Source organism: Microbacterium sp. Z6_144, from assembly GCF_057197625.1.
Genome location: NZ_JBXVPT010000001.1, coordinates 393924 through 448976, shown reverse-complemented (window position 1 = coordinate 448976; position 55053 = coordinate 393924). Strand labels below are relative to the sequence as shown.

Here is a 55053-nt window from a genome sequence, read left to right as displayed (position 1 = left end):
CGGGAACTGCGTGGCACCCACGTTCTCGTACAGGAAGTCGATGCCGTCCGGCACCGCCCGAGCGAGCTGCTCGGCGAAATCGGGCGCCTTGTAGTCCACCGCGGCATCCAGGCCGAGGTCGTCGAGAAGGTGCCGGGTCTTCTCCGGGCCGCCGGCGACCCCGACCACGCGAAGGCCGCGGATCTTGCCGATCTGCGCCGCGGCCGAGCCGACAGCGCCCGCGGCTGCCGTGACGACGAGCGTCGCGCCGGGAACGGGGTGGATGATCTTGGTCAGGCCCACCCAGGCGGTCAGGCCCGTCACGCCGAGGAGGCCGAGGTGCGCGGTCAGAGGCGCCGCCTCAGGGTCAACCACCCGGATGTCGGAGCCATCCGAGATCGCGTAGTCCTGCCATCCCGTGGTGCCGAGGAATCCGACGACGTGCTCGCCGACGGTGAAGTCGGGGTGGTTGCTCTCCGCCACGATGCCCACGGTGAAGCCGAACATCGTGTCGCCGACGTCGAGGGGGGCCTGGTCGCTGTTGGCGTTGCCCATGAGGATGCGGTTGAACGGGTCGAGGGAGAGCAGCGTATTGCGGACGAGGACCTGCCCGTCGCCGGGGACCGGTACCGGCCGTTCCACGATCTCGAAATCGCTCTGCTGGGGATTTCCCTGCGGTCGTGCGGCCAGAAGGATCTGACGATTCATCGGAGTGCCCATGCGGTGTCCTTTCATCGGTGAGCAAGTGGTGCGATACCCACCGAACGCGTTCGACCCCACCCGGACCAGTACCCCGACCTGCCTAGGGCGTGACAGGGCCATCCCACGCGGTCCCGACCTCGGGTTACGGTTCCGGTATGACCGACAAGTCGAACCCTCTCGGCGACTACCTTCGCGCTCGCCGCGAACTCGTCACTCCCAACCAGGTGGGGATCAGCGACCCCGGCGACCGGCGCGTGCCGGGCCTTCGCCGCGAGGAGGTCGCGATGCTCGCCGGCATCAGCGTCGACTACTACCTGCGTCTGGAGCGCGGCCGCGACCGGAACCCCTCGGTGCAGGTGCTCGAATCCGTGGCCCGCGTGCTCCAACTGGACGAGGACCACATGGCCTACCTGCTCGGACTCGTCGCGGACAAGCCGAGTCGCCGCCGCTCTCGCCCGCGCAGGGAGGTCGTTCCCGCCAGCACGAGGGAGCTCGTCGCAAGCCTTCCGCATCCGGCCTTCATCGAGGGGCGGTACTTCGACATCCTGGCGGCGAACGCCCTGGCAACCGCCCTGTCCCCCCGCCTGGCCGTGGGCCGCAACCAGCTGCTCGACGTCTTCCTCGACCCGGCGGAACGCGAACTGCTGACCGACTGGGATGGCACTGCCCAGTGTTATGTGTCGAGCCTTCGGCAGGCGGTGGGCACCGATACAGACGATCCGCGCTTCCTCGATCTCGTCGGGAAGCTCTCCGTGGCCAGCCCGCCCTTCCGGCGCCTGTGGGACCGCCACGGGGTGGGCTCGCAGCGCAGCGCTCCCGTGACCTTCGACCACCCGCAACTCGGCGAGATCGAGCTGCATCGCGAGCGCCTCGCCCTCAGCGGAACCGAGGGCATCACGCTGGTGCTCTACCACGCAGTAGCCGGTTCCCCCGCCGCGGAGAAGCTGACGCTCCTCGGCGCGACCATCCCGGCCCCGGCCGATGACCCCGGCACGCGCTCGCGCGCAACGGTCGACAGCGACGAACAGCACTGATTCGTCGCATCCCACCCACCCTCCCGCCGAGCGCGTCGGGGGGCGGTTCATCGTGAAAGAAAGCAGGCTCCCCATGTCCACCGAACAACGAATCGCGGTCATCACCGGTGGCACCGGCGCCATCGGCAACGCGATCGCCACCGCGCTGCAAGCATCGGGATACCGGACTGTGGCGCTCGGCCGCCGCGGGGGCGATATCCGCGCCGACCTGACCACCGAGGAGGCGACGCGAAGCACCGCCGCGGCCGTGCTCGAGCGCTACGGACGCGTCGACGTGCTGGTGCACTCCGCCGCGGTGATCGATCAGATGCATCTGCACGAGCTGACCGCGGATCGCTGGCGCGCCGTCCAGGCCGTGAACGTCGAGGCGCCGCTGTGGCTGGCGCAGGCCTTCACGCCGGGGATGATCGAGCGGAAGTTCGGCCGGATCATTTTCATCGCCTCCGACACGTTGTGGTCACCGCCCGGCGGAGAATTCCTCCCCTACGTGGCCAGCAAGGGGGCCATGATGGGCATCGTGCGCACCCTGGCGATGGAACTGGGCGGCGATGGGATCGCTGTCACCGCCGTCGCGCCGGGACTCACCGACACCCCGATCGCCCGCAGCGTGAACGATTCCGCCCAGATCGAGGCCGTGGTCGCCACGCAGGCGATGAAGCGCGCGCTCGTTCCCGAAGACACCGCGCACGCGGTCGCCTTCCTCGCCTCCGAGGGCGCCCAGGCGCTCACCGGACAGGTGCTCGTCGTCGACGGCGGGTCCACCATGCGTTGAGGGCGGAGCCCCGGCCGCATCCCGTCAACAGAAGAAGGAGAAGTCCATGTCGGACAATCTCATAGCGCTCGTCGCCACTCCTATCGCGTCGACGGTCCGCTTCGGCCGGCCGACTGAGGGGGTGACCCTATGAAGACCACGAACCTCGGAGCCCTGACCGTGTCCCGTATCGGCTTCGGAGCCATGGGGATGTCGGCGTTCTACACCGGCGCCGGCCAAGCGGAGTCCGAATCCCTCCGCACCATCCGGCACGCACTGGACCTCGGTGTGACTCACCTCGACACCGCCGAGGTCTACGGCCCCTATGTCAACGAGGAGCTCGTGGGGCGCGCCATCCGCGGTCGACGCGACGAGGTCGTGCTCGCCACGAAGTTCGGCCACATCTCCCACACCGGGCGCCCGGGACGAGACAGCAGCCCCGCCAACGTCCGCGCGGCGATCGAAGGATCCCTGCGCCGCCTCGGCACCGACTCCGTCGACCTGTACTACCAGCATCGCATCGACCCGGACACCGCGATCGAAGACACGATCGGGGCGCTGGCCGGACTCGTCGCCGAGGGAAAGGTGCGCTTCATCGGCCTGTCCGAGGCGAGCGCGGCGACCATCCGTCGCGCGCACGCGGTGCATCCCCTCGCGGCCGTCCAGACCGAGTACTCCCTCTCGACGCGGGATGTCGAGTCCGATGTGCTGCCGACCCTGCGCGAACTCGGAATCGGGTTGGTGCCGTACGCGCCGCTCGGTCACGGCTTCCTGACCGGCCGCATCCGTTCGCTGGATGAACTCGACGCGGACGACTGGAGACGCACCAACCCTCGCTTCACGGGCGGGAACCTCGAGCGCAACCTCCGGATCGTGGACGAGGTACGAGACATCGCCGATGAACTCGATGCGACGCCGGCGCAGGTGGCGCTGGCCTGGCTGCTCGCCCAAGGCGAGGGCATCGCGCCCATCCCCGGCACCACCCGTGCCGACCGGGTGGCGGAGAACGTCGCCGCCGATGCCCTGTCGCTGTCGGCTGCTCAGCTCGAACGGCTGAACGCCTTGCCCGCGCCCACGGGGGATCGTTTCGACGAATCGGGCATGACCGAGATCGACGCGTGAACGCCGGCCGGCGCGCACCGAGGCGACCGGGGTTACTCCGCCTTCAGGACCGCGAACCCTCCGTCGACGTTGAGAATGTGACCGGTGACGAAGCTCGCGTCTGCACTGAGGAGGAAGGCGATGGCGGCGGCGACCTCTTCCGGGGCGCCCAGCCGCTTCATCGCCGTCCACGAGGCGCCTACGGATGCGTCGACCAATCCGATGCGCTCCACCTCTTGCAACATCGGCGTGGCGATGTAGCCCGGCGTGACGGCGTTGACTCGAATTCCGCGCTGGGCCCACTCCACGGCGAGGGTCTTCGTTATCGAATGGACCGCGGCTTTGGCGGCTCCGTAGGCGACACGACGCGGATGCCCGAACTGGCCGGCAATCGATCCGATGTTGACGATCGAACCGGGTCGCCCGTCGAGCATTCGAGCGACCTGCTGGCACCACAGCATCGTGCCGTCGACGTGGACGGCCATCACCGCGCGGAAGTCGGAGATATCGATGCTGATGCTGTCGTCGTTGCGGACGATGCCCGCACCGTTGACGAGGCCGTCGACGGGTGGCGTGTCGCGCCCGATCCGCTCGGCGGCAGAGGCGACGGCTGCCGGGTCCGTCACATCGCACTCGAAGAGCCCGAGGCGGTCCTGGAAGGGGCGGAGCTCCTCTGGCAGCGAGGGGATGGTCCGGTCCACGAGCGCGACGTGGCGGCGCTCGTCATCGGTGAGCAGGCGTAACGCCGTGGCGGCCCCGATGCCTCCGACCCCTCCGGTGATGATCGTGGTGTGTGACGACATCGATGCGTCCTCCGTCCTGTCGTGCGCGGCGCGCGGGTGACACAGCGCGCGGCTCACGCTCGAGGGCGCGCGGGTGTAGTCGCGCACATCCTATTGTTCGGCTGATCCCCTCCCCGCACGCAGCAGCCGAACTCCGATCACCCGCACGACACCCACGCCATGACCGAGTACGGCTAGACCAGCGAATCCTCGTTCTGCAGGGCCGTAGACGGCACCTCCTGCGGTTCGCGGATGATGTACAGCCCGGTGGGCTGATTGGCGGTGTACGCGAGCGCGTCCAGCCACGGTCGGCTCATCTGAGGGCTGCGGCTGCCGCTGTACTTGAACTGCAACGCTGTCGCGGGATTGAGCCATACGGAGCGGCGGCCACCACCCACGCTGACATCTTCCTTCCAGGTGAAGAAGAAGCTTTCCTGTCGGCGGAGCTTGGTGCCGATCACGACCTGCAGGTGCGCGAGGAGCCGGTCGTCCAGGTCGATCTTGGCGGTGTTGTCGTAGGTGAACGTACCCATCTGACCCTCCGGTCAGACACGCTCAGGCGTTGGATGATCCGGGGTCGGACACGAAAGGCCCACGCCTGCCAGCATGCCGCATCCCTCACCACGGTCCTCGCCCCGCGAACGCCTGTCAAGCACGCCCGCGGTCATGCCCCGCTACGGTCTCGGCGGCGCGTCGTTCGCCGGCTCCGGAATGAGCCGGAGACCCTGTGCACTGTTCGCCGAGTCGGCCAGGAGTGCGAGCCATCGCCGATTCAGCGGGCGATCGCGAGGCCGGTCATAACTGAAGTAGAGGGATGAACTTTTCGATATCCACACGGTGCCGTAACGCCCGGTTTCCGGGACGGCGGCATCTCCGTCCACATCTGGTTCGTCGTCCCAGCTGAAGCTGAAGCTCTCGTTGCGGCGCAGCCGTGTGAGCATGACGGACTGAAGATGCCGAAGCCCCCAGTCGTCGATGCCGATGGCGGGCGCCACGCCGTAGATGAGATGGCCCATACTCCCCCCTTTCGTTGCCGGCAGCCGCCGAGGACGGCGGGAGGTGCGCTCAAGATCGCGTCTGCTCCAGGATGATCCGGTGCAAGGAGCTTACGCCTCGTCTCCGCTGCGGGAGAGGGCTCGTCCGGTGTACCTCGGGAGCGGGCGCCCGTCGCCCTACGCGATCTCCTCGTCGTCCATATCGACGAGGTGTGGTCCGTCGTCGAATCCCGGCGAGGGGGGATTACGAAGCTGGGAGATGCGCTCCCTCATATAGGCCAGCGCCTCCTCGTTGCCCGGTAGTCGGCCCTGAAAGTTGGTGGACTCGGCCACCAGGTTCGTCGAGGGGTTGAGCACGAACGTGGCCTCGCTCTCGTTGCCGTCCTGCCCCATCACATGGAGGGTCACCGTGTCGGCGATGTTCTCCGTGCCGAGGAGTGCGGCGTACTCCGTCAGGCAATCGGCGGTCTCGTCGTCCACGAACATCGTCTTGTCGGCAAATGTGATGTGCTTCACGCGGGCTACTGTGGCCCGATCCCCCAGCAAACCGTGAAGGGGTTGACAGCGCGCTCTAACGCCGTCCGCGCCCACTGCGCCGCCGCGGTGCGGCCTGTTATATGGGCGCGCTGGCCCCGGCAAGTACCTGCACCGCCCAGATCGTCTAGTTTAGGGTGATGCGGGTGACCGAGACTCAGACGATGGTGCGGACCGAATTGACGGTCAACGGTGAGAGCTATCTGCTTGCACAGGGCCAGGACCTCGACGAGTTGCGCCTCGCGATGGAGGAAGCGTCCCGCGACGGCGGCCGCTTCGTCGACTTCGTCGTGGTGGGCAACCGGTCGGTTGCTGTTCTCGTCTCGGCCCGCACGGAAGTCGTGATGTCGGTTCAGACCGTCCAGTTCGACGCGCGCGACACGGGAGACGACGACGTGCCGTTCGGCGGCTTCTTCGATCTCTGAGAGGAGGGGCGCCCCGGCGGGCGCCCGCGCTCATGACCAGACATGCAGACACTGCGTGCAGTTGCACGGAGTAACCCAGGAGCCAGAATGGGCAAGTTCTCCTACAACACGCAGGCCAGCGCCACCTTCGAGGATCGGCTGCTCGCCCACCTTCAGATCGTCATCGGCACCAAGCTCCGCCGCGCCGAGCCGTTCTTCTTCACCTGGAAAGACGATGTCAGCCTGGGGAGCGGCCGCACCTCGTTGTGGATACATCCCGAGGCCTCGCTGGTCTTCAAGTTCAGCGGAAACCGCCAACCGCAGATCAACCGCGCGTGGCTGGAAGTGCTCACGACGGCGGCGAACTCGCCGACAGGCCTCTACATCATCAGCGAACCACAGCGAGTCGAAAAAGAAGGCGACCGTCCCCTTTACGGCTGACGCGCCCGCCGGTCCCGACCGACGCGTCTGCCACGCCACGCGAATACGCGCCGTCGTCGTACAGCGCCCCGCTAGAGTCTGCTCGTGACCAGAGTTGCGCCCGCCACGACGTCGGCCAGCCGAGGTCGCCGGTGGCGACCTCATCCAGCCCAGGCGGTGCTCGGCGGATTCGTTCTCGTCATCGTCCTCGGGACGGGGTTGCTGTCGCTTCCGATCGCCAAGGTCGGGCCGGGCGGAGCGTCGTTGATCGAGGCACTGTTCACGGCAGTTTCGGCGGCCTGCGTCACCGGCCACGTCATCGTTGACACCCCCACCTTCTGGACGCCGTTCGGTCAGGCGGTCATCCTGCTGCTGATCCAGATCGGCGGATTCGGTGTCATGACGTTCGCATCCGTCATCGGCCTCACGGTCATGCGGAGGCTCTCGTTGCGGTCCACGCTCGCGGCCGCCGCGGAAGTGAAGAGCGTCGGTCTGGAAGATGTGAGGAGCCTTGTCCTCGGGGTCGTCCGCATCTCCCTGACGATCGAAGCGGTGGTGTTCGTCCTCCTGTTCGCACGGTTCGCCACCGGGTTCCAGCACACGATCGGGGAGGCGGCCTGGCTGGCGCTGTTCCATGCCGTGTCGGCCTTCAACAACGCCGGGTTCGCGCTGTTCAGCGACAACCTGATGTCCTTCGTCGCCGATCCGTTCATCTGCCTGCCGATCGCCGCCGCAGTGATCCTGGGCGGGCTGGGGTTCCCGGTGATCATGCAGCTGCGAAGGTACGCGCGGTCGCCACTGAAGTGGACGATGAACACCCGCATCGTGCTGACCGCCACGGTGACGCTCCTCATCGCCGGCACGGCGTACATCACCGCCATCGAGTGGAACAACCCGGCGACGCTGGGCCCACTGGCCTGGCCCGCGAAGCTGCTCGCGGGCTTCTTCCAGTCGGTGCAGACCCGTACGGCGGGGTTCAACAGCCTCGACATAGGGGCGATGGACGAGGCGAGTCTCCTCGGGATGGACGCACTGATGTTCATCGGTGGTGGACCGGCCGGCACGGCCGGTGGCATCAAGGTCACCACCTTCGCGGTGCTCTTCTTCATCCTCCTCGCCGAGATCAGGGGGGACGGCGCGGTGAATGTGTTCGGCAAGCGGCTGTCCCGGGCGGTACACCGTCAGGCGATCACGGTCGTACTCCTCTCGGTCGCCGTCGTCATGACGGCGACGGTCGCGATCATGCTCATGACCGAAATCAGTTTGGATCGCGTGTTGTTCGAGGTCGTGTCCGCCTTCGGCACGGTGGGCTTGTCCACGGGTATCACGGCCGACCTCCCTGTCGCAGCGCAGATCATCCTGATCCTTCTCATGTTCATCGGTCGACTCGGGCCGATCACGTTCGCGTCCGCCCTCGCGCTCAGAGAACGACGGGTGCTCTACGAACTCCCCAAAGAAAGGCCCATCATTGGCTAAGCTCCCCTTTCTCGGCGGCAAAGACCTGACCCGGATCGCAGAGGCGGATTCCGTTGCCGTCATCGGACTCGGCCGGTTCGGTCGAGCGCTGGCGCTCGAACTGATGTCGAAGGGCACCGAAGTGCTCGGCATCGACAGCCGAGAGGACATCGTTCAGAGCTTGAACGGGCAACTCACGCATGTCGTGACGGCCGACTCGACCAGCGAGGAGGTCCTTCGGCAGTTGGCTTTGCCTGGTTTCGACCGGGTGGTGGTGGCGATCGGCAGCGACATCGAGGCGAGCATCCTCACCACGTCCCTCCTCCTACGTTTCGACATCGACCAGGTCTGGGCCAAAGCTGTCAGCGACGCCCACGGCACGATCCTCGAGCAGCTCGGAGTGACGCACGTCGTCTACCCCGAGAAGGACATGGGCAAGCGGGTGGCGCATCTCGTGCGCGGCGCGATGCAGGATTACATCGAGATCAGCGATGACTTCGCACTCGTCAAGGCCGCGGCCAACCAGACCGTCAGTGGAGTCTCCCTGGGAGAAGCGAAGATCCGCTCCAAGTACGGCGTGACCATCACCGCGGTGATGCGGCCCGGGGGCGAGTGGACGTACACGACTGCGGAGACGGTGGTCAACTCGGGTGACCTCATGCTGATCGCAGGACCGACCCGGAAAGCCGAAGCTTTCAGCCAACTCCGCTGAGGCGGCATGCCGACCACCAACTGCGGAGGCGAGCCACACCTGCCGTCCGATGGCGGTCAGCCCCCCGGTCGCTGGCAGGTGTTCAGGAAATCGACTGGGAAGTCTCCGGGTTCGCGGCGGCCGTGGCATCGATGAGTGCGCGCAGATCTTCGGCCGGGAGGTTGGCGCCGAACGTGGGATTGCCGGGCTGCAGGACGACACCCGCGGCGAGGGGACCGGCGATGACGGGGTCGAACCCGAGCGCGTCGATGAACTCTGCGGTCTGCGCGAGGTCGACTTCCCGGTCGCCCGCGATGGCGATGGCCTTGCGGCCCGAGGAGCCGGCGGCGCGGGCTTCTTCCTCGAGATCGTGGTACCCCATGTGGTTCAGCGCCTTCACGACGCGGGAGCCGGAGAGGAAGTCCTGGACGATTTCGCTCGTCGAGGTGCGCGGATCGTTCAGGTCGTCGCGAATCCCGTCGGTTTCCCACCAGTAGTTCATGGCGTCCACAACGAGCGTGCCTTCGAGCTGCGCCGCCGGTATCCGCCGATACTTCCCGAGAGGGAGCGCAAGCACGGCAATGTCGGCCTCGCGGGCGGCTACTTCTGCGGCGACGGCGGTCGCGCCGGGTGCGAGCACATCGATGGTGAGGGCGATCCGCTCGGGATCCCCGGAGCCGGCGATCAACACCCGGTAACCTGCGGCGACGGCGAGGCGGGCGAGCACTGTGCCGACCTTGCCTGCCCCGAGGATCCCCACCGTGACGTCTTTGCTGATGTTGGTGTCCATGTCGTTCCTCTCGCTCATCGCCGGAACGCCGCTCCGGTCATGGTCGGCCGCGCCGGCGTCTCGGCGAGCATTTCTCGGACCATCGGGATCACCTGCGTGCCGTACAGCTCGACAGCGCGAAGGCGTGCGCTGGCGGACAGCGCGCCCCCGGCCGTGTAGATCAGGTCGAATCGGCCGACGTCCAGCGTGCGGATGGCATCGGCCATCCTGCGGGCAACCGTCTCCGGCGAGCCGACGTACAGCGACCCGTGCTCGACGTCGGCTTCGAACTCGGAGCGCCGCACAGGGGGCCATCCGCGGAGCGCCCCGATCCGGTCCCGGATCACCTTGTACCCCGGGTAGAAGAGCTCCTTGGCTTCTTCATCCGTCGCAGCGATGAAGCCGGGGGAATGCATACCCACCGGATGGGCAGTCGTGCCCATCTGCTCGGTCGCTCGACGATACAGATCCACATACGGCGCGAAACGGCCGGGGGCGCCTCCGATGATCGCGAGCATGAGCCGGAACCCGTACTGCGCGGTTCGCACCACGGACTGCGGGGTTCCACCGACGCCGACCCACGTGCGCAACCGCCCCGAATCGGTCTTCGGGAAGACATCGGCCTCGTGAAGGGGCGCCCGCGTCGTGCCTTGCCACGTGACCGGCTTCTCATCGAGCAAGGCGTGGAACAGATCGATCTTCTCGTCGAAGAGCAACTCGTAATCGGCGAGGTCATACCCGAAGAGCGGAAACGATTCGGTGAAAGAGCCGCGCCCCAGGATGACTTCGGCCCGCCCATTCGAGAGCGCGTCCACTGTCGCGAAGCGTTGGAACACCCGCACCGGGTCGTCGGAGGACAGCACGGTGACTCCGGAGCCGAGACGGATGCGGTTCGTCGCCGTCGCGATGCCGGCCAGTACGGTCTCCGGGGACGAGATGGCGAACTCGGGGCGGTGGTGCTCTCCGATGGCGACCGCGTCGATCCCCAGCTGGTCGGCCAGTACCGCCTCCGCCACGGTGGCGCGGATCGCCGCTGCGTAGGAGACGACCGCGCCTTGGTCGTCGCGTGGCAGGTCTCCGAACGTATCGACGCCGAACTCCAACTCGGTGACGTTGCTCATGATCGCTTTCCTTTCGTGAATGTCAGGCGTGGGCGGCTTTGCCGCCCTTGATGATTTCCGCCGTGCTGCGCCCGGTGAGGCGCCAGTCGCCGGGATCCTCGTGGAGCAATTCGCGCACCCGCGGGACGACACGTTCGCCGAACAGACGGATGCTGTGCTCACGCGCTTCCCGCGGCAGATGCAGCAGGTCGTACTTCAGGTCGAAGCGCGACAGGTGGTTGGTGCGGACGATGCCCGCGATCTTCCGCGCCACCGTCTCGGGCGATCCGACATACAGCGCTCCACGACCGACCTCCGTCTCGTATCTCTCGGCGGTAGGGGGGTAGAAGCCGCGCTCCTCATTGAGCGCAGCCACGACCGGCTGCCAGTGCGGCCAGTGCATGTTCTTCGCCTCCTCATCGCTGTCGGCGATGAAACCGAGGGAGTGCTGACCGATCGGCAGTTCCGGACGGCCGAACTGCGCGAGCGCACGCAGGTACAGCTCGGCGTGCCCGGCGAAGCGCTCTGGACGTCCACCGATGATCGCCATCATGAGGGGAAGGCCGTGGCGGGCCGCCCGAATGACGGAGTCGGGGCTTCCGCCGATCCCGATCCACGTAGGGATTCCTCCCTGGGGCATTCGAGGATGCAGACGCACGTTCTCCAGCGGAGCGCGGTAGTCGCCGGTCCACGAGACACGGTCCTCACGCATCAGCCGCAGGAACAGGTCGAGCTTCTCCTCGAAGATCTGCTCGTATTCGGCGATGTCGTATCCGAACAGGGCGAACGACTCGATCGCCGATGCGCGGCCCAGCACCAGCTGCGCGCGGCCTCCGGAGAGGCCGTCGACCGTCGCGAACTGCTGGTACAGCCGCACGGGATCCTGCGTCGACAGGACGGTCACCGAGGTACCGAGACCGAGGGTCGAGGTCGCCTGCGCGATCGCCGCCAGGATCACCGGGGTGGCCGAGTCCACCATGCCCTCCCGGTAGTGCTCACCGACGCTGAACACGTCGATCCCGACCGACTCTGCGAGCTGCGCCTCCTCGACGAGCAGCCGGAGCGTCTCAGCATCCGACATCACCCGCCCCCCGTCGGTGGCGATGTCGCCGAACGAGTTCAGTCCGAACTCGACGTCCGCGATGTGGATTGCCATGATCAACGCCTCTCTCGCCACCGGCGGCCCGGATTGACGTGTCAATGCTGCAACATGGAGGTTGACATGTCTATTCCCGAGGAGAAGAGATGGCCGATCACCACCGGAAGACGCCCTCGCGCGAGCAGTTGCGCATCTGGCGGGACTACATCGAGACCTCGGAAGTGCTTCGTACGCGCCTGGGTGGTCGCATGCAGAGCGAGACATCCCTGTCGGCCGGCGACTACGGGGTGCTCCTCGCCCTCAGCGAGGCGCCGCAGCAGACTGTGCGGTCATCGGAGCTGGCGGAGCTCGTCGGATGGGAGCGAAGCCGGCTCTCGCACCACCTGGGCCGGATGGAGAAACGCCACCTGATCCGGAGGATCCCCTGCGCCGGCGACGTACACGGGGTGGACGTGACAGCCACGGAACTCGGTCGCGATAAGTTCCGAAGGGGATCCATCCCACATCTGCGCGCCGTGCGCGAGCTCTTCGTCGACGCGCTGACCCCCGAGCAGTTCGCCCATCTCGACGACATCTCCGCCGCGCTGCGTCGCCACCTCGGATTGGACGGCACTGCCACGGAGGAGTGAGCAGCGTCGAGGAGAACCCGCGAACTCCGAGCCGGGGGTCCGTAGGCTGACGTCGTGAACGAGCGCGCCGCGGATCCGCGGCTATGTCCGACCTGCGGCGACCCGCTCAGGTTCGAGATCCTCGACGACGAGAGGTTCCTCGTCGCTTGGTCCTGCGTGCACTGTGGCCTGATCCGCACCTCCGAGCCGTCATAAGGAGTCGCGGGTACAGCGACGTGTCGCAAAAATGAAGCCCCCGGCTTGCACACTTTCGCATGCGGGCCGGGGGCTTTTCGTGTTTTCCAGGCGTTGCCCGGGTCACAGCTCGGTCTGTCGCACGCGTTCAGCCTCTCCCGCAACCCCAGGCGGTTCGACGCTGACTGCGTGCATCCGACAGTCCGTCCTTGCCGTTCGCCCCACTCCCCAGTGGCCCGAACGCACTTGCAACGCTATCGGCCGGTTACCCGCCGTTTCGCCGTCTTCGGGATTCCTTCATGGACCCTCGCGCGTATCTTGCGGGACGCCGAACCAGCGGCTGCACCCCCTGCCGCCAGGCGCTGCGTGTCACCCCAGGAACCCTCTCATTCCACCCCCACGAGTTGGTTCTGTGTCATTCATTCGGGATGTCCCTTCTCAAAGCGGACTATTTCGTCCCCCAGGCCGATGTTTGCCAGAACCGGGCGCGGGAATCTGAGGAGACGTGCACCCGCAGGGCACCCCTCCAGCGCTGCGGTCAGCCACCGGCCGGTCTAGCCTGAGGCGCACGACCTGCTTGTGGCGCGGCCGCCGATCGGAGAACGAATGCGCTTTCGCTCCACGTTCCACGAATGGAAGTCCTGAGATGGCGCGCATCTTCATCACCGGGTCCTCCACCGGCCTCGGCCTGGGCGCCGCCCGTGCCCTCGTCCTCCAAGGCCACGACGTCGTCGTGCACGCCCGTTCGGCCGGACGCTTACCTGAAGCGCCCGCAGGCCACGCATGGCACGGCGCGGTCACCGGCGATCTCGCCGATCCGGCGCCGACGCTCGATGTCGCGGCGCAGGCCGCCGCGTTCGGCCGGTTCGATGCGGTCATCCATAACGCCGCTGTCCTGGACTCTCCAGGGGTGGCTTCGGTGAACGTGATCGCCCCGTACATCCTCACCGCCCGAATGGAACGGCCCGCCCGGCTGATCTACCTCAGCAGCTCGCTGCACCGCGGCGGATCCACCGATCTTCGCCGGCTCACCCGCCGGGCCGCGACCTACAGCGACACCAAACTGTGGGTCACCGCGCTCACGATGGCTCTGGCGGACCGGTGGCCTGAGACCACCAGCCACGCCGTCGACCCCGGCTGGGTGCGCACCAGGATCGGCGGCCGGGGAGCCCCCGAGGACCTCACCGCTGGATACCAGACGCAGGTCTGGCTCGCCACCCACCCCGACGTCACGCCCGTCACCGGCGGGTACTGGCATCATCAGCGCACGCAGCACCCGGACCCCGCCGCCCTGAACGAGCAGTTTCAGGACACTCTCATCGACCTGCTCGCCCAGCAGACGGGGATCTCGTTGGATCCGTGAAGCATGCCCCGACCGGGGTCGCTCATCGGACCGGACGGATTCAGCCTCGTCGTGCCCACCGCGCCTGCCCGCCCGGGATCCGCGCCCGGCAGCCGCGGGCGCGGTCGGCCCTCCCGCGATCTCCGTATGCTTTCTTGGTCCACCGGGAAGGAGAACGATCGTTCAAGACGTCGGCGTCGCCCTCGCGCGACGACTTTTGCTCGCGTCGAAGAAGCCGCCAGGATTCGCCTGCCGAGCGAAGAGGCCGGGCGCCATCTGACCCCGACCCCTTCCTCGTCCCTGCGGCGGGTCCGTCACGCGGCGGCGAACGCCTCCGCGACGACGAGAGTGTCCTCGTAGAGATGCATGCGCACGATCTCGCCGTCTTCGATCCCCAGGTGCATCGCGACCGGGGTGGTGTATCGCCGGCCGGTGTCCACGACCGTGTGCCCGAATGTTGCCAGTACGATCGCGTCGCCGCCGTCGATGAGGAGCTTCTCCAGGGTGACATCGCTCTCACCGGGCACGAAACGGGGCCACATCGTGGTGAAGTACGGCGCGACCTCCTCCCGCCGGATCCGATGCCCCGTCCACGGCAGCGTGTCGCTCCCGGGGACGTACCAGTCGATGTCTGCCGCGAAGAGCTCTTGCACCGCATCCTGGTCTTGCCGGCCCAGCCGCTCCAGGAATTGCTCGGCGATGGCGCGTGTGGTTGGGGTGTCTGTGGTCATAGTGGGTGTTCCTCTCTTGTGGTGATGGTTGGTCAGGTGGAAGCGCGCCCCGGTCACGTCTGCGCGAGGAAGTGCTTGCCGCTCAACGCGCCGCCGAGTTGCATCAGGGCACCGCCCTCCCGCAGCGCGCCGAGGTCGACCGGTGCGAACCCGAACCCCGCCACCATCCGCGCGAACGCCTGCTTCGCTTCGTTCTCGTCGCCCGCGAGGAACACGACCTGGTTGCCCTCCTCGTGCCGAGGGTCGGGTGCCATGAAGGTCGCGAACATGGCGTTGAACCCCTTGAGCACGGTGGCGCCGGGCAACTGCTGCGCGACCCACTCACTTCCAGTCAAGGGCGAGACGTCCGCGAACCCGCGGTAGGGGTTGACCTCGGCGAATTGGTTCGTCATGTCGACGACGACCCGCCCGGTCCAATCGTCCAGCCGCCGACCGACGGCCGGCACGTTGATGAACGGGACTGCGAGCAGCACGAGATCTGCCGCCACGGCTTCCTCGAACGTGGCCGCGGTGGCACCGGGTCCGACGGCGTCGACGGCTGATGCGAGTGTTTCCGGTCCGCGGGTATTGCTCAGCAGAACCGGATGACCCGCCCGCGCCGCGTGCGCTGCGACGGCCCGCGCCGCCGCGCCTGCGCCGATCGTACCGATGGTGGTGAATTCCATGTCTCTCATGTCCTCGTCCTCCCTTCTGTCGTAACCCTTTTAGTTACAACAAAGGGCAAAAACTATCGGCACGACCCACGAGCCCGCGTCACGCGGCGCTCAGCACATCTCGCAGGACATCCTCGAGCGTGACCTTGGCGAGCTCTTGGTGCACGGCAGTCTCGGCGTGCGCATAGACCGCCGTCATGGCCGAGCCGATGCGTGAGCCCACGACGCAGTCGGGATCCGGGGTCGAGCGGTGCAACGCGAACAGCGGACCGGGCTCGATCGCTCGATAGACGTCCAGCAACGTGATGTCGGCCATATCCCTCGAGAGCGTCCACCCCGCGCCCGCTCCGCGTCGCGACTCCACAAGGCCGGCCGCGCGCATCTCCGTCAGCAGACGGCGGATCACGACGGGGTTGGTGTTGACGCTCTTCGCCACCTGTTCCGACGTGGCGACATCATGACCTCTCCGCTGATAGAGGCCAATCCACGTCAGGGCGTGCGCCGCAATGGTCAGCCTGCTGTTGGCACTCACCGGTCACCGCCCCTTCCCGATCGAGTTGTAACCATAACAGTTACATCCAACCCCGTCCACCGGACTCTAGAGAAGACTGCCGCCGGAGACCTCGATGCGTTCGGCCGTCATCCAGCGCAGCTCGCTCGACGCGAGGGCTGCGATGGCATCGGCGATCTCGTCGGGCTGGCCGACGCGGCCGAGCGCGGTCGTGGCGGCCAGGCTGCTACGCAGCTCGAGGTCGTCCCGCATGGCGCCCCCGTTGAAGTCGGTAGCCGTCGGGCCGGGGGCGATGCTGTTGATGCGGATGCCGCGGGGCCCGAGCTCCACGGCGAGGCTGCGGGTGATGGCCTCCACCGCCTTCTTCGACGCGGCGTAGAGCGAGGTTCCGGGGCTGACGTGGCGGGTGAGCGAGGTGGAGACGTTGATGATGCGACCGCCGTCGCCGATGTGGGGTGCCAGTGCCTGGATGAGGAAGAACGTGCCGCGCACGTTCGTTCCGATAAGAGCGTCGAACTCGTCGACGGTGGCGTCTTCGAGCCGGCCGAACAGCCCGATCCCGGCATTGTTCACCAGCACATCGATGCCGGAACGCCCCCACCGCTCGTCGAGGTCGCGCCGCAGCGAGACCGTGAAGTCGGCGAAGGAGGCGACATCCGCCAGGTCGAGTCGCGCGGCCATGGCCTCACCGCCTGCGGCGTGGATCTCCTCCACGACGCGGGAGGCCTCGTCGGCATCGCCCCGATAGGTGAGCGCCACCGCGAAGCCCCGCTGGGCGAGAGCGCGGGCGGTCGCTCGGCCCAGGCCCCGGTTGGCCCCGGTGACGACGGCGATTCGAGGGGTGTTCTCGGTCATTCGGTGTCTCCTTCCGGGAAGTTCACGCTGATGAGCGGACTTCCCTGCATCCATTCGTCGAGGGGTGCAACCGGCTGCCGGATCCCGGCCGGGTTCCACGGTTGATTGAGGTCGTCGATGATCGACGAGAACACCGCCTCCCGCTGAGCGCGATCGAGCACCGGAGTGCCCACTGCCGGCAGATCCGCCCGCACCCCGTTCTTGAGATGGAACACGAAGTCGGGGTTCGCCACGATGTTCGCGTACCAGCTGCGCCTCGCCGGCGTGGTGGAGAGATAGATCCGCCCGTCGACCCGGTAGAACCACACCTCGATGCGCCGCGGCTTGCCGGTGCGCGCGCCGGTGGTGGTGATGTCGATCGTGCGCTCCCGAGCACGTGAGGCCGGGGTAATAGCCAAGGCCCGTTCGATTCTCAGTTCCATCACACTCCTAAGTAAGTAGCAATTTACTTATAGACTAGACGCGAGACGGAGATCGTGTCAAACGACGGCACCGAACGGAGTGAGCATGGCGCAGCGCGACGCGGAGGCGACTAGGGCGCGGATTCTCTCGGCCGCGGTGACGGAATTCGCCGCGCATGGTTACTCGGGCGGCAGGATCGACCGCATCGCGAAGGATGCCGAGAGCAATGTGCGCATGATCTACGCGTACTTCGGCAACAAGAGCGGCCTTTTCGACGCGGCGCTATCGGACGCGATCATGCGGATGGCGGGAGAGGTTCCCCCTCATCCGTCCGATCTGCCAGCCTGGGTCGGCGAGCTCTTCGACTTCCATCAGCGTCGGCCCGAGGTGCTCCGCATCTGCCTCTGGGCTCAGCTCGAACGGCCGGAGGCCGCCTCCGAGCCGCTCGAGGCGTATCTGGCGAAAGTCGAATCAGTGCAGCAGCAAGCGTCGCCCACCATCGGCGCCGTTGACCTCCTCGTCATCATCTACGCCGTCGCCCAAGCCTGGCAGCTCGCGCCGATCGGCCTCCTGGCGGCCGACGCGCGTGCCAGCAGCGACACGAGGCGGGCCGCCGCGGTCGAAGCGATCACTCGCCTCCTCGCCTGACCTCAGGCCGGGCGGCAGGCGAAGAGAGCCCGAAGGAAGCCGTCCCATCAGGAAAGCCGACTCCCGAGGTCGTGACATTCGGGTAAACATCTGCGCGTCGTTCATCCGGCGAGATGCTCCGAGATGAATGCGCCGAGGTGTAGAGCAAAACGCGACCTCCCTGGGTATCGAGGGCTATGCACTCGAGGACTGCGTCGCGGCTGCGGCGTCAAGCAACGGGTACAGCCAGTCCTCGAGGGCGTTCAATGACCCCGAGGTCAGGCTGTGGAGCGCCTTCCGGTCCGACCGAACGCACTCGACGAGACCCGCTTCGCGGAGGACGCCGAGATGGCGGGACGCCGAAAACCGGCTCATGTTCACGCGAAGCGCCACCTCGGATATGGTTCTGGCGCCCGACCCCTGGGGCACGGATTCGGCGGCTCGAGAGAGCTCTGCGAGTATCGCCAGCCGATCCGCGTTGGCAAGAGCCGAGAACACCCGGGCAAGCTCTGGGGAGCTCATCGCCCGGCTCACTCACCGGAAATCTCCTCGAGGGCGCGTTTGGCTGTCCGCTCTCCCAGCAAGCCGATGATGAGCCCGACCACCACCACGATCACCGCCAGGGCGAGGTAGAGGCCCTGGAAGCCGATGACGGCGAAGATTCCCGCGACCACGAGTCCCTGCAGAACGCCCCCGATTCGGCCGACGCCGTTGATGAGCCCTGCACCAATACCTCGAACGTGCGTAGGCAGGATCTCAGGGATATAGGTGTAGAAGGCCGCCGAGCCCACTGCCAGCATCGTCTGACCGATGAAAGCGGAGACGACCATCACGATCGGAGAGATGGCGAACGAGAACACCGTGAAGCTCGCTGCCGCCACCAGGCACGCGATCATGATCGTCGTCCTGCGGTTGAGTCGATCGGCGATGGGAAAAAGCAGCACCGGGCTGAGGAAGGACGAGAAGGACAACACAGAGACGAAGCTGAGCGCCTCTGTTTGCGACATCCCGGTCTCTACGAGCACGGTTGCCACCCATGACAGGTGCCCGTAGACGACGAAGAGGAACAGGAACCACCCTGCCGTGGCAACCCCGATGCGCTTCAGGTAAACCGGTGACAAGAGTTCCCGGTAGGTGCCCTTGGGCGTTGCCAGCTCGGGCACCGCGGCCGGGTCGGCCAGCGGCCGACGCGTATAGGCGACGGCTCGGCTTTCAAGATTCGACACAATCTGGTCCGCGACAGCGTGGCGTCCCACTGATTGAAGCCACCGAACCGACTCAGGCAAGGCGATCGCTGCCAGGATGGCGACCACGAGACCTGCGGCGCCCAGCGCGAACAGCCACCGCCAGGAGCCGGCGTCGCCTTCGGTCGCGAGCCGGAGCGCGAGGAGAGAGGTAACAGGACCTGCCGTGAGGCCAATGAATGTGAGCGCGCTGAAGAATCGGCCCCGTGAGAGCCGAGGGAACATCTCGGCAAGGTAGACCATGATGACCCCCGTCGCTGCTTGCACTCCGATCCCGGTGACGACGCGGCTCACGGCGAGGATCTCGTAGTTCGGAGCGAGCGCTGACATGAGGGACCCGAGGGAGTAGAGCACCGACGACCACACGAGCAGGCGCTTTCTTCCGAATCGGTCAGAGACTCTGCCGCCGACGATCGCGCCGATCATCATGCCCACGAACACAGCCGACGTGATGACTCCGATCGACTCGAGGGGAAGGCCCCACTCGGCGCGGATCGTGGGCGCCGCGTAGGCGAAGACGGAGTTGTCGAAGGTCTCGACGAAGTAGGCGAGGCCCAGCACGATCACCCAGAAGACCTGTATCCGGGTCACCGGGAGACGATCGAGGCGGGCGACGATACGCGCGCCGGTGTCTGGTAGCGGATGCGTAGCGCCGGGAATGGTGTTCATGTCTTCTCCTTTGAAGCGATGGACGGTTTGCGGGTTCGGTCAGCTTTGCCGGCGGGCGCGTGCGTAGGCCCGGGCTTCCGTGATGCTGGCCTCGTCCCAGTTGGGCGTGGATATGAAGTCGAAGCCTTCATCGATTGCGCGGTGAAGGTCGGTTGCGGCGGGGTTGCCGACGGGGATCCCCGCTGCCTTGCACGATGCGACGACGGCCGCCCGGTAGGGATCGAGTACCGGGTCGGCGACGTCGAAGGTGTGGATGCCGAGGCTTACGAGACCGTCGCCCGGTCCCCAGAGCACCGCGCCGACACCTGGGACGGCGACCAGTTCGTCGATGTTCTGCCAGGCTTCGACGCTCTCCACCAGCAGGACGAGCATCAGTTCGCCCTGCGGGTTGAGCGGCCAGAGATCCGCACGGGCGAAGTACTCCGTGTGTGAGTCCATGCCCAGGTACCGCATCGCTGTACCGGGTAGCGCACCGCGCCGACCGGTGGGACCGTCGTCCTCCCGCCGGCGATATCGCATGGACTGCACCACCTCGCGGACATCTTCGGCCCGTGACGCTTGCGCGAGCAGGAGACCCATCGCGCCGTAGTCGAGCGTTTGCTTATGGACCCACGCTGCCCGATCGTCTGCGGTGACAGGGGTTCGCACGATAGGCGAGGCCGGAGCCGGGCGGAGATGAGAGGTGCGCCGGCTGAGGAGCCATTGCAACGTGTGGCCGAGCTCGGTGAATCCGAAGCCCGTATGCTCCATGTCCACGATCACGAAGTCCGCGGAGGAATCCCCCGCGCGCTGCGCGGCGGAGAAGTCGCCGTTCTGGAGCCACGCGCCGAAGGCGACATCGCCCTGTTCCAGCGTTGCGATGAGCCCATTCACGCGATCAGACATCAGGGCACGATCCCGAGCATTTCGCGCGCCTCGTCGGGGGTCGCCAGCTCGCGTCCGTGCTTCCGCGCGAGGTCGACGACAGCCTGAGCGAGTTCTTGATTGGTGGGCAGGCCGAGCTCAGGGTAGGCGTAGTCGCCGATGCCGATCGAGATGTGCCCGCCGTTTTCGAGGACGTCAGGGGCGATCTGGAAGAGATTGTCCGCGAACACGGTGGCCGACCACTCCCCCCGCAGGTTCTCAGGCACGAGCGAGCGGTAGGCGTGCAGGCCTGCGGGGGTGGGCGGGTGATTGATGAAGGACCGCCCACCGCTCATCCCGAACGTCATCCACACCGGCGAGTCGAGAATCCCCATGTCGACGAAGATCTCGGCCAGCCTCAGGTTGGGCGCGTTCCAGATCTGCAAGTACGGCTTGATGCCCTCGTCCCGAAGGATCTCGGCGAACTGCTTGAGCGTGCCCGTGGTATTCACGTACACCTTGTCGGTCGTCTCGAAGTCCGAACCGTCCGGAGTCAGCAGGTCGAAATTACTGCTCCCCATGTCCAACGGGATGAGATCCGGCCCCAGCCCGTCCCGGACCAGACGAATGACGTTCTCCAGCCGAGTCGCGGGGTCTGCGACCTGCATCTCCGCTCCGAGCGAGGTGTGCACCAGGATGTCCGACCCGCCCCGCACCCGAGCCATCACGTCCCGATACGTCTCGTAAGAAAAGTCAGGATCCCCCGCCGGCGTCCGCGAATGGAAGTGGAACATCGATGCGCCGATCTCCCGACAGTCGTCCGCGACCTGGCCCAGTTCCTCCGCGGTGAACGGGACATGCGGGTTCACGTCACGAGAGGCGAACTCGTTCACACGCATCTCAAGGATTAGCTTCTTCATCGAACCTCGCTCAGTAAGGGAACTTTTACTTCACCATATGATCGTGCGAGGCCCGCGGTCAAGAAGAACTTACTTCGCTAGAGTTGCGTGGTGCCCTCCTCTCCCCCCGATACCTCGACACGGATCCTCGACGCAGCGGTGAAGGAGTTCGCATGCCACGGGCTCGCCGGTGCGCGGGTGGAACGGATTGCAACGCTCGCTAGCGCGAATGTGCGTTCGATTTACGCGCACTTCGGCAACAAGGAGGAACTGTTCTTCGCAGCCCTGAACTCCGCGCTCGACAGCATGGCCGCGAGCGTGCCGCTGACAGACGACGACCTCCCGCAGTGGACGGGGCGCCTCTTCGACTACCATCGCGCTCACCCGGAAGCGCTGCGCATCCACTTATGGCGCCAACTCGAGCGGCCAGAGCAGGGTCACAATTCGACTCGGTCGTACATCGAGCGCGTGCGAGCCATGTCAGCGGTAGACACCGTCTCCACGCAATCCGTCGATACCCTTGCCTTCCTTTTCGGGCTGGCTCAGAGCTGGTACCTGTCCCCCGCCGCACTGCTCACAGCGGACGGAAGCGACCCCACCTCCGTCCAGCGCCTGCAAGATCACCGGCGCGCGCTGCTGGAGGCCGCCGCAGCCATCTGCGAGCGCGCCCCGGTTCACGCCGGTACGACGGACTGATCCGCCGGTGGCGGGGCCGCGCGGAAGTCGGGCCGCACGGGGAAGCCCGGAGGCTCATCGGCTGGGTGATGCCACGCGGTTGCCAAGCAAGCTGACCAGACGCGCGAGCACCTCCTCTGCGCTCGGCATCTCACTGATTGCGGCCGCGATTCGAGCGGCGGATTCCCGGTAGGACGGTTCCGTGACCAGGCGGTGCGCCGCGTGCACCACGTCCGCCGGGTCCTCGATGGCGATCGCGACGCCGGCGTTCGCGAGTCGTGTCGCGTTCCAGGGCTGATCCGCCAAGAAGGGGCGGATGACCATCGGCACCCCCGCGGTCAGAGCGGCGAGCGTCGTTCCGGTTCCCCCCGCGGACACGACCACATCCGCCAGCGGCAGAAGCCGCCCCAGCGGGATGAAGCCGACGCGATGCACGTTCTCGGGAGACGTCTCCGGCTCTGCGGCACCACGCGGGCTGGTGATGAGGACCTGGAACCCCGCTCCGGCGAGCCCCTGCACCAGGGCGGACTCGATCTCGGGCTCATCCACGCTCGTACCAAGGCTGACCACCGCGACCGGCCCGGAGCGGTCCAGCTCGAAGCCCCGCGGATACGACTCCGGTTCTCGGTAGACGGCGGGCTGCATCGCCTCGTGAGCGGAAGCTGCCTCCCGCTCCTCCCCGTCAAGCAGCGCCGCGGGGAACGGGTCGACGACCGCGATCGGCGTCGGGCGCGTCAGCTGCCGGGTGCTGAACGACGACGACGCTCGGTCCTCGATCGCCCGCATGAGCGGGCTGGGAATCGGCCCGGAGGGGATGAACTGCACGAAAGGCACTTGCAACGAGGCGGCCACCAGTGGAGCGAGCTGGTCGAGCAGATCGCCGATGACCAGGTCGGCATGGAGGCCGTCGATCGCTTCCCGCACAGCATCCGCGCCGAGGTCGGAACGCACTCCCCCGAAGAGCTCGATCGCACCCGCACCGGGATGCCGACCGTCGTCGCCGACGAGGCGATGCTCGGTCTCCGTCATGCTCTCCGCGACAGAAGGACCTGCCTCCACGACGCGGTGATGCGGGAGGAGTGCAGCGCCGCCCCCACCCGTGATCACGGTGACGTCGTGACCCGCGGATACAGCCGCGTCCATCAAAGGGGTCATGGGGTACAGGTGGCCGGCAGCCGGAACACCCAGGAAGATGATGTGCATGGCCCAATGGTACCGCGAACGTTCATTCGCTTTGACGATGATGGGGCGGCGCTCGTGCCGAGGCTGACCCCGCAGACAGCGGCGTTGCGACGGGCGACGATCATCGACGCCGCGCGACGGGTGTTCGCCGATTCCGGATTTGGGAATGCCTCGATGCAGCGACTGGCGGCAGAGGTGGGCATGTCGGTGGGCGGACTTTACCGGCACTTCCCCTCCAAGGCAGATCTCATCGCCGCCGTCGTCCGCGGCCGGGACGGCACTTCCGACCCGGCGGTCGACGAGCCTGCAGGCGCCGTCGCCATCCTCGACAGACTCCTCGAATACATCGACCCGTCAGCCGGGGGCGATGACCAGGCGCGGTTGACGACGTTCATCTGGGCCGAGGCGCTCACGGACGACGCGGTGCGCCACCTCGCAGTCGAGCGGCACTCCGCCCTTCACGCGTTGTTCGCCAGGGCGCTCGGCGGCGGCGGTTCGGATGCCACCCCTGAGACGAGCGCGGCCATCGACTCCGTCCTCGCCGCCCTGGTCGGATTCAGCGCGATGACGAGTGCCGGTTACACCGTCGACTTCCCGAGGTTCGCCGACACGCTGCGCCGGATTCTCGCGGGAGCCACCGAGACGGCATGAACCGACGTCAGTGACCGGCGCCACGACGTTGACGATGGCGATGGGTCCTGACAGCCTCATTCCCTCTCGCGATGGCGGGCCACTATGACCAGCCCGTCCAAGGCAGCCGTCAGCATCATCACCGGGCACCTCGCGGCGCGCCAGCGCCGCCGCGTCAGGCGCTGATGTCGAGCTCGTGTTCGATCGCTTCGAGGAGGCGGTCGCGCGACTCGAGGACATCGCTGCGCAGGCGGTCGGCATCTTCGACCAACAGTCGGCCTTCCCACTTGCGCGGCCGACCCGCCACGAAGACCGCATCGACGCTGCGCGTACCGGCGCCGAGGACCACCGCGCCAGCGACGCTAGCGGCGTGACTGCTTCCGCTAGATGTACCAGCTCAACGGGTCGGTGGCAGCGGCGTGAGGAGAAGTCCGCCAAGCTGGTGATGTCCAGTCATCCACATGCCGGAGATCTCCTCAGGTGGGGGAGCCCGCAGGGCGGGTCGACGTGCGTTCGACGAACTCGGGGGCGAGCACGATCCGCTCAGGCGTGGCAGCACCGTTGGCCAGTGCCGCGAGAGCGAGACGGGCGCTGTGCCGGCCGAGTTCAAAACCGGGCAGCCGCACGGTGGTGAGCGGCGGATCGAGGTGATCGCTGAGCGGCGCATCGTTGTAGCCCACGATGGAGACGTCGTCGGGGCATCGTAGGCCTGCGTCGCGCAGAGCGTCCAGCGCGCCGACGGCCATGAGGTCGTTGTGCGCGAAAAGCGCGGTCGGCCGGCGGTCGACGGGTCGGCGGAGGAGCTCCGCCGCGAGACGCCGACCTTCGCCGATCGTGCTCGCGATGGCGTGCCCGCCCGTCGACACGTCCTCGACCTCGGGATGCGCGGCCACGGCGGCCCGATACCCCTCTGAGCGACGGATGAACGACCAGATGCGATCGTCGCCGGGCAATTGCGCGATGCGACGGTGCCCAAGTCCGATGAGATGAGTGACCGCGGTCCGCGCCCCGAGCACATCGTCCTGGAGCACCTCCATATGCGTCGCCTCCGAGACGTCCAGAGCGTCGAACCCACGCACCGCGAGTACGACGGGGACGCGGCGCTCCAGCTCGGTCACGAACTCGCGGTCGGCGGTGTGGATGGCGCTCAGAATGACGGCGTCGACCTGGTAGCGCAGAAGGCGGGTCACAACGCTTCGAAGAATTTCGGGGTCGTCGTGCGTCTCCGCCACTAGGGGCAGGACACCGCGGGCTCGCGTTTCCTGCTCCACGCCCCGCAGGAGCGAGAGCACGAACCCGTTGGAGAGGTCCGCCACGACGACACCGACAGCTCCCGTCGTTCCCTTCCGCAGCGAGCGGGCGACCGCATTCATCCGGTAGCCGACCGCTTCCGCGGCGGATCGGACACGGGCGCGGGTCTCCTCGTTGACCAGGTGGGCCCGGTCGTCGTTCAGTGCGCGAGACGCGGTGCCGACGTGCACGCCCGCGCGGTCCGCAACGTCTTTCAAGGTCGGCGGGCCGAATTTTGACATCGGAACTGCCTTCTTCCCCGCGTACGGCGGTGCGCACGCGCTCCGCCCATTATGGTGAGGGCCGGACGAGCGTCTTGATGGCCGGCGGTTTCCCCTCCGATATGGGGCGAAGAGCTCCCTCGACGAGCCGGTCGAGAGACAGCGGCTCGGGCGCGATGATCCCCCAACGCCCCCGTCGCTCCGCGACGAGCCGGGCCGCCTCGGGGAAGTCCGTCTCACGAACCATCGCGTTAGTCCCGATCAGGCTGAGCTCGCGGACCGTCACGCGCGCCAGGTCGACGGTGCGGGGCGCTTTCTGTATGCCGACCATCACGATCGCCGTCCCCATCGGGACGATGTCGATCGCGAGCTGGAGGCCCCGATCCGTCCCGGTGACCTCGAAGAACACCGGGACGACTTCTTCGAACTGAGCCCGGATGAGCGCTTCGGCCTCCGTCGTTCCGGCGACGATCGTGACCGGTGCGCCCAGGTCTTTCGCGATGTCGAGGCGCTCGGGCGCGAGATCGACGGCGACGACGTGCACACCGGCGTCGACGAGGGCATGGATGAGGAACGCCCCGATGCCGCCGACGCCCTGGACGATCGCGACGTCGCCTGCCTTCAAGGGAACGCGCCGCATGGAGTGGACGGCGATCGCCATCGGCTGTGCCAACGCCGCCTCTTCAGCGCTCAGCCCAAGAGATCCCACGTCTACGCAGCTACGCACGGGAGTGGAGACGTAAGTGGCCAGCGCGCCGTCTCGGTGCAGCCCTACCGCCGCGTACCGGCGGCACAGATTGGAGCGACCGGAGGTGCATTCGCCACATTCCCCGCACGGGACGGACCCGCAGGAGGCCACGAGCTTGCCGAGCCACGACGAGTCGACGCCCTCGCCGACCGCCACGACCGTTCCCCCGAACTCGTGGCCGATCACCATCGGGCCGACATGCCCGGTGACGGGGTGCTGCGCGTCGGTGGGGAACGCCTTCGGGCCGTACGCCCACTCACTGGCATCGGTCCCGCACACCCCGACGACACCGACCTCGAGGAGGAGTTCTCCGGGGAGGGCCTCAGGAACGCGCACGTGCTCGATACGCACATCCTTCTGGCCGTGGAACACGGCGGCGCGCATCGTCGGAGGATCGGGCATAAACGTCTCGGCGGTCATCGGTGAACTCCTGTGGTCGTGGCGGATCAGTACGGGTTGGCGACGACGAGTTCATACGCTACTGCAATCGATTGCGACTCTAGAGACGAAGTCACGCGCGAGGACGCCGACGACGCACTGCAGGGCGTCGGCCTGATAGCGATGAGGTTGTCCCGTTCGCGTTCAGTAGCGGTGCGGTAGTATCCTCTGTGTGCAGTGTGGCTGTACGCCACTGGATCGATCGACCTGCGAAGGAGCAGTATGAAAGCCCTGCGTTACCTCAGCGAGAACTCCCCTGAGATCGTTGAACTGGGGGTGCCAGAAATCGCGGACGACGAAGTCCTCGTTGCCACGCGCTCGCTGGGCGTGTGCCACTCTGACATCGAGTTGCTCGAAGGTCGCTACATCATTCCGTTCACGTATCCGATCATTCCCGGCCACGAGTGGGCAGGCGAGGTGGTCGCAATCGGAGCGAAGGTGGATGATTTCGCCGTCGGAGATCGTGTGGTCGGCGAGTGCGTGATCGGCGTCGAGCACTTCGGTTTCTCCATCAGCGGGGCCGCAGCCGACTTCTTCGTCGCGAAGTCAGCGTGGCTGCACAAGCTGCCCGCCAGCGTCTCGTGGACCAACGGCGCTCTGGTCGAACCGTTCAGCGTGGCGTACGGGGCGCTCCGCAAGGCGAACAATGTCGATCCGAGCGACGTCGTCGTCGTGCTCGGCGCCGGCCCGATCGGGCTGATGACGGCCGCCGCGGCTGCCGCCCTCGGCGCCACGACCCTGGTCGTCGAGCCGTCTGAAGAACGCAGGAAGGCAGCCCTCGCCCTCGGCGCCACCGAGGCCGTGAGTCCGGATGACATCGCCGCAGTGCTGGCAGAACGATCGGGCGGGCGCGGCGCGGACGTCGTGATCGAAGCCAGCGGACACCCCGGTGTCATGGCTCAGGCGCTGGAACTGGCGGCCTTCCACGGCCGCGTCGTCTATGTGGGAATCGACGTCGGTCGAGAAGCCCCAGCGAAGCTCGGTCTGATCCAAGCCAAGGAGCTCTTCATCACCGGCGTGATCGGGGCTCCGGGCGACTGGCCTGCCACCCTGCGATTCCTGGAAGCCACCGGTCTTGATCTCAGTCCCCTCGTGACCCATCGGTTCCCCAGTGATCAGGCCATCGAGGCACTCGAGGCATCCCAAGATCGCCAGACGGCCATCAAGGTGCACATCGAATACGCGGCACAACTGTGACGGGATCGTTCACCCTCGAGGCGGAATTCGGCGAGCAGGGCGTCGCGCGAGCGGTCGTCCGGCCGCTCCGCGCCTCGACGCCCGCGGATCGGGATTCGCTCCTGACGGATGGGGTCTTCGCCGTCATCGAACAGCTCGCGCGTGCGTCTGGACTAGCAGCGGGTGGCCGGTCAATCATCGATCTTCGAGTGCCAGAGAGGATGCTCCCGGACGCGATGCCCGGCACCGAGGCGTTCATCGAAGCGGTGCGGGGGCTCGTTCAATCGTTGACGCTCGAATCGGGCCCGGACTCGCCCGCGTGCACCCTCCTGATCTCCAGCGAAGAGCAGCAGTCGGGGCGCGACCGCACGGTGGACTACCTCGAAGGGGCGCACGGGGGTTTCTCGCGGGGCACGACGTACGATCTGAGGGAGAAGGCGCTGTGAAGGTTCTCGTCACCGGCGCTGCGGGAGGGATCGGCTCTGCCATCGCCAGCGCACTCAGAGCGGGAGGCCACACGGTCTTCCTCCACGACCTGAGCGGCGACGTCGACCTCAGCGGCGATCTGACCGATCCGGACCATCTCGCCGCCGTGCGCGCGGCCGTCATCGACCGGGGCGTGGACGGGGTCGTCGCAGCTCACGGCATCGCCGCAGCCCGCAGCATCGCCGGCGTGGATCGCGCCTTCGCGGAGCGGGTCATGCGTGTCAACACGATCTCGGTGTTCCGTCTGCACGATGTTCTGCAGGACGTGCTCGAAGACCGCGACGGTGTGTTCGTCATCGTCTCGAGCCAGGCAGGGCTCTACGGGGAGGCGAACAACGGAGCGTACGCGGCATCGAAATTCGCTCTCATGGGATGGGCCCGCGGTCTGGCCGCGCAGCCTTCCGGTCCCCGGATCCGGGTGCTCTGCCCCGGTGCGACCGACACTCCCCTGCTGCGCCGCGCGTTCGAAGGAATGGCCGAGAGCGCGGGAGTCACCTATGAAGACGTGCTCGCGTCGCGCTCCGCCCACATCCCGGCAGGCCGGCTCGGCGAACCATCGGAGCTCGGAGCGGCAGCCGCGTGGCTCGTCGAGGTTCCTGAACCCCGCTTCCTTGTCGCCGCCGTCACGGGTGGTGAAGTGCTGTCATAGAGGCGCGGTGAGGCGCGCCAGGTTGTCCGGCGATCCCGCCAGGGCGCCCTGCTCGATCTCGTGCGCCAGCTCGACCGTCCTCGCGTTCGCCGGAGTCGGCAGGCCGATCCGGGCACCCTCGCTCACAACGAAGCCGTTGAGCTCATCGACCTCACCGCGGCGCCCCTTCTGCCAGTCCTGGAGCACGGTCGTCTTGGTCTGCGGCAGCGACCACTGCGTGTACACCGCGTCGAGCATCGTCTCGACGAATTGGTCCGGCCGGCTCGGGTCGACATCGGTGAGCCCGAAGATGGGAACGACCGATCGCCCGGTTCCGACGGCTACGCGGATGGCCTCTTTGCCGGTGGCGAGCATGAAATCGTGCATTCCGGGAAGCCTTGCGGCGTCCAAGAGCGGGAGGTCGAGGATGGCGGAGGTCACGAGTTCAGCCGCGTTCACGACGAGTTTCATCCACTTCGCCGACCGGATGTCGTCGACGACAACCGCGGTGCCCGAGTGCTGCAGGAGGCTCGTCGCCTCGGTCTCCCGGCCCCGGGTGGACTCGTCCAAGCTGCCGACCGCGAACCACGTGCCGGAGGGTGGTGTGTGGCGTTCCACAACGCCGGGGGTCCACATCGCAGCAGCGATCTCGATGACCGCACCGAGGGTGCGGTGCGGTCCGAACACGTCGGCCATGATGTCGACGGTCATGCCGTTCTGCAGACCGATAGCCAGGCCATGGTCGTGGAGGTAGGGCTTGACGAGTTCACACGCCCATCGGGTGTCGTACGCCTTCATGACGACGAAGATGATGTCGAACTTCTCCCCACGAAGTGTGGCGACGTCGCTGAGGTTGAGTGCTCGGACGGGAGCTGTGCTCGTCGAATCCGGCATCTCGATCCGCACGCCGGCCGATCGCATGGCGGCGACGTTCTCCGGCCACTGCTCGATGATCGTGACGTCGTGTCCCGCGTTCACGAGGTCGCACGCGAGGCTCGCACCGTTCGCGCCGGTACCCAGGATGGCGATGTGAGGCACAGCAACCTCTTCTTTCCGATCGAAACGACATTGTCCGCCTCCAGCCGCTCCGCCTGATCCAGACATGCAGAGGCCTTCGGCGCACCAATTGTCGCACAGTGTTCATTGGTGATGGACAAGACGCCGAACTGTGCAGTCTTATTTGTGAGGCCGTGCAGTATTAATGTACGGTCGTCTCTACGATCACAAGGTTGTATCGAGTTGGAGTTCCAGTTCATGTCATCTGAGATACCCGCAACCCGCGCCGAGCCGCTGCTAAGTCTCCGCGGCGTGAGCAAGGCCTTCGAAGGCACGACGGTTCTGAAGAGCCTCGACCTCGACGTGTACGCCGGCGAGACGCTCATCCTGCTCGGCGAGAACGGCGCCGGTAAATCGACCCTCAAGAATATCCTCTGCGGCCTCATCCCCTCCGACTCGGGTGAGATCTCGTTCGCCGGGACCCCGGAACCGCGATGGAACGCGGACAGGGCTGTCGAACTCGGCCTCGGTGCGATTCACCAGGAGTTGAGCCTCTTCCCCAATCTCTCGGTGGCCGAGAACGTCAACATCCGGTCCCTGGGTTCGCGCGTCGGCATCGTGAGCGAGAAGGGGCTTATAGCTCGCACCGACGAACTCTTCCGAGACCTCCTGGGCGTCGAACTCGATACCTCCCGGCTCGTCAGTGAGTTGCCCCTCGGCCAGCGGCAGCTCGTCGAGATCGTCAAAGCGATCCAGGTCTCCTCCAGCGTTCTTGTGCTCGACGAGCCCACGACATCCTTGAGTTTGAACGAGCGCCAGCAGCTGTTCACGGTGATGCGCCGACTCCGCGATCAGGGGTATGCACTCATCCACGTCACGCACTTCCTCGAAGAGGTCGCCGCCGTGGGTAATCGGGTGGCCGTGATGCGCGACGGCGCGATCGTCGTCGTGGCGGAGGCGGGGGACCTGTCCACGCACCAGATCGAAGAAGCCATGGTGGGGCGGGAACTCGGCGAGGTCACACGCGATTCGAGCAACGTCACCGCCCAGAGCCCGGTCGTGTTGGCGGTGGAAGGTCTGAGTGACGACTACCTCCTCGATGATGTGTCGTTGTCGGTGCGTTCGGGGGAGATCGTCGGCATCGCGGGTCTCACGGGAGCCGGTCGCAGCGAACTCATGCAGTCGATCGTTGGTATTCGCCCGGCCACAGGACGCGTGCGGCTCGCAGACGGGCCGTTCGAGAAACGCTCCATCTCGCGTGCCCGGAGGCGCGGCCTCGTCCTCGTCTCCGAGGACCGCCGGGAGGAGCAGGCGTTCCTGGAGCGCTCAGTGCGTGAAAATCTGACCTCGGCGATGCTTGATCGCATCTCCAGCAAGTGGGGCTGGATCAAAAGCAAGGTCGAACGCGCCCTCGCCACCGACATGGTGGCCGACTTCGACGTGAAAACCGACGGTATCGAGGCGGACCTCGGGTCGCTCTCGGGAGGCAACCAGCAGAAGGCCATCCTGGCCCGCTGGCTGACCCTGCGTCCGAAGGTCTGCCTGTTGGACGAGCCCACCAAGGGCATCGACGTCGGCGCGAAGGCGCAGGTGCAGCAGACCGTGTTCGCTTTGGCGGCGCAAGGCGTCGGGGTGGTCGTGGTCTCCTCCGATTTGCCGGAGCTGTTCACGATGAGCGACCGCATTCTCGTGATGCGGCAGGGGCGGATCGCCGCCTCGCTGGAACGCTCGCAGTTCGACGCGACGGCGATACTCCGCGCAGCATCTTCGGGAGGCAAGTGATGACCGGTACTACAGTTCGCGGCGGACGGGTGCGCCTTCCCGTGCAGTCCCTGGTGCTCGTCGGCGTCATCGTGGTCGCTGCTCTGGTGTTCGGGCTCCAGTCGCCGTCGTTCCTCAGCCCGGGCAACGTCGGCAACATCTTCCTCCAGGCCTCGCCGACCATCATTGCCGCGGTCGGGATGACCTTCGTGATCATGACCGGCGGCATCGACCTCTCCATCGGCTCCCTGATCAATCTCGCGATGGTGGTCGCCATTACGGCTTCTGGCGTGACCTCGGCGGCCGCCGGCGAATCATCGATCTGGACGTACGTGATCGCAATCGCGGTCGGTGTCGCCTGCGGCCTCTTCAACGGGTTGATGATCAACGTGCTCCGCGTGCATCCGCTGCTGGTCACGCTCGGAACCCTTACTCTCTACCGCGGAGTCGCCCTGCACATCAGCGGCGCAGGTGACCGCGCCGCTGCCGGCCCGATCACCGCGCTCGGGCGAGGCGAGATCTTCGGCGTCGCGCTGCCCATCATCCTCGCCGTCCTCGCCGTCCTCCTCGGATCACTCGTGATGCGCCGCACCGTCTTCGGGCGCCAAATCGTGGCTCTGGGCGGCTCGGAGCGGTCCGCGCGCGAGTCCGGGCTGCCCGTGAAGCGACTTCGACTGGCCGTCTACCTGATCTCGGCCGTGTGCGCCGTCATCGCGGGCATCCTGACCGTCGGCCAGATCGGCACGCTCCAGGTGTCGCTGGGCGTCAATTACGAATTCACCGTCATCACGGCTGTGATCGTGGGCGGGACGAGTCTCTTCGGAGGCAAGGGCTCGATCGTCGGGACGGCACTCGGCGCTCTGCTGCTGACGATCATCGACAACGGGCTGAACAGCATCAATGCATCGATCTACATCTACGACGTCGTTCGCGGCCTCGTCCTCGTGATTGCAGTTCTCGCCGACTCCATCGCCACAGACCGGCTCAAACTGCGTCGCCGCACGAAGCAGAAAGAGTTCCTCGCCGATAGCGCATCGGCCGGGGTCCGCGCCTAGGCTCCACGCCTCGGCGTTCACACAGTACGTACTTCACAGTACGCAATGAAGGGTATCGACATGAGAAAGTCTCTCGCATCCTCCGTCGTCTTCGGCGCCGTCGCCGTCGCCGTCGTTCTTTCCGGCTGCAGCTCAGAAGCACCTGGCTCGTCGGGGTCAGGCGGCGACTCGGCTGACGGGGAGACCACCATCGGTGTCTCGCTGGACAACCTGACCGCTTTCCGAGAAGGCGAGCAGAAGTACTTGGACATTGCCGCCGAAGAGCTCGGAGTGAAGCTCGTCTATCAGGTAGCTCAACTCGACGCGCAGACGCAGTCGAGCCAGATTCAGACCCTGATCTCTCAGGGCGCGAAAGCCATCGTCGCCATTCCGAGCGACATCCAGGCGATCAAGGCCGACATCGACTCGGCCGATGCCTCAGGTGTTCCGATCGTCACGCTTGACCAGGCGCCGGCCGAGACGGACTGGGTGCCTTACCACGTCGGCGGCGACCCCTACGCTGACGGCTTGGCGGCGGGCAAGAAGTTCGTGGAGATCGCTGCCGGGCAGCCCTTCAAGCTCCTCGAACTCCAGGGAGCTCTCAACAACGACAATGGCATTCGACGCTCACAGGGCCTGCAAGACGGTGTCAAGGATGCGGCAAACATCGAGATCGTCGCATCCGTCCCCACCGACTGGAAGCCGGAGCCCGCGCTGACGGGCATTCAGAACGCTCTTCAGCAGCACTCGGACCTCGGCGGGATCTTCATCCCGACCGACGGCCAGTTGCCCCCCGCCATCTCGGCCTTGACGGCCGCCAACAAGCTGTTCAAAGTCGGTGAGCCCGGGCACGTTGCCCTCGTCGCAATCGATGGAGATCCCAATGGTTGCAAGGGCGTCCGAGATGGCTACGTCGACATGGACATCGCGACTCCGATCCCGGAGATGACCATGCGCGCGCTCGAGGAGGCGGTCAAGGCAGCAAACGGCGAGCCCGCCGACTCCGCGGACTTCCTTCCCGGCACGCCGTACACGCCGGCCGACGTCGAAGAGAACGCGTCGCTCGTCTGGGGCTGCAACTAAGCACTCGTTCGGTGGCCGGCGTCCACGGCGCCGGCCACCCACCACTGTCACATGAGGAAGAGACCCATCATGATCCGTCGACTGGCGACCGGAACGCTCCGGAACGCTCCGATGATTCCCGTGCTCATCATCGCCTTCATAGCCTTCGCGCTCCTGGCGAACGGCTTCACCTCATCGACGAACCTCTTCAACATCCTCCGAGACTCGTCGGTCTTGATCGTGGCCGCGACCGGGACCACTCTCGTCTTCCTCATCGGCGGTCTAGACCTCTCGGTCGGCTCGGTGGTGGCGTGCTCCGCGGTCGGGGCTGCCATCGCAATGAGCTCGACGGACAACGTAGTCCTGGGTGTCTTGGTCGGCGTCGCGATCGGGGCAATCGTCGGTGCGCTCAACGGCGTGCTCATCGGGTACGCCCGGCTCGTGCCATTCGTGCTCACTCTCGGCATGCTGCTCGTGGTCAGAGCCATCGCCTACCTCGCGGCGGCAATCACGGCCGGCTCCGGGGGCACTGCCGCCGCTGTCGGCGGACTCCCTGACGCTGCCACGGTCTACGGGCGCGGCTTCTTCGCAGCCGTCCCGAACCTCTTCGTGCTCGCCGTCATCATCGTGGCTGTCGTGGCCGTGGTGCTGGCCAAGACACGGTTCGGCCGCTATGTGAGACTGGTGGGTCAAAACGAGACCGCGGCGCGGTTCAACGGAATTGACGTGCCGCGAGTGAAATTCATCACCTACACGCTCGCCGGGCTGCTCAGCGGCATCGCCGGCATCATGCTCGCGATGCGGCTCGGGTCGGGGAATCCGGCGTCGGGTGACGACCTCTTGCTCAAAGCGATCACTGCAGCCATCATCGGCGGCACCGCTCTCGTCGGCGGACACGGCGGCGTGGTGAGAACAGTCTTCGGCGCCCTCGTCATCACGATGCTCGCCAGCGGAATGAGCCTCATGGGCTTCCAGTTCTGGGATCAGGCGATTGTGCTGGGTGTCGTGATCCTCCTGGGAACCACGCTCACCCGGCGGTGGTCGAAATCGCGTCGTGCCGTGGCGTAGATCGGCGAGCCACGGGCGACGAGCGCGCGTTCTGCTTGTACCGCCTCTCCGAAGTGGGTGTTCATGATCGTTAGCGAGATCGGCGCGCAACTCCGAGCAGCACGCATGGCGCGCGGCTTGAGCGTTCGGGCAGTCGCCAGCGCGGTCGGGGTCTCGGCGAGTCTGGTCTCGCAGGTCGAAACCGGAAAGACGTCGCCGTCGGTCAGCACCCTCTACGCGCTCGTGAACTACCTCGGCGTCTCGCACGACGATCTCATGGCCAAACGAACCGAAGCCACGCCGCCGTCCTCTGCGCCACCAGAGCCGCACCCCGTCCCGCGCCCCGTCGGCAGCGGGACGAGGCACTCCTTCTATCAGCGCTCGTCGGAGAACCCCGTGATCGAGATGGAGAAAGGCGTGCGCTGGGAGCGTCTGTCCGCACTCGCGGGGGGAAACGTCGACCCGATGCTCGTCATCTACGAGCCGGGCGCATCGAGTTCAATCGAAGGCCGCATGATGCGGCACAGTGGGGTCGAGCACGCTTACATCATGAGCGGAGAGTTGACCGTCCGCCTGGAATTCGAGGAAGTCGTCCTAGGGCCGGGAGACTCGCTCAGTTTCGACTCGGTGCGCCCGCACACGTACATCAATCGCGGCTCCATACCAGCGCGCGGTCTCTGGTTCGTCGTTGGTCGGCGCGAGTACACGGACGAAGTCCCGCCGGCGTTCGGAAGTGACACCCGAGCTCAGGTGCCGCAGATCAACTCCGCGGTTGATGTTCTCCATGCAATGGACCGTCTCCGATGACTTCACGGCTACGTGCGAACCGTGGTTTCCTGTCGAACTCGCCTGAGGAACAGCGGCGGTAAAGTTTCCGGACGCGGACAGCGCTCCCAGCCGCGCCGGAAACGCAGATCCAGGCGCCGCTAGCCGTGTCGGAGACCTCTGTGCGCTGCGGTGGGGCGCAATCGAACGCCGCATGCCTGCCGCAATCGGAAGGCGTTGGGGACGCTCGGAGTGGAGGTGTCCCCCACCGAGGCCGTAAGACGCCAGCGAGCAAGGATCCCACGCGCAGGAAACCAATGTTTGACCGGGGGATTTTCTGCGGAGACGGAGGGATTCGAACCCTCGGTCCCCGTAAGGGGACTCCACCTTAGCAGGGTGCTCATTGCGGGCCGTTCCCCCGCCCATCCTCCGCGACCAACCCCCGATGTCTGTCGACTTTATTGACTTTGACCAGGCCTTTATCAGAATTATCTCTTCGGACCGCTCGCACTCCTCCTTCACCGAAACACGTAGCCCGAACTTCAGCTCAGGATGCTCGGGGTCACCTGGGGGTCACTTGACGCGGACCGCTCTCGCGCGGATGGTTCTCCAGCATCAGCCGGGGGTCGTACCCCCGGCAGGGGCACCGCCGCCCGGCTTGGCGTTCTGCACTCGAGACTAAGCGCCGTCACTTCAGAACAAGTGCCCCTGCGATCATGGCGTCCACCGACCACACCCGCGGATAGGCCGTGGCGGACGAAAACGACGGGGAAGGCGAGGGCATCGGCACGCTCACAGTCTGCCCGGACGGCGACGAGGCGACCGCCGCTACACGCCGGTCAGTAGCGCACGGCGAGCGCCTTCCGCGCCGCCGCTTCGAACTTGTCCATCCGGTCCTCGACCGCGGGATAGTCCCCCGTGACGATGGCGGTGAGGACGTTGCCCGCGGCCTCATCGACGTACTTCGGACCGACGATCGAGAAGGGCGCCGCAAGTCCCGACACCTCATCTACGAGGGCGCGGGTCGGTTGCTGTCCGACGATCAGGTTGGCACGCAACACGTCCAGCCCGCGCTCCACCGCCACGTACGCCTCGTACCGCCGCTCACGCAGCCAGACCCGGTGCTCGCGGCGGGCCTGAATCCACGCCCCGAGCAGGCCCGCGAGGACAGTCACCGTCACGCCACCGAAGATCGACAGCAACGCGAGGGCCGTCGGATCGACCGCCGCGGCTGTCGCCGCCGTCGTCACGGTCGCGGATGGGCTGAGGATGGCGGCGAGTATCACGCCGCGAGCCTAACCGCGCTTAGTCGCGGGCGACCCCTCCCGTGTCCGTTATGGGGGAACAGGACAAGGAGCTTCCGGGCGTCGTGAGCCGGATCGCGTCCGCACTCGGCGCCGGACTCGTGCGACGATCGGAGCCCAGATCGGAGATCCGCTCGGCGGCGCGATGGTCGGGGGGACGCTTGCTCAGGTCGGCGATGACTTCGCGCTGCGCGTGCTCAGCCCGCGCCAGGAACAGCGCGTCGCGACCGTGCTCGACCTCGCTGGGAGGACCATCGCCGAGGGCATCGCCGAAGGCCGCTCGATACGTGACGATGGGTTCTTCGATGGCGACGACCCGAGGGCGACCGAGGTGATCGAGGGCGTGCTCCTGGCGGTATTCGACAGGGAGTTCGAGATCGTGGAAGCCGTGGAGGTTGACGCGTCACTTATCGAGCAGACCATCCGATTCGTGCCCCACGTCGCGGGCCGACAGCCCAGCCTGAGTCAGGTGCGGGCACTGGGCGACGAGGTCACAGAAGACATGCGTTCGACTTACGCCCGCATCGAGGACCCGCGCCCCTCCCCTAGTTCCGACCACTTGCTCGGCGCTGATCTTGGGGGAACGGCGGTGACGGTGGGATTTGAACTCTTGTTGTATCCGCTTTCTAGGGCGCCCGGACCGACCTGTTCCAGGGGACGTATATCCGCTCGTCGTGAACGAGCAGGGTTCGCCGACGGAGAGCGGTAGTGGTCGCCTCGAGGACGCACAACGCGATGGTGCGGTAGACGTTCGGCACATTCAGTTCTTTGAGCGCTCGCCGCACCTGCTTGATGAGTCGAGCGAAGTCGCGATCGGGCCTAGTCATCACCGCCCCGTGGTGCCACTCTGCCAACTCCCAGCAGATGCTCTAACGGCCTCACCTACCCGGACAGGCGAGGAACGGCCTGTCGCAGGAGAGCGTTGATGGCTCGTGACGGAATCGATCAGCTTCGAGCGATCGTGGAAAGGCCCACCTTCAGGTCACACAGCGCATGCCCTGGTGCCTAATGCGCGGCGGGGCGGGGCGGTTGAGATGACCGGCTGTAGCTTTGCGCGAAGCCACTCAGTGCGCGACAGATCATCGTTTTCGCTTCCTCCGACACAAAAGATGGAAGGGATTACCGTTCCGGAGGGAATACTTAGTGTGAGCACCGACAGTGACATCCTCAAACGTGCCGAGCGAGCTCCGCAGGCGTTTGCCGAAGTCTTTGACCGGCATGCCGAGGCGGTCGAGTCATTCCTGCGGCGCCGGTTGGGGGCGCAAGCTGCTGAGGACGCGCTGAGCGAGACGTTTCTCATCGCGTTCCGTCGGCGGGGGTCGTTCGATCACACCTGGGAGTCGGCTCGGCCGTGGCTCCTGGGAATCGCTGCCCGAGTGGCAGCCAAGAACCGCGCGGCTGAGGCGCGGCACTGGCGCGCAGTAGAAGCGGCTGCCGGACGAGGCGAAACGACCAGCGGCGGTGGGATCGACGAGGCCACCGGGCGATTGGACGCTGCGGCCGCGATCGGGGCTCTCGCGCCGCGCATCGCGGCGCTGTCTGCGAAAGAGCGCAACACCCTCTTCATGTACGCCTGGTCCGACCTCACGCCAGAGCAGATCGCGCAGGCACTTCACGTGCCCGTGGGCACCGTGTGGTCGCGTCTTCACCGCATCAGACGGAAACTCGCCCCACCGGGGTCTGACTCTGCTCGGCTGACCTGGATAGCAAAGGAGATCGATCATGCGAGTATTCGCGCTGGTGCGTGACATCGAGAAAACGCCGGATCCCGCGAGTCCTGCTCGAATCGCCCGATCGCGGGCGCGAGTCCTGACCGAGCTGGCTGCCGCGCCGGAGCGACGCGTTCGCTCCCGCTGGGTGTGGGGCGGCACCGCGGCGATGGGAGGCTTGTCCACCGCGGTCGTCGTGGCAAGCGTGATCATTGCCGGCCTGGCGGCCCCCGTGGTGGCGCAGCCAGCGTCGGCGGCTGCTGTCGAGGTCTTGAACGACGCAGCCGAAGTGGTAATCGAGGCCGAGGATCCGGTGGTTGGTCCCGGTCAGTACCTGAGAGTGCGCGAGACCTATGAGCTGGTGTCGCTGTGGGATGCCGAGGCCGGTTCCAACACAGCCACACTTCCCACCTCGGAAGGCGCAGTTCAGGTACGCGACGTCCGAGACCTGTATGTACCTAGCGACCGCAGCGAGGATTGGATCCTCGACGACCGGGCGCCGAACGAGGTGGTCGAGGCGTGGGGCGACCCGCGAGCCCAAACAGGGTACGACCAGATGGCGGCGGCGGGGACGGACGCGGATCCCGCGCGGGTCCGAGTACTTCCGCAGGGAGCTGACGTAAGCGGGGCATACGGAAGCACGCCGCGGGTAACTCCCCCGCCCGGTGCGGCGAGCAGCGGAGACACCGCGCCCCCGGTTGACGAGGAGGTCGGGTACTACGACCGGTTCCGGCCGTTCTACGACGAGATGCCGAGAGACCCGCAGCAACTGCTGACCTGGTATCGGGAGAACTTGGGAACCTCATCGGACGACTGGTACGTGTTCCAGAGCATCGGCCAGGGACTCCGAACCAACCTGATGCCGAGGGACTTGCGAGCAGCGTCCTTGCGCGTTCTCGGCCTGCTCAGCAATGTCGATGTGTCCGCAACTAGCGGGACGATCACGACGCTCGCACTGCCAACCGAACTCGGCGCGGGGGGAAAGTTCGGAGACTTGTTGGTGTCCGAGCTGGACATCGACACCAGCACTGGGCAGATTGTCGGGATCCGGGAGAGCTATCCTCACCGCTCGACGAGTCTCATGCCAGCGGGGGTTCCTTGGGCATCGTGGCAGATCGAGATATCCGTCGTCGACGGGGCACCTACACCCTGATGGAGGCCATCTCGCTGAGGGTTTGAACCGTGAGCCGATCAGTCGCGCGCTCAGTGGAATCGATCGATTCCGGGTGTCCGCCGATACCGAGGCATTGCCTAGGGGGCCCAGCTAGCGACGATGCTAGTAAGGGGAGCGATGTAGCGCCGAACGGACTCTCCAAACGCGACCGGCAGAAGTCGCGGACTGTTGTAGAGCGGGAGTTGTGCGTCACATGTAGTCCAAATGGACGAAAAGCGAGAACATCTCGAACGGCTCGAAGCGATCAATGTGAGGTGTGAGACGCGTATAACGCGTGCAAATCGCTCACGAATTCCTAGTGGGAACTCATTAGTGACTGACCGCACCTTTCCACGTGGTGCTGTGTCCCCCAGAAGGACTACAGGCGAGCATCCAAACGCATCGATACTCTCTTGCTCGATGAGACGCCCCAACGCTAACCACCGAGCGCCTCGTTGTCCTAAAGAAATGCGTTTGACCGGCGGGAGATCGCTCAAGATCTCCACCAACATGTTCGCTTTGATCATCGACTAGTGAGGACGGTTATGCCTGCTATGAAGTCTGCTGTCAAACCCGCTCGTCCACGAATGCTCCGCCGGATCCGAGGAGTCGCCGCCGCTGCAGCACTCGCCACCGTCGGTGTACTCGGGGTCGCGGCGCCGGCGTCCGCCGCCCCGAGCGACTGCCCGTCCGGACAAACATGTCTCTGGAGGGATGCCGACTACGCGACGGCTGGGCTCGGCTGGATTTTCGTCAACTTCACTAACGGAATCCGCGACTTCCGGAACTACAGTTTCGACTTCAACAACGGATCGCTCAACGACAACGTGACGTCGGTGTACAACAACGGCAACACGCAGTGGAGCTACCTGTTCTACAACCTCAACTTCACCAGCCAGGCAGCCAGCTTCCCCATGAAGACGGGCATTGCCAATCTCGGTGTCGCTGACGACGCGGCGACCTCTGGTGGGTTCTCATTCTGCGTCAACAACCCCAGTAGCGGCCTCTGCACGTAGCAGGGCGGGAAGTGCGAAGTCTGAGAAGTGCGAAAACTGAACCGTATGAACGATGGTCGTGCTGAAGACAAGCACCAAGGTCGTGTCAGGGCGACAGCAGTTCTGTTGGCACTGTGTGCTGGCATGGTGGCGCTGGCCGGGTGCACTCCGGAAACGAAAGCGCCCCGCCTGACCGACCCGAATGCGGTGTGGCAGGGCGGCGAGGTGACGAGTTCGGCAACGCCGAACTCGTCACCTTCTGGAGTAAAGAACATCGCGTTGTGGGCATTGCCGCTGGATGAGTTCGTGCCGACGTTCGGCAACCTGGATAACTACGCGGAGCAATTGCTGCTCGCATCCTGCCTCGGAGAGAAGGGCATTGATTGGCCGGTGCCGTGGCAGGACATCGAGGAACCCCTATCACCCGTGTTCAACCCCGCCGGACGTCGGGTGTTCAATCTGGAGATTGCGAAGAAGTACGGCTTCCGGACAAATGTCGCACCATCGAGGAGTTCCCAGCTTTGGGAGACCTTCCTGATGTACCAGCCGACCGAGCCGGGGTTCCAAGATGCCTTTGACGAATGCCTCGCGGGCATCCGCCAAGAGCATCCGATCGTTAGTAACGAAGACACGATCTTCGTCGCGGGGCTAATCGCTCAGATCCAAGAGGACGCGTTCTTCGATCCTGGCGTGCAGGACGCTGCCGCCCGTTGGCGGTCCTGCATGGAACCGCAGGGGTTCGGACAGCTCCCGGATAATCCAAACGAGTTTCCGAGCTTCGAATTGCAGCAGGAGCTCGGTTCGATCCCCCCGGTGAAGACGGTGGAACCGTCGGCGCGTGAGTCGGAAGTGGCAGTGGCCCATGCCACCTGCCTGGATTCGAGCGGCTTCTCGGAGGCGATTTACGCGACGGAGTGGGCGTTGCAGGAGACAGCGGTCGAGCGTGAGCGGGCGAAGCTGGACGGCATCCGCGATGCGGTACAGGCTCGTGAGGCGGCAGTGCGGGAGATCATCGCCGCAAATGCGCCGAAGGCCTGACGCTTGAGCGCGATGGAGGTGGCGCCGGAGGGAGAGCCAGCAGCGGAAGGCGTGTCAGGGACGTCGCGCCCGTACCGGTGGCGACGGCCACTACTGATGGTCGGAGCGGTGGTAACGGCGGTCGCGTTGGTGGCGGGAACCTGGGTGGCTGCCACGGTATTCCAGTCGCCAGCGCAGCGCGAGGCGAATGCCTCGGCTCCTCCGCCCCAGCCGGTGTTCGCCGCTGTCACAACGGGGAGCCTCTCCGACCAGCGCTCGTATCCGGGGACGATCGCCTTTAGCAACGAAGCGGGGTTCACGCTGACGGCGTCGGATGCGGCACAAAGCGTGGTCACGGGCAAGGCTGCCCCAGCGGGCGGCAGAGTGAGTTCGGGCGAGCTGTTGACGGAGGTGAACACACGGCCGGTGTTCCTTGTGGCATCTCCCTTTGACTTCTTCCGTGATGTCGGTTTCGGCGATGAGGGAGCGGATGTCCGTGTCCTGCAGGAGGCGCTCGTCGAGCGTGGCTATCTGGGTGGTGTGGACGGGACCTACGGCGCACAAACTGCTCGGGCGGTCGCGCGTTGGTACCGAGACGCCGGGTATGTGGCTCCCACGCGGCAGCGGCCGACGACGAACACGACAGCCCCAGATTCGTCCGGGGCCCCGAGCCCGTCAGGCAACTCCGGGGCGGCAGGCGACTCCGGAGCGGCAGGCGACTCCGGAGCGTCAGGCGACTCCGGAGCGTCAGGCGACTCCGGAGCGTCAGGCGACTCCGGAGCGGCAGGCGACTCCGGAGCGGCAGGCGACTCCGGAGCGGCAGGCGACTCCGCGGCGCCGGACTCAGGCGCGGCATCGAAGCCCGTAGTCGATGCGTTCGTTCCCCTCAGCGAGCTACTGGCCGTGCCCTCCCTTCCCGCGACGGTTATCACCGCCCCGGCGATCGGAGCGCACGTCGGCGGGGAAACCCCCGATCTGACGCTCGGGACGACCGCGCTGATCGTCCGCTCCGAGGTGCCGGAGGCGGAAGCGGCGGGGATGACGCAGGGCGACCCCGTGACGGTCGTCTCAGGCTCCGGGCAGGTGGACGCGGTCGTCGCATCCACCGAGGCACAGCCGCCGGGCGAGGACGGCGCCCCTCGTCCGAGCGTGCTGACAGTCTCATTCGAGACGGATCCTGCCGTACTGGCGGCCGAGCGCGGGACGACGGTGACGGTACAGGTGCTGACCGCGGTCGTCGCCGAGGAGTCTCTCATCGTGCCCACGGCCGCAGTCGTGGGACGTGGAGAAGGGCGCGGTGTCGTCGTGAAGAGGCAGGCCGATGGGTCCCTCACCGAGGTACTCGTGGCCGTGGCAGGCTCGCTGCAGGGAATGACTGCGGTCGCACCATACGACGCGGACGCGCTGGCGGAGGGCGATGACGTCCGGGTTGGGTAAGGGGGCTGTGCCTGTACTGGAGTTGCGTCGCGTCTCTCGGCGGTACTCGTCTGCGCACGCTCCGTCAGTGGTGGCGCTCGACGAAGTGAGCCTGCGCATCTGGGAGGGTGAGTTCGTTGCGATCGTGGGACCGTCCGGGGGTGGAAAGTCGACCCTGCTGAATGTGCTGGGGCTGCTCGATTTCCCCGACGGCGGCGAGTACCGGCTTGACGGCGCACGGCTGCCCTCGCGGGAAGGGACGGCAACCGCCGGAATCCGCAGCACGCAGTTCGCCTTCATCTTCCAGGCATTCCACTTGTTGCCTAGCAGGCCAGTGCGCGACAGTGTGGAGCTAGGGCTCATGTACCGGGGCGTGACCGCCCGTACTGCGCCTGCGATCGCCGCACTGAAGAAGGTGGGGCTCGCGGAGCGGGCAGAGGAGCAGGCGTCCCATCTGTCTGGCGGTCAGCAGCAGCGCGCTGCGATCGCCCGAGCCATCGCGTCGGATCCCCGAGTCGTACTCGCAGACGAACCGACCGGCAATCTTGACAGCGAGAACGCGCGGATCATCCTCGGGGAGCTGCAGGCGTTAAACAGGGCCGGGGCGACCGTGATCGTCGTGACCCACTCCCCCGACGTGGCCGCTGCCGCCGACCGGCAACTGCGCATCCAGGACGGGCGGGTCGTGTCAGATTCCCGCCGCGAACCTTCCTCCTCAACACCGGCTACGACCGCGGCAATCGGCACGGACGGACCCGCGAAAGCCCAAGCGAGTTCCGAGCAGACCTCAACGGACTCTCCCCTCAATGCGCTGCTGGGTGGGGTTTCCGCGGACCCAGAGCAGCGCGCGCGGGATCAAAGGCACCCACGGTTGCGTGCACATGACGTCCTAAGGGATGCGTGGCGCTCGGTGCGGTCGCGCCCAGCGCAGACATCCGTACTATGCCTGGCCGTCTCAATCGCAGTGGCGCTGACCCTGACCACGCTCGGAATCTCCACCTCCGCCGGCGCCCAGGTCTCCTCTGCATTCGATGCGCAGCTCAACCGGGAGGTCACCGCCACCTGGAACAACGGCCCCGACTCGCAGTCCGCCGCCCTCACCGACATCCCTTCACGGACCGGAAAGCTCGCGGGAGTCGATGCGGCCGCCGCGATCGCGGACTTCGACCCGGTCGCTGTCGCCAGTGTGGCTGGTGCCCGCATGATTCAGCCACACACGTACTCCGGCGACATCGAGGCCGCAGCGCGCCTCACCATCCGCTACCCGACCTGGCGCGCCGACAGGCCGCTCACCCCAGGCGAAGTGCTCATTGGCGCACAACTCGCCGAGCTCCTCGAACTCGGCCCCCTGGACAGCGGCCCCGTCGTAACCATCGACCGATTCGCGTTCCAGGTGGCGGGGATCATCCAAGAATCCCCAAGACTCCCGCTGCTGCGGGGCGAAATCCTCGTCCCCGAGAACACACCCGGATTTGACAACCCGAAGACGACCAGCGCCGTACTGCTCACCTCCGCCGGCGCCGCACAGCAAGTCGCTCGACAGACACCGATCGCCGTGAACCCCTACTCGCCCGAGACCGTGACGATTCGGGCGCCTACCGACGCCAAAGCACTACGCGTCACCGTGGAACAGGGCGTACAGACCACCCTCATCGCGTTCTCGATCCTCGCGATCGTGGTCGCCATCGCCGCGCTCACGAACGCCATGCTGCTCGCCGTCACCACCCGGCGCGGGGAGATCGGCATGCGCAAGGCCCTCGGAGCTCGCAGCCGTCAGATCGCGTGGCTCGTTGGCGCAGAATCTGCCTACGTCGGCGCCGCGGGAGGAATACTCGGTCTCGCTATCGCCGTCGTGGCGATCCTCGTCATCACCCTCACCCAAAAGTGGGCACCAGTGTTCGACCTGCGCCTCGGCCCCCTCGCCGTCGCCGCGGGCATCCTAATCGGCGTCCTCGGCGGCGTTACCGCCGCCGTACGCGCCGCGAGAATTCGCCCCGCCGACACGCTACGCCAATGAGATCGACCAGCACCGGCCGGCGGCCCACTCCGCCTCCAACGACCGCAGCGGCAGCGGTGACGTCGCCCGGAGGGCCATCCGTGAGTCCGGTGGATCCCGCAGCATCCCCAAACGCTCAACGCATTCTCGCGTGGATCGCCCCGATCGCAGTAGCCGCCATCGTGACGGCGGCATATATCCTCCACGCGGCCTGGCAGTGGAACCAGGTCGTCGTAAAGTCCTGGGACCTCAGCATCTTCACCCAGCTTCTCCAGAGCTACGCGCGCTTCCAGCCGCCGATCGTGAACATCAAAGGCGATGGGTTCAATCTCCTCGGCGACCACTTCCATCCGTTGCTGGTTCTGCTGACCCCGGTGTTCACGCTCTTCCCTCACGCGTTCACGCTGTTGGTCATCCAAGCCGTCTGTTTCGGGGCCTCAGCCGGCATGCTCACCGCCTTCGCGTCCCGTCGGCTCGGCTCACCAGCCGGCGGCACTCTTCTCGGGGTCGGGTTCGGGCTCAGCTGGGGGCTGCAGTACGCCGCCGAGGCACAGTTCCACGAGATCGCCCTCGCGGTTCCACTGCTCACCGGTACACTCGGCGCCGTTCTGGACCGCCGATGGCGGCCGGCGATGATTTGGGCGGCACCGCTGGTGTTCGTCAAAGAAGACCTCGGCCTGACCGTCCTGGTGATCGGCCTGCTCATCGCCCACCTCTCTCGCTCCCCGGCCGCGCTGTGGCTTGCCGCATGGGGGCTGGGGTGGTCCGCGGTCGCGATGCTCCTCGTCCTGCCCGCGCTCAATCCCGACGGCGTCTGGGCATACGCCTCGAACGCCAACCCCACCGGCCTGCTCGCCGACCCCGGAAGCTGGTTTGACCCGTTGAAAGGGCACACCCTCGCGCTCCTTGTGATCACCACCGCCGGGCTCGTCCTCAGGTCACCGCTCGCTCTCGTCCTCGTCCCGACACTCGCATGGCGGTTTCTGTCCACCAACCATGGCTACTGGGGGCCGACTTGGCACTACAGCGCCGTGCTCATGCCCATCGCATTTGCCGTCGTCATCGATGCTGTCCAACGTGCGCCCTCCAGTCGGTGGATATGGTTGCGTTCCTACGCTCGACACGGCACGGCCGTCGCTGTCACCGTCGCCATAATGTTGCTCCCGCAACTACCACTTGCCGCCCTGGTCGCGCCAAGCACATGGACGCCGCCCGAGCGGGCCGCAGCGGCCACGACCATCCTCGGGAAGGTCCCCGAAGGGGCCAGCGTCGAGGCGGACATCGGACTCATGAGCTACCTCGTCGACGGCCACGATGTCTACTGGATCGGCAACGCCAACCCCGCACCAGACTGCATCATGATCGACCGCGCCGCAGGCGGCACGCCTCAAGAGTGGGGGCACGTGCTGGACGTTGCGCATCGCCTCCACAGCACCGCCGACTACACCACCGTCGAGGTGATCAGCGACTACGAACTCGCCTGCCTCAACACGGCACGATGAACCCGCGTCACGACTCCGATAGTGACCGTTCTGTCAGCGCGCACGGCGGCAACTGTCGCCGCCATGACATCTTCGACGTCATGGCCCTGGGCGAGTGCGAATCGGTCCTCGCCGGTCCTTACGGTGCTGCGTTTCAGCACGGCCTCCTCGATGTCATCCGACTTCGACGTCAAAGCCCCGCGATCAGCGGACTCAGCATCCCGCTTGAACATCCAAGCTACTTGCCTGCCAAGACCGGGTGAGGTCATCGCGTGGGCTCCACCCGGCGTGAGCGCACAGTACCTAGCCGGTAGCCTCGACCTGCGTGATAGTGACGCCTAGGCCGGGACGTTGGATCGGAATCAGCGCTTTAACAGGGAAGGGCGACGTGCCATCCAGGATGGTGGAGCGGCCGCACAACGGCCCAGACGTTCTCGCTCAGTTGACCCTTGCGTTTCGAAAACACACGATGAGCTCAGACAGCGCGCCCGTCAGGCAGTTGCCGGAGATAGCCCTAGATACCCGCCTCACTCGTCTGCTGGGCAGTCGACACGCCTATCTTGTCTTCGCTTTCATCGTCTTCGCGATGGTAGTGCTGCAGGTGCTGTCCAACCCTCTGGCCGTTCTGCTGAACGGTGAGGCGGTTTGGGATCATCCGCTTCCTCTCTCGACACTGTCCGTGATGGTTGTGCTTGCCTGTGCCGCGCAATCTGCTGCGCTGCTGCTCAGCCTCCGTGCTCCCGGTGCCGCGGTGCTGCTCACTGTCGCGATCTACCTGTCGGTTACCGTCGCGCTTGGCGTCCCTAGTTGGACGACGTCGATGGCCTTTGTCGTCGCGGTCGCGATGTTCTTGCTTGCCACTCAGCGGTCGGTAAAGGTGACCGCCGTTTGCTTCGTCGCCGTTGTCACCGTTGGTGTGGGCGGTTTGCTCGGGTGGGCATTGTCCACCGGAGCCCCACTCGGGCTTGTTTCCGGGTATGTGCTGGAGCGAGCGCTCGCACTGGTTGCCCCGATCGCCGGCGCCACGGCCCTCGGGGTTTGGTGGGGGGCCCTGTCTAGGAGGGTAGCGCGTACACGAGCTGCTGCTGAGGAAGCGGCGCGAGAGCAGGATGAACGGCTTGAGGGCGCGTTGCGTCGTGAACGCACCCGAATCGCGCAGGAACTGCACGATGTCGCCGGACAACATATCGCGGGGCTTCTGTCGCTCGCCGATGCCGCGATCGATATTGAGGGCCGCGAGCCGGACCAGGCGCTCGCCCTCATCGAGGACATCCGTACCGAGGGCCGTTTCGCATCGGCAAGCCTGTACGGAGCGCTGCGCGACCTGCGCGCCGTCGATGGCGAACAAGAAGGGCGCACCCCTGACCTGCTCTCCGTCGAGGAGTTGGTGCAGTACTGGGGCCGCCGCGGCATGAAGATCAGCTACGAGACATCCGGGGATCTGTCCGAGCTACCGCCTGTGGTCTCTACGAGTGCATACCGGGCTGTCCAGGAGGCCCTTACCAACGCCGCAAAACACGCTCCCGGCGCCCAAGTCGCCGTGAACATAGTTCTAGAGTCCGAGTGGCTGCGAATCGCAGTCGCGAATACCCCGCCGCGGGGCCACCGGCCGCAGCAAAGTGCGCCCGGGCTGGGGTGGGGTCTGGAGGGGCTCGAGCAGCGGGTGCAGCTACTCGGCGGTACGTTCAGCGCGAACCCCACCGTCGACGGAGGGTGGCTGGTCACGCTGGAGGTACCAATGCACGAAGCCCAAGAATCGCGTGGGCGCGCATGAGTATGGCCAGGCAGCCTGCGATACGCGTCCTCATCGTCGATGACAACAAGATCGTCCGACGCGGAATTCGGATGCGACTAGAACACGCGGACGCTATCGCGGTTATCGGTGAAGCGGGCACCGGGCGTGACGCCGTCATTATCGCCCATGCGGAACGTGCCGATGTCGTGCTGATGGACCTTCACATGCCCGGCTTGAACGGAATTGAAGCTACGCGGGCCATCCTTGAAGGACCTGGGGAAAGTCCGCGAGTAGTGCTGCTGACAAGCGAGGTATCGGACGCTTTCGTCTTGGAAGCCCTCGACGCCGGCGCCTCGGGCTACTTGCTCAAGAATCACGACAGCGACCAACTCTTACACGTCATTCGAGGCGCCGCAGCAGGAACTGCCACGATCTCGTCTCACATGACACCCACCCTGCTGAGGGAACTCCACCGACTTCGGCCCCCAGCGGTGGACGCTGAGGAGCTTGCACGTCTGACCCGTGCCGAGCGGCGAGTAGTGGGGATGCTCAGCGGCGGTGTGACCGGAAGTGAGGACATCGCCCGGCACCTGAGCGTGTCCGTTAACACGGTCCGTAGCCAAACTGCGTCCGCTCTCAAGAAGCTCGGACTGGATGACCGCACCCAGCTCGCGCTTTGGGGAGTCCGCAACGGGTTGGCGGGAAACGTCACATAGTCAATACGGATGAATTTGCGAACGATGCGAAGCCCGCGATTCCGGGAGAATCCCGCGGCGCGATGGAGCTGCGGCTTAGCGCTCTGCCTGGTATGACGCCTCTCCTCGGGCTCTCAACGAACACGGAACGGGTGTGGAATGCCCGCCTGACCGGTGATCGGCCATTCCGCAGCTAACCGCCCGGTCCCACATGATTGCTGGGCCGCTGGAGCGGCGGCGCTGCAGCAACCTGCATCCGGGGGGACCGTGGACTCTATCTACGCGCGATTCGCAACGGCCGACCCGCGGTTCTACGACGAACCACGGCGACGCGACCCGAACCCGGCCGACCGGTTCGACGTCGATTCAACTCTCGACTGGAGTGAGTGGATCAGCCTTGATGACGGTCACTGGTATTCGTGGCATCCGACTGTAGTAAGCCTCCCTTCTCAGGGCTGGAAGATCCACGTCAGCGCAACGCCGCAGAACGCTCGACACATCCTCAGCGTGGTCAGCGGCTACTGCCACCGGCAAGGGCTCTCGTTCAAGTTTCTCTCCCACGAAGGAGTACTGCGCGCGATGAGTAGCAAGGAGGCTGATCGGGCCGCGTCCGGCAAGTTCGTCACGATCTATCCAACGCAGGACACCAGCCTCCATCGGGTGCTGCTCGACCTCGATGCGCGTATCGGTGGCATTGCTGGGCCGTACATTCTGTCCGATCTGCGTTGGAACCAAGGGCCGCTGCACGTCCGCTATGGAGCCTTCAACCGAGAGTCCCTCGACGTGCAGGGCGTCCGCGTCGGCGCCTTGCGCAACCCCAGCGGTGAGCTCGAAGAGGACGTCCGTTCCGCAGCGTTCACCGCGCCGAAGTGGGTCGCGCTTCCCCCGTTCATTGAGGCGCAGAGGACGGCCCTCGGCAACGCCGAGCAGCCGGAAGGGTTCCCGACCATCCTCCGTGCTCTCCACCATTCGAACGGAGGCGGCGTCTACGAAGCAATCGACCTGGACGGGACACCCGTCGTTCTGAAGGAAGCGCGAGCGCACGTCGGTCTCACCCCAGATGGCCGAGATGCTGTCAGCCGCCTGGCGCACGAAGCCATCGTCCTTCGTGACTTGACGTCTGTCCCATCTGTCGTGCGCGCACGTCGAGAGTTCGATTTCCATGGCCATCACTTCCTCGTCATGGATCGGGTTGAGGGTCGAAGCCTTCCTCGGCTGCTCGTTGAGAAGCACCCGCTCATACGGGCCAATGTCGCTGGGGCGGAGATCGAGGAGTACCGCGACTGGGCGCTCGACATCGGCCACAAAGTCACCGCGGCGATCCAAGGCGTGCATAGTGCCGGGTACTCTCACGGTGACCTTCACCCAGGAAACGTGCTCGTCACAGACGACGGTCAAGTCGTCCTGTTGGATTTTGAGATGGCGAAGCCACTGACCGAGGTGTCTCCTGCCGTCATCGGAGCGCCCGGGTTCATCCCGCCGGATGAACGTGGGGGTAGGGAACTAGATCTGTACGCGCTCAACTGCATCCGTCTTTTCCTGTTCGCTCCGCTAACACCTGTGATGGATCTGGACCCAGGGAAAGCGATCGACCTCGCGCAATGGGCCGAAGATCGATTTGGACTGCACGCGGGGTGGGCTGACCACGTCACCGGCGCGCTATTCCCGAAACGTCTACCAGCGCGGCGAGCGACGCCCGTACGTAGGCTGGATGAGCAGCTTTCTGCCGTCGCCCTCTCCCTGTTTCAGCAGGCCACCCTCGACCGCGACGACCGCGCCTGGCCGGGCGACCCCGCCCAGTTCACGGAGCCACGTGCCGGCCTCATCCACGGTGCCGGCGGGGTCCTTGCCGCGCTAAGCACAGCGGGGGTTCCAATCCCCCCTCGAGCGCGGGACTGGTTTGACTGCGCGGTTCAAGAGCTCATTGACGACCCCAACCCCGTCCTCGGGCTCCTCGACGGCCTCGCCGGCGCAGCTCCGGTCTACGTCGCACTTGACGACGCGGTGGCCGCTTCGCGTGTCATCGACCGGCTGCGCGTCGCGGATTTCCGGGCCCTCGGCCCCGGCCTGTACGGAGGTATCGCGGGCGTCGGTCTGGCGCTTCTGGACGCAGCGCAGAGAGATATCAGCCTCCGTCCGCTAGTTCGGGAGCTCGCCGACGACCTCGTCGACCAGCTGGAACGTTACCTTGCGCGCACCACCGATACACCCGCTACGCGGCCGGCAGGGCTCCTCCGAGGCTGGTCAGGACCCGCCCTCTTCTTTTGCAGGTTGCACTCGGCGACGGGTGAACAGCAATACCTGCGGATGGCCGAAGCCGCGCTCGGCGAGGACCTCGCCGCCTGCTCATGGGCCTCGGACGACTCGTTTCAGGTGAACGAAGGGTGGCGAATGATGCCCTACCTCGGCGCCGGGACAGCCGGCATCGGCCTCGTCATCACCGAACTGCTCTTGCACAACAACGCGACGAGTAAGTATGAAGCCTTCCTCCGTGGAATCGAACGCGCGTGCAGCCCTGAACTAGTGATCTACTCCGGACTGACACAGGGACGAGCAGGGCTCATCCATGCCCTCATCCGCATGTCTGCATCGGGATTGGCCGGTCCGTCCGCGGCGGTGGCGCTGGCCAGGCACGTCGAACTGCTTCAGCTGCACGCGGTGCAGGTGGGCAGTTCAGTCGCGTTCCCCGGTCACGGCCTGATGCGGCTATCGGCAGACCTTGCAACTGGGTCCGCCGGGGTCCTGACCGCGCTCACCGCCTATCAACACCATCTTGAGGGCACCCAGCCGTCGTACTCCGCGTTGCCATTCCTGAACCTCCCCCCGAAAACTCGTACGCTCTGGTCTACCAAGACCACACAATCGGCGGCGGGAGGTGATTCCCATGGGTTTCCTCCTCTCCCTTCAGTCTCTCGACCAGCGTGACGGCCAGAAGACCGAGTTCTTCGCCAGCACCGCAAGCACCTCGATCTGCCTGAGCACCTCCTCCGCGGCATTCTGCCGATAACGGGATCGGTCTGACGGCGCCGCCGTCAGACCGATCTTTCAAGAGTGGGATCGCAAACGACCCCGGGAGGTTCACCACCGCACGCTGGCGACATTCAGGCGAACCAGCCAGTTTGTCCTGTGCGACCGTGCTGCCCGGGTTCTGACTAAGCGACACCGGCTCCCCGTTAGAGAGGCGTGGCCTCGACCGTTTAGCAATCAGTCTCCAGCGATTTCAGGAATTCCGGGTCACCGAGGCCTCGACGCCGTAGCGGGAAGATGCACGCGGGTCGGATTAGACCTCCCCGATCGCCTGTCCGAGTTGTAGGTACATTTCGCTGACGGCGGGGTTGTTCACTCGGTAGAGGACACGCTGCCCCTGGCGGACCTCGTCGAGCGGTGGGTCCGCGATCAACAATCCCGCTGAGTGCAATGAAGACAGCGCTTTGGCGACAGTGACCGGCCGGAGTTCCAGCGCGCGTGCGATCTCCGCTCGGCCTGCCGGCCCGCTGGATCGGAGGTAGCCGATGATGCCGGCCCGGAGCATCGATCCGAGCGCCTCGACCGGGTCCTCGAGCTCTGCGCTAGAGGCCGGACGCGCTTTCTTGGGCATCAACACATCATGCCCAACTTCCTCGTCGTTCGCGGGAGGCTAATTCGCCCTTCCCTCTTGCAGTGAGTATTTGTATTATTCACTCATGCTCTTCGAGACAGCCCGCGACAGTCACCGCGGCGGCGATGTCGCGGCGGGCTCCCGCGTCCCCCGAACGGGCTACAGACGGACACCGGGCCGCAGGTGTATAAGGCGGCTAGCACGCAAAAATGGCTGCCTGATTGGGGTTTTCCCATTGACGGCTGGCTTGGGTCATCTGTCCACAGGCGCGTCTGCGCGAGGGGAGGCAGCGGGTTTACGATGCCGTCACGTTGAAGCCGCGCTTCTCCGACTCGCCAGCGTTGGCGAAGCCCGGCACGCGAAAGGGCGGTACGTGTGATGGCCAAGCAGCGCGCGCAAAGTCGGGGCCTTCTGTGGGCGGTCATCGGCGGAGCGGTTCTTGCCGCCGCGATCGTTGTGGGTGTGCTCGCTGCCGTCACGTCGCAGGGTGGCACCGCGCAGCCGACGTCCTCCTCGCCGCCCACGCCGACGGCCGGTCCGACATCATCGACGTCGTCGACCGGCGAGGTGGTGGATGCAGCTGCGGTGGAGGCGGGGTGGGTGCCCGAGCCGATCACGACGGACCCGGAGTCTTATCTAAGCGCGGCGATCGAGGCTGCGGGCACTGTTGACACCACCCGCGCCACTCGCGACGAATGGGTGACCTACCTGGACACCTGGTTCACCCCGGACCCACGCTTCCAGAACCCCGACGAACAGGCAGCACAAACCGAGCGCTACCAGCTCACCATGCGAGATGCCGTGATCTTCCCGGACCCGGTCTGGGATTCGCTGGCACGTCAGAACGGCCGCGTGATCGCAAGCACCACGGGCGAGATCTCTTTCACGCCGGTTCCGGACTACGACGGTGGCGACATGTACATCGGTACCAGCGATGTACTCCTCACCTTCACGCAGACCGGGGAGGACGGCGCCGAGTCCAGCTATGAGGAGCAGGTACGCATCAGCGCCCAAGTGCTGTGCGGCAACGACTCCGTTCCGACACCGCAATCCGCCCAAGCAGCCGGCGACTGCAAACTGATCCGCTACTTCGACACGGCACTGAGCGACTGACATGCCCGCCCCCGCCGCCCCGACCGCTGCGTTCACCGTCGCGCGCAGCCGCACCGGGCGGCGGGTACTCATCGCGCTCACCGTCGTCGTCCTCGGTGCGAGCGGGATGCTCCTGACTCCGGTGGTCTTGCTGGCCGCCGCGATCGGAGCCGGCGCACCGGCGCCCGCACCTGACCGGCCCGCCGCTGGATCCCCCGCTGCGTCCGGCGAATGGGGGATGCCGTTCTCCGGCGAGTTCACCAAGGGCCGGGGCTTCGGCCACAACCCCGTCATCGGTTGCGCCTACTGCTCGGTCAACCACCAGGGGTACGACATGGCGCAAGGATGCGGCAGCACCATCTACGCCGCCGGGCCGGGCACCGTGATCACCGCCGGCAGCTACCAGGGATACGGCAACACCGTGCGTATCGACCACGGCGACCGCCTGGTCACCCTCTACGGGCACATGCAGTCGAGCTCCCTCCGTGTCCAGGTGGGGGACACCGTCACTGCCGGGATGGCGCTTGGCGCGGAGGGCAATACCGGAAAGTCCTTTGGCTGCCACCTGCACTACGAAGTCATCGACCACGGCGCCTCGATCGACCCTGCCCCCTTCATGAGCTCTTTCGGACTGGCTCTGCCCTAACCACTCCCCCTGGATAGAAGGAGAATCACATGCCCATCACCCACCTGGTGAACGTCCCGGACATCACTCCGGACTTCTCCGCCCCCTTCTTCGGGGGCTTCCAAGTGATCGTGTCCTATGTCCTCGCCGCCGGAATGCTCGTCGTCCTCACCATGCTCATCGTCGCCGGCGGCTCGCTCGCCTTCCGCGGCGCCGGCAACGAACGCGTCCGCTCCTGGGCCGGAGAACACATCCTCTGGATCTTCCTCGCCGCCGCCATCCTCGGCGCCGTCAGCGGCATTTTCCAATGGTTCATCAACTTCGACTTCGGCTTCTAATGCGCACGCTGCGCACCCTCACGGTCGCCGCAGCCCTCGGCCTCGCCGCCCTCCTTAGCGCGGCACCCCCTGCGACCGCCGCCACCTCGGGCTCCGCCTTCGCAGCGGCATCCCCTGCCACCGTCGACGGACTGTCCTGGTCCGCCCCGAGCCACCCGGTGGAGTGCACCGCGGAAGGCAACCAGGTGTCCTGCACCCCTACCGATCCACGAGAGGTCCGCGCCGCCACCTGTTTCCTCGGACTTCCCATGAGCGGCACCGTCGCCACCGTCTGCACCACCTACGAGGGCCACCACGACGCCCTCCGCGCCGCCGGCGGCGACCCGGTCATTGTGCAGTACGGATGCTCCGTCGGCGACGTGGTC

59 protein-coding genes, 1 tRNA gene and 1 pseudogene (2 of these 61 running past the window's edge) are annotated in these 55053 nt (G+C 66.1%); 36 read left to right on the top strand and 25 right to left on the bottom strand.

Annotated features, from left to right (window positions below; genetic code table 11):
• A protein-coding gene (locus AC2DGY_RS02160; RefSeq protein WP_484508055.1) for an NADP-dependent oxidoreductase crosses the window boundary here: on the bottom strand, nt 1-699 show its 5' portion. The gene continues 330 nt to the left of window position 1, outside the view; the window shows 699 of its 1029 coding nt (coding positions 1-699); its start codon is at nt 697-699; its stop codon lies beyond the left edge, outside the window.
• A 137-nt stretch (nt 700-836) separates the two neighbouring features.
• Between AC2DGY_RS02160 and AC2DGY_RS02155 the strand changes: the two genes are divergently transcribed.
• The 3 genes from AC2DGY_RS02155 to AC2DGY_RS02145 all read left to right on the top strand — a co-directional run bounded on the left by AC2DGY_RS02155 (nt 837) and on the right by AC2DGY_RS02145 (nt 3588).
• Complete coding sequence (locus AC2DGY_RS02155; protein WP_484508054.1) at nt 837-1715, top strand: helix-turn-helix domain-containing protein; 879 nt, start codon at nt 837-839, stop codon at nt 1713-1715.
• A gap of 73 nt (nt 1716-1788) precedes the next feature.
• Nucleotides 1789-2487, top strand: a complete 699-nt coding sequence (locus tag AC2DGY_RS02150) for an SDR family NAD(P)-dependent oxidoreductase (RefSeq protein ID WP_484508053.1) — start codon at nt 1789-1791, stop codon at nt 2485-2487.
• 129 nt (nt 2488-2616) lie between these two features.
• Nucleotides 2617-3588, top strand: a complete 972-nt coding sequence (locus AC2DGY_RS02145; RefSeq protein WP_484508052.1) for an aldo/keto reductase — start codon at nt 2617-2619, stop codon at nt 3586-3588.
• Between the two features lie 32 nt (nt 3589-3620).
• Here the strand turns inward: AC2DGY_RS02145 and AC2DGY_RS02140 are convergent, their stop codons facing one another.
• The 4 genes from AC2DGY_RS02140 to AC2DGY_RS02125 form a co-directional block, all read right to left on the bottom strand.
• The gene (locus tag AC2DGY_RS02140) at nt 3621-4370 is read right to left on the bottom strand and encodes an SDR family NAD(P)-dependent oxidoreductase (protein ID WP_484508051.1); all 750 of its coding nucleotides are present in this window, start codon (nt 4368-4370) and stop codon (nt 3621-3623) included.
• 173 nt (nt 4371-4543) lie between these two features.
• Nucleotides 4544-4882 (bottom strand): DUF7882 family protein, encoded by a 339-nt coding sequence (locus AC2DGY_RS02135; RefSeq protein WP_484508050.1) that lies wholly within the window; start codon nt 4880-4882, stop codon nt 4544-4546.
• 141 nt (nt 4883-5023) lie between these two features.
• Entirely contained in the window at nt 5024-5365 is a 342-nt protein-coding gene (locus AC2DGY_RS02130) for a DUF7882 family protein (protein ID WP_484508049.1), read from the bottom strand.
• A gap of 156 nt (nt 5366-5521) precedes the next feature.
• Complete coding sequence (locus tag AC2DGY_RS02125) at nt 5522-5860, bottom strand: hypothetical protein (RefSeq protein WP_484508048.1); 339 nt, start codon at nt 5858-5860, stop codon at nt 5522-5524.
• Nucleotides 5861-6024: 164 nt separating this feature from the next.
• Here AC2DGY_RS02125 and AC2DGY_RS02120 point away from each other — a divergent pair, with 164 nt between their 5' ends.
• From AC2DGY_RS02120 to AC2DGY_RS02105, 4 genes are all read left to right on the top strand, one after another.
• On the top strand, nt 6025-6303 hold the full coding sequence (locus AC2DGY_RS02120) for a hypothetical protein (protein ID WP_484508047.1): 279 nt from the start codon (nt 6025-6027) through the stop codon (nt 6301-6303).
• Nucleotides 6304-6390: 87 nt separating this feature from the next.
• On the top strand, nt 6391-6723 hold the full coding sequence (locus AC2DGY_RS02115) for a DUF7882 family protein (RefSeq protein ID WP_484508046.1): 333 nt from the start codon (nt 6391-6393) through the stop codon (nt 6721-6723).
• 84 nt (nt 6724-6807) lie between these two features.
• A complete protein-coding gene (locus tag AC2DGY_RS02110) occupies nt 6808-8178 on the top strand; it encodes a TrkH family potassium uptake protein (RefSeq protein ID WP_484508045.1) in 1371 nt (456 codons plus the stop codon).
• A complete protein-coding gene (locus AC2DGY_RS02105) occupies nt 8171-8869 on the top strand; it encodes a potassium channel family protein (protein ID WP_484508044.1) in 699 nt (232 codons plus the stop codon). The genes AC2DGY_RS02110 and AC2DGY_RS02105 overlap by 8 nt, the downstream gene beginning before the upstream one ends.
• Nucleotides 8870-8951: 82 nt before the next feature.
• On the opposite strand, the gene AC2DGY_RS02100 is transcribed toward AC2DGY_RS02105, so the two are convergent.
• The 3 genes from AC2DGY_RS02100 to AC2DGY_RS02090 are packed head-to-tail and all read right to left on the bottom strand — an operon-like array spanning nt 8952 to nt 11873.
• Entirely contained in the window at nt 8952-9638 is a 687-nt protein-coding gene (locus AC2DGY_RS02100) for an NADPH-dependent F420 reductase (protein WP_484508043.1), read from the bottom strand.
• A 14-nt stretch (nt 9639-9652) separates the two neighbouring features.
• Nucleotides 9653-10738, bottom strand: coding sequence for an LLM class flavin-dependent oxidoreductase (locus tag AC2DGY_RS02095; protein ID WP_484508042.1), 1086 nt, complete (start codon nt 10736-10738; stop codon nt 9653-9655).
• Nucleotides 10739-10760: 22 nt separating this feature from the next.
• A complete protein-coding gene (locus AC2DGY_RS02090) occupies nt 10761-11873 on the bottom strand; it encodes an LLM class flavin-dependent oxidoreductase (protein ID WP_484508041.1) in 1113 nt (370 codons plus the stop codon).
• An 89-nt stretch (nt 11874-11962) separates the two neighbouring features.
• Here AC2DGY_RS02090 and AC2DGY_RS02085 point away from each other — a divergent pair, with 89 nt between their 5' ends.
• Both AC2DGY_RS02085 and AC2DGY_RS02080 read left to right on the top strand, forming a co-directional pair.
• Nucleotides 11963-12445, top strand: a complete 483-nt coding sequence (locus tag AC2DGY_RS02085; RefSeq protein ID WP_484508040.1) for a MarR family winged helix-turn-helix transcriptional regulator — start codon at nt 11963-11965, stop codon at nt 12443-12445.
• Between the two features lie 820 nt (nt 12446-13265).
• Nucleotides 13266-13982 (top strand): SDR family NAD(P)-dependent oxidoreductase, encoded by a 717-nt coding sequence (locus AC2DGY_RS02080; protein WP_484508039.1) that lies wholly within the window; start codon nt 13266-13268, stop codon nt 13980-13982.
• A gap of 293 nt (nt 13983-14275) precedes the next feature.
• Here AC2DGY_RS02080 and AC2DGY_RS02075 read toward each other — a convergent pair whose 3' ends face one another.
• From AC2DGY_RS02075 to AC2DGY_RS02055, 5 genes are all read right to left on the bottom strand, one after another.
• Nucleotides 14276-14692: a nuclear transport factor 2 family protein gene (locus tag AC2DGY_RS02075; RefSeq protein WP_484508038.1), complete on the bottom strand. Its 417-nt coding sequence runs from the start codon at nt 14690-14692 to the stop codon at nt 14276-14278.
• Between the two features lie 53 nt (nt 14693-14745).
• Nucleotides 14746-15366: an NADPH-dependent F420 reductase gene (locus AC2DGY_RS02070; protein WP_484508037.1), complete on the bottom strand. Its 621-nt coding sequence runs from the start codon at nt 15364-15366 to the stop codon at nt 14746-14748.
• A gap of 79 nt (nt 15367-15445) precedes the next feature.
• The gene (locus tag AC2DGY_RS02065) at nt 15446-15877 is read right to left on the bottom strand and encodes an Rrf2 family transcriptional regulator (protein ID WP_484508036.1); all 432 of its coding nucleotides are present in this window, start codon (nt 15875-15877) and stop codon (nt 15446-15448) included.
• A gap of 66 nt (nt 15878-15943) precedes the next feature.
• Nucleotides 15944-16711: an SDR family NAD(P)-dependent oxidoreductase gene (locus AC2DGY_RS02060; RefSeq protein WP_484508035.1), complete on the bottom strand. Its 768-nt coding sequence runs from the start codon at nt 16709-16711 to the stop codon at nt 15944-15946.
• A complete protein-coding gene (locus AC2DGY_RS02055) occupies nt 16708-17133 on the bottom strand; it encodes a nitroreductase/quinone reductase family protein (RefSeq protein WP_484508034.1) in 426 nt (141 codons plus the stop codon). Before AC2DGY_RS02055 ends, AC2DGY_RS02060 begins: the two co-directional genes overlap by 4 nt.
• A gap of 85 nt (nt 17134-17218) precedes the next feature.
• On the opposite strand from AC2DGY_RS02055, the gene AC2DGY_RS02050 reads away from it, so the two are divergent.
• On the top strand, nt 17219-17761 hold the full coding sequence (locus tag AC2DGY_RS02050; RefSeq protein WP_484508033.1) for a TetR/AcrR family transcriptional regulator: 543 nt from the start codon (nt 17219-17221) through the stop codon (nt 17759-17761).
• Between the two features lie 174 nt (nt 17762-17935).
• Here AC2DGY_RS02050 and AC2DGY_RS02045 read toward each other — a convergent pair whose 3' ends face one another.
• Genes AC2DGY_RS02045 through AC2DGY_RS02030 form a run of 4 tightly spaced genes read right to left on the bottom strand, consistent with a single transcriptional unit; the run spans nt 17936 to nt 21416 of the window.
• Nucleotides 17936-18262 (bottom strand): ArsR/SmtB family transcription factor, encoded by a 327-nt coding sequence (locus AC2DGY_RS02045; RefSeq protein ID WP_484508032.1) that lies wholly within the window; start codon nt 18260-18262, stop codon nt 17936-17938.
• Nucleotides 18263-18270: 8 nt separating this feature from the next.
• Nucleotides 18271-19653, bottom strand: coding sequence for an MFS transporter (locus tag AC2DGY_RS02040; RefSeq protein ID WP_484508031.1), 1383 nt, complete (start codon nt 19651-19653; stop codon nt 18271-18273).
• 39 nt (nt 19654-19692) lie between these two features.
• The gene (locus AC2DGY_RS02035; RefSeq protein WP_484508030.1) at nt 19693-20538 is read right to left on the bottom strand and encodes an HpcH/HpaI aldolase family protein; all 846 of its coding nucleotides are present in this window, start codon (nt 20536-20538) and stop codon (nt 19693-19695) included.
• On the bottom strand, nt 20538-21416 hold the full coding sequence (locus tag AC2DGY_RS02030; protein ID WP_484508029.1) for a beta-keto acid cleavage family enzyme: 879 nt from the start codon (nt 21414-21416) through the stop codon (nt 20538-20540). The genes AC2DGY_RS02035 and AC2DGY_RS02030 overlap by 1 nt, the downstream gene beginning before the upstream one ends.
• A 90-nt stretch (nt 21417-21506) precedes the next feature.
• Here AC2DGY_RS02030 and AC2DGY_RS02025 point away from each other — a divergent pair, with 90 nt between their 5' ends.
• Nucleotides 21507-22091, top strand: a complete 585-nt coding sequence (locus tag AC2DGY_RS02025) for a TetR/AcrR family transcriptional regulator (protein WP_484508028.1) — start codon at nt 21507-21509, stop codon at nt 22089-22091.
• 54 nt (nt 22092-22145) lie between these two features.
• On the opposite strand, the gene AC2DGY_RS02020 is transcribed toward AC2DGY_RS02025, so the two are convergent.
• Entirely contained in the window at nt 22146-23273 is a 1128-nt protein-coding gene (locus tag AC2DGY_RS02020) for a glycosyltransferase (protein ID WP_484508027.1), read from the bottom strand.
• 54 nt (nt 23274-23327) lie between these two features.
• On the opposite strand from AC2DGY_RS02020, the gene AC2DGY_RS02015 reads away from it, so the two are divergent.
• Complete coding sequence (locus AC2DGY_RS02015; protein WP_484508026.1) at nt 23328-23903, top strand: TetR/AcrR family transcriptional regulator; 576 nt, start codon at nt 23328-23330, stop codon at nt 23901-23903.
• 154 nt (nt 23904-24057) lie between these two features.
• Here AC2DGY_RS02015 and AC2DGY_RS02010 read toward each other — a convergent pair whose 3' ends face one another.
• From AC2DGY_RS02010 to AC2DGY_RS02000, 3 genes are all read right to left on the bottom strand, one after another.
• On the bottom strand, nt 24058-24231 hold the full coding sequence (locus tag AC2DGY_RS02010; protein WP_484508025.1) for a hypothetical protein: 174 nt from the start codon (nt 24229-24231) through the stop codon (nt 24058-24060).
• Between the two features lie 127 nt (nt 24232-24358).
• On the bottom strand, nt 24359-25414 hold the full coding sequence (locus tag AC2DGY_RS02005; protein ID WP_484508024.1) for a LacI family DNA-binding transcriptional regulator: 1056 nt from the start codon (nt 25412-25414) through the stop codon (nt 24359-24361).
• A 49-nt stretch (nt 25415-25463) separates the two neighbouring features.
• Nucleotides 25464-26561: a zinc-dependent alcohol dehydrogenase gene (locus AC2DGY_RS02000; protein ID WP_484508023.1), complete on the bottom strand. Its 1098-nt coding sequence runs from the start codon at nt 26559-26561 to the stop codon at nt 25464-25466.
• 195 nt (nt 26562-26756) lie between these two features.
• Here AC2DGY_RS02000 and AC2DGY_RS01995 point away from each other — a divergent pair, with 195 nt between their 5' ends.
• From AC2DGY_RS01995 to AC2DGY_RS01985, 3 genes are read left to right on the top strand one after another with little or no spacing between them, the layout of a single operon-like run.
• Nucleotides 26757-27776 carry a zinc-dependent alcohol dehydrogenase gene (locus AC2DGY_RS01995; protein WP_484508022.1) on the top strand — a complete coding sequence of 340 codons (1020 nt, stop codon included), beginning with the start codon at nt 26757-26759 and terminating at the stop codon, nt 27774-27776.
• Complete coding sequence (locus AC2DGY_RS01990) at nt 27773-28201, top strand: hypothetical protein (protein WP_484508021.1); 429 nt, start codon at nt 27773-27775, stop codon at nt 28199-28201. Before AC2DGY_RS01995 ends, AC2DGY_RS01990 begins: the two co-directional genes overlap by 4 nt.
• Nucleotides 28198-28890 carry an SDR family NAD(P)-dependent oxidoreductase gene (locus tag AC2DGY_RS01985; RefSeq protein ID WP_484508020.1) on the top strand — a complete coding sequence of 231 codons (693 nt, stop codon included), beginning with the start codon at nt 28198-28200 and terminating at the stop codon, nt 28888-28890. The genes AC2DGY_RS01990 and AC2DGY_RS01985 overlap by 4 nt, the downstream gene beginning before the upstream one ends.
• Here AC2DGY_RS01985 and AC2DGY_RS01980 read toward each other — a convergent pair.
• A complete protein-coding gene (locus AC2DGY_RS01980; protein ID WP_484508019.1) occupies nt 28885-29907 on the bottom strand; it encodes a ketopantoate reductase family protein in 1023 nt (340 codons plus the stop codon). The genes AC2DGY_RS01985 and AC2DGY_RS01980 overlap by 6 nt on opposite strands.
• A 111-nt stretch (nt 29908-30018) precedes the next feature.
• Here AC2DGY_RS01980 and AC2DGY_RS01975 point away from each other — a divergent pair, with 111 nt between their 5' ends.
• The 5 genes from AC2DGY_RS01975 to AC2DGY_RS01955 all read left to right on the top strand — a co-directional run bounded on the left by AC2DGY_RS01975 (nt 30019) and on the right by AC2DGY_RS01955 (nt 35576).
• Nucleotides 30019-31647 (top strand): sugar ABC transporter ATP-binding protein, encoded by a 1629-nt coding sequence (locus AC2DGY_RS01975; protein ID WP_484509963.1) that lies wholly within the window; start codon nt 30019-30021, stop codon nt 31645-31647.
• Nucleotides 31647-32681 (top strand): ABC transporter permease, encoded by a 1035-nt coding sequence (locus AC2DGY_RS01970; RefSeq protein WP_484508018.1) that lies wholly within the window; start codon nt 31647-31649, stop codon nt 32679-32681. Before AC2DGY_RS01975 ends, AC2DGY_RS01970 begins: the two co-directional genes overlap by 1 nt.
• A gap of 60 nt (nt 32682-32741) precedes the next feature.
• Nucleotides 32742-33743 carry a sugar ABC transporter substrate-binding protein gene (locus AC2DGY_RS01965; protein ID WP_484508017.1) on the top strand — a complete coding sequence of 334 codons (1002 nt, stop codon included), beginning with the start codon at nt 32742-32744 and terminating at the stop codon, nt 33741-33743.
• 69 nt (nt 33744-33812) lie between these two features.
• Nucleotides 33813-34790 (top strand): ABC transporter permease, encoded by a 978-nt coding sequence (locus AC2DGY_RS01960; RefSeq protein WP_484508016.1) that lies wholly within the window; start codon nt 33813-33815, stop codon nt 34788-34790.
• Nucleotides 34791-34853: 63 nt separating this feature from the next.
• Nucleotides 34854-35576 (top strand): helix-turn-helix domain-containing protein, encoded by a 723-nt coding sequence (locus AC2DGY_RS01955; protein WP_484508015.1) that lies wholly within the window; start codon nt 34854-34856, stop codon nt 35574-35576.
• A 296-nt stretch (nt 35577-35872) separates the two neighbouring features.
• Here the strand turns inward: AC2DGY_RS01955 and AC2DGY_RS01950 are convergent.
• Together AC2DGY_RS01950 and AC2DGY_RS01945 are read right to left on the bottom strand one after the other, a co-directional pair.
• Nucleotides 35873-35967 (bottom strand) — tRNA-OTHER (locus AC2DGY_RS01950).
• Between the two features lie 406 nt (nt 35968-36373).
• Nucleotides 36374-36820, bottom strand: coding sequence for a hypothetical protein (locus AC2DGY_RS01945; protein WP_484508014.1), 447 nt, complete (start codon nt 36818-36820; stop codon nt 36374-36376).
• A gap of 163 nt (nt 36821-36983) precedes the next feature.
• Here AC2DGY_RS01945 and AC2DGY_RS01940 point away from each other — a divergent pair, with 163 nt between their 5' ends.
• The 12 genes and pseudogenes from AC2DGY_RS01940 to lanKC all read left to right on the top strand — a co-directional run bounded on the left by AC2DGY_RS01940 (nt 36984) and on the right by lanKC (nt 51960).
• On the top strand, nt 36984-37547 hold the full coding sequence (locus AC2DGY_RS01940; protein WP_484508013.1) for a hypothetical protein: 564 nt from the start codon (nt 36984-36986) through the stop codon (nt 37545-37547).
• 436 nt (nt 37548-37983) lie between these two features.
• Entirely contained in the window at nt 37984-38586 is a 603-nt protein-coding gene (locus AC2DGY_RS01935) for an RNA polymerase sigma factor (protein ID WP_484508012.1), read from the top strand.
• Nucleotides 38561-39700 carry a hypothetical protein gene (locus tag AC2DGY_RS01930; protein WP_484508011.1) on the top strand — a complete coding sequence of 380 codons (1140 nt, stop codon included), beginning with the start codon at nt 38561-38563 and terminating at the stop codon, nt 39698-39700. The genes AC2DGY_RS01935 and AC2DGY_RS01930 overlap by 26 nt, the downstream gene beginning before the upstream one ends.
• Before the next feature lie 587 nt (nt 39701-40287).
• Nucleotides 40288-40716, top strand: coding sequence for a peptidase inhibitor family I36 protein (locus AC2DGY_RS01925; RefSeq protein WP_484508010.1), 429 nt, complete (start codon nt 40288-40290; stop codon nt 40714-40716).
• Nucleotides 40717-40761: 45 nt separating this feature from the next.
• Entirely contained in the window at nt 40762-41733 is a 972-nt protein-coding gene (locus tag AC2DGY_RS01920) for a hypothetical protein (RefSeq protein WP_484508009.1), read from the top strand.
• Between the two features lie 12 nt (nt 41734-41745).
• Nucleotides 41746-42297: pseudogene (locus AC2DGY_RS01915) on the top strand (peptidoglycan-binding domain-containing protein); the annotation flags it as partial.
• A gap of 318 nt (nt 42298-42615) precedes the next feature.
• A complete protein-coding gene (locus tag AC2DGY_RS01910) occupies nt 42616-43149 on the top strand; it encodes an efflux RND transporter periplasmic adaptor subunit (protein WP_484510016.1) in 534 nt (177 codons plus the stop codon).
• 67 nt (nt 43150-43216) lie between these two features.
• Entirely contained in the window at nt 43217-45145 is a 1929-nt protein-coding gene (locus tag AC2DGY_RS01905) for an ABC transporter ATP-binding protein/permease (protein WP_484508008.1), read from the top strand.
• Between the two features lie 80 nt (nt 45146-45225).
• Nucleotides 45226-46626 (top strand): DUF2079 domain-containing protein, encoded by a 1401-nt coding sequence (locus AC2DGY_RS01900; protein ID WP_484508007.1) that lies wholly within the window; start codon nt 45226-45228, stop codon nt 46624-46626.
• Nucleotides 46627-47074: 448 nt separating this feature from the next.
• Nucleotides 47075-48379 (top strand): sensor histidine kinase, encoded by a 1305-nt coding sequence (locus AC2DGY_RS01895; RefSeq protein ID WP_484508006.1) that lies wholly within the window; start codon nt 47075-47077, stop codon nt 48377-48379.
• Nucleotides 48376-49056 (top strand): response regulator, encoded by a 681-nt coding sequence (locus tag AC2DGY_RS01890; protein ID WP_484508005.1) that lies wholly within the window; start codon nt 48376-48378, stop codon nt 49054-49056. Before AC2DGY_RS01895 ends, AC2DGY_RS01890 begins: the two co-directional genes overlap by 4 nt.
• Before the next feature lie 246 nt (nt 49057-49302).
• Nucleotides 49303-51960, top strand: coding sequence for a class III lanthionine synthetase LanKC (lanKC, locus tag AC2DGY_RS01885; RefSeq protein ID WP_484508004.1), 2658 nt, complete (start codon nt 49303-49305; stop codon nt 51958-51960).
• 355 nt (nt 51961-52315) lie between these two features.
• Here lanKC and AC2DGY_RS01880 read toward each other — a convergent pair whose 3' ends face one another.
• The gene (locus AC2DGY_RS01880) at nt 52316-52633 is read right to left on the bottom strand and encodes a hypothetical protein (RefSeq protein WP_484508003.1); all 318 of its coding nucleotides are present in this window, start codon (nt 52631-52633) and stop codon (nt 52316-52318) included.
• Between the two features lie 378 nt (nt 52634-53011).
• On the opposite strand from AC2DGY_RS01880, the gene AC2DGY_RS01875 reads away from it, so the two are divergent.
• The 4 genes in view from AC2DGY_RS01875 to AC2DGY_RS01860 are tightly spaced (at most 29 nt apart) and all read left to right on the top strand, a layout consistent with a single transcriptional unit that may run on beyond the window.
• Nucleotides 53012-53746 (top strand): hypothetical protein, encoded by a 735-nt coding sequence (locus tag AC2DGY_RS01875; RefSeq protein ID WP_484508002.1) that lies wholly within the window; start codon nt 53012-53014, stop codon nt 53744-53746.
• A gap of 1 nt (nt 53747) precedes the next feature.
• The gene (locus AC2DGY_RS01870; protein WP_484508001.1) at nt 53748-54371 is read left to right on the top strand and encodes a M23 family metallopeptidase; all 624 of its coding nucleotides are present in this window, start codon (nt 53748-53750) and stop codon (nt 54369-54371) included.
• 29 nt (nt 54372-54400) lie between these two features.
• Nucleotides 54401-54688, top strand: a complete 288-nt coding sequence (locus AC2DGY_RS01865; RefSeq protein WP_484508000.1) for a hypothetical protein — start codon at nt 54401-54403, stop codon at nt 54686-54688.
• Nucleotides 54688-55053 carry the beginning of a hypothetical protein gene (locus AC2DGY_RS01860; protein ID WP_484507999.1) on the top strand. The gene runs 1110 nt beyond the window's last position, so 366 of the gene's 1476 nt are visible here — the first part of the coding sequence; its start codon is at nt 54688-54690; its stop codon lies beyond the right edge, outside the window. The genes AC2DGY_RS01865 and AC2DGY_RS01860 overlap by 1 nt, the downstream gene beginning before the upstream one ends.

Bases quoted from the DNA above. Each gene is read 5' to 3' on its own strand.
- AC2DGY_RS02115 (WP_484508046.1), top strand. From the start codon at position 6,391: ATGGGCAAGTTCTCCTACAACACGCAGGCCAGCGCCACCTTCGAGGAT.
- AC2DGY_RS02095 (WP_484508042.1), bottom strand. From the start codon at position 10,738: ATGAGCAACGTCACCGAGTTGGAGTTCGGCGTCGATACGTTCGGAGAC.
- AC2DGY_RS01890 (WP_484508005.1), top strand. From the start codon at position 48,376: ATGAGTATGGCCAGGCAGCCTGCGATACGCGTCCTCATCGTCGATGAC.
- AC2DGY_RS02150 (WP_484508053.1), top strand. From the start codon at position 1,789: ATGTCCACCGAACAACGAATCGCGGTCATCACCGGTGGCACCGGCGCC.
- AC2DGY_RS01975 (WP_484509963.1), top strand. From the start codon at position 30,019: ATGGACAAGACGCCGAACTGTGCAGTCTTATTTGTGAGGCCGTGCAGT.
- AC2DGY_RS01925 (WP_484508010.1), top strand. From the start codon at position 40,288: ATGCTCCGCCGGATCCGAGGAGTCGCCGCCGCTGCAGCACTCGCCACC.
- AC2DGY_RS02135 (WP_484508050.1), bottom strand. From the start codon at position 4,882: ATGGGTACGTTCACCTACGACAACACCGCCAAGATCGACCTGGACGAC.
- AC2DGY_RS02050 (WP_484508033.1), top strand. From the start codon at position 17,219: ATGGCGCAGCGCGACGCGGAGGCGACTAGGGCGCGGATTCTCTCGGCC.
- AC2DGY_RS02100 (WP_484508043.1), bottom strand. From the start codon at position 9,638: ATGGACACCAACATCAGCAAAGACGTCACGGTGGGGATCCTCGGGGCA.
- AC2DGY_RS02040 (WP_484508031.1), bottom strand. From the start codon at position 19,653: ATGAACACCATTCCCGGCGCTACGCATCCGCTACCAGACACCGGCGCG.
- AC2DGY_RS02035 (WP_484508030.1), bottom strand. From the start codon at position 20,538: ATGTCTGATCGCGTGAATGGGCTCATCGCAACGCTGGAACAGGGCGAT.
- AC2DGY_RS02070 (WP_484508037.1), bottom strand. From the start codon at position 15,366: ATGAGAGACATGGAATTCACCACCATCGGTACGATCGGCGCAGGCGCG.
- AC2DGY_RS01870 (WP_484508001.1), top strand. From the start codon at position 53,748: ATGCCCGCCCCCGCCGCCCCGACCGCTGCGTTCACCGTCGCGCGCAGC.
- AC2DGY_RS01875 (WP_484508002.1), top strand. From the start codon at position 53,012: ATGGCCAAGCAGCGCGCGCAAAGTCGGGGCCTTCTGTGGGCGGTCATC.
- AC2DGY_RS02145 (WP_484508052.1), top strand. From the start codon at position 2,617: ATGAAGACCACGAACCTCGGAGCCCTGACCGTGTCCCGTATCGGCTTC.
- AC2DGY_RS01960 (WP_484508016.1), top strand. From the start codon at position 33,813: ATGATCCGTCGACTGGCGACCGGAACGCTCCGGAACGCTCCGATGATT.
- AC2DGY_RS01865 (WP_484508000.1), top strand. From the start codon at position 54,401: ATGCCCATCACCCACCTGGTGAACGTCCCGGACATCACTCCGGACTTC.
- AC2DGY_RS01920 (WP_484508009.1), top strand. From the start codon at position 40,762: ATGAACGATGGTCGTGCTGAAGACAAGCACCAAGGTCGTGTCAGGGCG.
- AC2DGY_RS02155 (WP_484508054.1), top strand. From the start codon at position 837: ATGACCGACAAGTCGAACCCTCTCGGCGACTACCTTCGCGCTCGCCGC.
- AC2DGY_RS02030 (WP_484508029.1), bottom strand. From the start codon at position 21,416: ATGAAGAAGCTAATCCTTGAGATGCGTGTGAACGAGTTCGCCTCTCGT.
- AC2DGY_RS02020 (WP_484508027.1), bottom strand. From the start codon at position 23,273: ATGCACATCATCTTCCTGGGTGTTCCGGCTGCCGGCCACCTGTACCCC.
- AC2DGY_RS02085 (WP_484508040.1), top strand. From the start codon at position 11,963: ATGGCCGATCACCACCGGAAGACGCCCTCGCGCGAGCAGTTGCGCATC.
- AC2DGY_RS02060 (WP_484508035.1), bottom strand. From the start codon at position 16,711: ATGACCGAGAACACCCCTCGAATCGCCGTCGTCACCGGGGCCAACCGG.
- AC2DGY_RS02055 (WP_484508034.1), bottom strand. From the start codon at position 17,133: ATGGAACTGAGAATCGAACGGGCCTTGGCTATTACCCCGGCCTCACGT.
- AC2DGY_RS01965 (WP_484508017.1), top strand. From the start codon at position 32,742: ATGAGAAAGTCTCTCGCATCCTCCGTCGTCTTCGGCGCCGTCGCCGTC.
- AC2DGY_RS01940 (WP_484508013.1), top strand. From the start codon at position 36,984: ATGGTCGGGGGGACGCTTGCTCAGGTCGGCGATGACTTCGCGCTGCGC.
- AC2DGY_RS02075 (WP_484508038.1), bottom strand. From the start codon at position 14,692: ATGACCACAGACACCCCAACCACACGCGCCATCGCCGAGCAATTCCTG.
- AC2DGY_RS02130 (WP_484508049.1), bottom strand. From the start codon at position 5,365: ATGGGCCATCTCATCTACGGCGTGGCGCCCGCCATCGGCATCGACGAC.
- AC2DGY_RS01955 (WP_484508015.1), top strand. From the start codon at position 34,854: ATGATCGTTAGCGAGATCGGCGCGCAACTCCGAGCAGCACGCATGGCG.
- AC2DGY_RS01970 (WP_484508018.1), top strand. From the start codon at position 31,647: ATGACCGGTACTACAGTTCGCGGCGGACGGGTGCGCCTTCCCGTGCAG.
- AC2DGY_RS02000 (WP_484508023.1), bottom strand. From the start codon at position 26,561: ATGACCGCCGAGACGTTTATGCCCGATCCTCCGACGATGCGCGCCGCC.
- AC2DGY_RS02080 (WP_484508039.1), top strand. From the start codon at position 13,266: ATGGCGCGCATCTTCATCACCGGGTCCTCCACCGGCCTCGGCCTGGGC.
- AC2DGY_RS02140 (WP_484508051.1), bottom strand. From the start codon at position 4,370: ATGTCGTCACACACCACGATCATCACCGGAGGGGTCGGAGGCATCGGG.
- AC2DGY_RS01880 (WP_484508003.1), bottom strand. From the start codon at position 52,633: ATGCCCAAGAAAGCGCGTCCGGCCTCTAGCGCAGAGCTCGAGGACCCG.
- AC2DGY_RS02005 (WP_484508024.1), bottom strand. From the start codon at position 25,414: ATGTCAAAATTCGGCCCGCCGACCTTGAAAGACGTTGCGGACCGCGCG.
- AC2DGY_RS01930 (WP_484508011.1), top strand. From the start codon at position 38,561: ATGCGAGTATTCGCGCTGGTGCGTGACATCGAGAAAACGCCGGATCCC.
- AC2DGY_RS02090 (WP_484508041.1), bottom strand. From the start codon at position 11,873: ATGGCAATCCACATCGCGGACGTCGAGTTCGGACTGAACTCGTTCGGC.
- AC2DGY_RS01895 (WP_484508006.1), top strand. From the start codon at position 47,075: ATGAGCTCAGACAGCGCGCCCGTCAGGCAGTTGCCGGAGATAGCCCTA.
- AC2DGY_RS02045 (WP_484508032.1), bottom strand. From the start codon at position 18,262: ATGAGCTCCCCAGAGCTTGCCCGGGTGTTCTCGGCTCTTGCCAACGCG.